Here is a 57,671-nt window from a genome sequence, read left to right as displayed (position 1 = left end):
GCCTGATCGAGCGCCGTCACGCGGCCATAGCGCTTGTTCAAGCCGCGTGCCTGCAGCAGCGGTGTTGCCCCGGGAACGTTCGGTCCTGCGCTCATGCTGACACCTTGCGAATCCATTGATCGAGCGCCACCGCGGTGATGATCAGCCAGCCGACGGCGAATTCCTGCCAGAGTACGTCGACATCGGACAAGGCAAGCCCGTTGCGGAATACGCCAACGATGAGGGCGCCGATCAGCGTACCGATAATCGAACCACGCCCGCCGAACAGGCTGGCACCACCGACGACCACCGCCGTGATGCTGTCCAAATTGGCCGTCTGGCCGGCCTGCGGGCTGATCGACCCGATGCGCCCGATCAATGCCCACGCACCGAGCGCGCAAATCACGCCGGCGATCACATAGACGCTGAAGAGGATGCGGTCGGTTCGGATGCCGGCAAGCCGCGCTGCGTCGGGATCGTCGCCCACCGCATAGAGATGGCGCCCGAAGGCTGTGCGATTCAGCACGAACCAGATAAATGCCACGAGTCCGAGCATGAAGAATGAGCCGTAAGTGAAACGTGCGCCACGGATGTTCACCGGCGTCCCCAATGCCTGCAGCAGCGGGGCGATTTTCGCGACCTCCTGCGAACGGATGGTCTCGGACGCCGAATACCAAAGATTGAGCGCGAAGAAGATCGACCATGTCCCAAGCGTGACGATGAAGGGCGGCAGCTTGAGCCGGGTCACGAGCGCACCGTTGAGCACGCCACAGCCGGCACCCGCGGCGACGCCGACAACCAGCGCGGCCGGAGCTGGCAGCCCCATGGTGACCGCGAGCTTGCCCATGATCACGGAGCACAGCACCATGATGGCCCCAACCGACAAATCAATTCCAGCTGCGATCACGATCAACGTCTGCGCCGCCCCGATCACGCCAATGATCGTAACCTGCTGGGTGATCAGCGACAGGTTGAACATCGAGAGAAAACGCGGGCCGACGGTGATGCCGAACACGGCAACACTGAGCAGGAGCACAATTGCCGGCACGGCCGTCGGATTGGCGTGCAGGAAGTGCTGAAGCTTCTGCAGCGGCGATCTTGCACGGACTTCGAATTCGGCCACGCGGCTCTCGCCCTTGTCGAGCACAAGCTCGAAGGCCTGGGCAACCGGGCGGCTACTGTCGATATCAGTCATGGCCGTTTTCCTCGTCGCATGTGGAGACCTGCCAATCTCGGGCGAGCTTCGCCGGCGGTATCTGGCGCCCGGATCGCAGGCGCCAGTCCTTGCCATCGGCTACAAGTCAAGAGTGGGATCAGCCCCAGCACTTCTTCAAGGCGGCGGCGCTGTCGATCGACGGCATCTCGCCGGCCGGCTTGTCGGTAACGAGCTCGACACCGGTGTTGACGAAGTCCAGGCCCGGCGACGCCTTCGGCTTGCCGCCGCCAGAAGCGTACGCCTTCACTGCTTCAACACCTTTCGCCGCCATCAGCAGCGGGAACTGCATGGAGGTGGCACCGATGACGCCGTCCTTCACGTTGCGCACGCCGGGGCAACCGCCGTCGACCGAAACGATCAGCACGTCCTTGTCGCGGCCGACCGAGCGCAAGGCCTCGTAGGCTCCCGCTGCCGCAGGCTCGTTGATGGTATAGACGAGCGAGATGCCGGGATCCTTCTGCAGCAAATTCTCCATCGCCTTACGGCCGCCTTCCTCGCTGCCGAGCGTCACATCATGGCCAACGATGCGCGCATCTTTCTCGTCGCCGATCTTGGCGGGGTTGCCGAGATCAATGCCGAAGCCTTTCAGAAAACCCTGATCGCGGGCGACATCGACCGAGATCTGGTTCACGTTCAGGTCCAGTAGCGCGATCTTCGCCGATGCCGCCTTGGCGCCGAGCGTCTTGGCGGCCCAATGGCCGATCATTTGACCCGCCAGGAAATTGTCGGTGGCAAACGTCGCATCCGCTGCATTCGCCGGATCGAGCGGGGTGTCGAGGGCAATGACCAAAATGCCCGCGGCCCGTGCCTTCTCGACGGCCGGAACGATCGCGCGGGAGTCGTTCGGTGTGATCAGGATACCTTTGGCACCGGCGGCGATCAGGTTCTCAATGGCCGCTACCTGGCTCTCATTGTCGCCATCGACCTTTCCGGCAAAGGATCGCAGCTCAGCATCGTTTGCCTTGGCCGCCTCTTCGGCGCCAGCCTTCATCTTCACGAAGAACGGATTGGTGTTGGTCTTGGTGATCAGCCCGACGATCGGCTTATCGGCAGCGAAGCTACTGGTGCTGCCCAAAGCCAGCGCGAACGCTGTGAATAGTCCGAGTGACTGACGCATCTATTCCCTCCCGTTGGATCGTTTTGTCCGCCTCGCGGTTTCGACCGCATGTTTCCGATCCTAGAGAGCCGCAGACGACCCTGTCAATTAATAAATCATTCCGGTTTATTAATTGACACATGCTGCCGATTGCCTCCATTGTAGCGGCCGATAGCTGGGGATGGGCCGGTAGGACTGTCGCGATGACAGATCCCCGGAGCCTGCGGAGCCGAGGATGGAAGAAACAGCACCGCTTGCGGGCGCTACGGTGGCTTTGCCCGGCGACAGCCGCGGCACCACCCAGACGGGCGTGAGACTGTACAACGAGCGCCTGATCCTTTCCCTTATTCGGCGCCATCGCAGTCTCGGCAAGGTCGAGATCGCGCGCCTCACTGGCCTTTCGACTCAAACCACGACTGTGATCATCAATCGGCTGGAAGCCGACGGGCTGCTGCTTGCGGGCGAACCGCAGCGAGGCCGCATCGGGCAGCCCTCGGTCCCCTATTCGCTCAACCCGGACGGCGCTTTTGGGCTTGGGCTCATGATCGGCCGGCGCAGCTCCGATCTGGTGTTGATGGACTTCACCGCCGGCATCCGCGCCAGACGACGTATGATCTATTCCTTCCCGGCTCCCGAAGAGATCATGGCATTTGCGGAACGCGAGATGCCGGGTCTTCTCGCCGAATTGCTCGAAGCCCAGCACGGCAGGATCAGCGGCATTGGCGTCGCAATGCCATTTGAGTTGTGGAACTGGGAAGCCGATCTGCAGACACCACCCGGCGCTCTCGGCAAGTGGCGCGACTTCAACGTTGCCGCTGAACTGTCGCGCCGCTTCGCCCCTTGGCCGGTCTGCGTCTGCAACGACGCGACCGCTGCATGCGCGGCTGAACTCACCTTCGGTGCCGGCGCGGCGTATCGGGATTTCGCGTACTTCTACATTGGCGCCTTCATCGGCGGCGGCATTGTTCTGAACGGCAGCCTCTTCCCTGGTCGCAGCGGCAATGCCGGCGCTCTCGGCTCCTTGCCGATCATGCGACGGGAGGAAAACGGAGAGACAAGCCTTCAGCAGCTGATCCGCACCGCGTCCATCTATCAGCTCGAGCGCCGACTGATCGCCGCCGGTCGACGTGGCACTGATATCTGGCTCTCGCCCGACGACTGGTCGAGCTTTGAGGAGCCACTCGATGCGTGGCTTGCTGCGGCAGCCGAGGCCCTGGCGCAGGCCATCGCCGCATTGCTGTCCGTGATCGACTTCGAAGCCATCATCATCGACGGGGCCTTTCCGCTCGACGTGCGCCGTCGCCTCGTCGAGCGCACAAACGAGTATTGGGCCCGCATGGACAGGCAAGGTCTCACCGACACTGTGGTGGTGGAAGGCTCGATCGGGCGTGATGCACGCGCGATTGGCGGCGCGGCCTTGCCGTTGCTCGCGGCGTTCGCTCGCGATCACGACGTCCTCTTTAAGGATTGAGCATGGTCGACGGCATGGCTCTCCGTTTCGAGCGCACTACCGTGCCTGGCGCGGATCCCTCTTCCCGCGGGTGTCGAACCGCCTTGGGGTTTGTCGTGATGAACAAGGGTGGCGCATCGTGATTCTTGTCTGTGGCGAAGCCCTGATTGATCTATTTGTGAGGGCGTCCGGCGGGTCGGACATGTCGACTCATGCCGTTGCCGGTGGCTCTCCCTTCAATGTTGCTGTTGGCCTCGCCCGGCTCGGTGTTCGCACGGCCTTCCTGGGTGGCATCTCGCGCGATCACTTCGGCGCGTTCCTCGTGGACAGGCTGGCTCGCGAAGGCGTGGATGGTCGCTTTCTCGTGCGCACCGACCGGCCGTCCACGATTTCGATCGTAGCGACCGCCGACGATGGTCAACCGAACTACGCCTTCCATGGCGACAGTGCGGCAGATCGTTCGCTTCAGCTTGCCCACCTGCCCGGCACGCTGCCGGACGATATTCAGGCTCTGACCTTTGGCTCGTATTCGATGGCCGTCGAGCCGGTCGGCACCACGTTTGCCGCGCTCGCCCAGCGCGAGCGCGGGCGCCGCGTCATCAGCGTCGATCCGAACGTCCGGCCGGCCGTCGTCGGCGATATGCAAGGCTGGGCCGTCGCCGCGGAACGCTTTTACCGGACGGCCACAATGATCAAGGCGAGTGACGAGGATGTTCGCGTTGCGTGGGGTGGTCGCCTCTCGATTGCCGATGCCGCCGCCTACTGGCTCGAGTGCGGCGCGCACCTGGTGGTGGTGACCGAGGGAGCGAAGGGAGCAACCGCCTTTTCGGCCGCTGGCAGCGTCTCGGTGCCCGGCCGATCCGCGATCGTGCGTGACACTGTGGGCGCCGGCGACACATTCCACGCCGCGCTGCTTGCGCAGCTTGCAAGAACCGGCAGGCTCCATCCTGGGGCCATCGCGATGCTCGACCTGTCAGAAATCCGCGAGTTGCTCGCTTACGGAACGGCCGCCGCCGCCGTCACGGTTTCCCGCGATGGTGCCGACCTGCCGGCTGCCGCCGACATCGATTGGAGCACGCAGCCATGCTTGACAGAGTGACGGAAGCAATGCGGCACATCAGCAGGGATCGAATCGAGAAGGGCTCGAGTATGACAAGCCGCGTGATTCCCGTCGCTCCCTTCGTCCTGACCGTTTTCGGAGCGACGGGCGATCTGGCGGGCCGCAAGCTGTTGCCGGCGCTATTTCGTCGCGATTTTGCGGGCCAGCTACCAGATGAAGCGACCATCTTCGGCGTCGCGCGCGGTGCGATGTCGCGGGATGACTTCCTCGCCATAGTGCGAGCGGCAATCACGAAATATGTGCCGGCATCGGAAACCGCGGGACCCGAACTCGATCGCTTCCTGGCCCGTATCTCCTACATTGCTGCCGATGCAGAAGGTGAGAATGGCTGGACCGAACTCGCAGCCGCCCTATCGGCCTACGCCGAACGCATTCAAGTCCATTATCTGGCGACGGCACCGCATCTGTTCGGACCGATCTGCGAAAGGCTAGGTCACTACGGTCTTTCAAAAGGCGATTCCCGCATCGTTATCGAGAAGCCCATCGGCAAGGATCTCGAATCCGCAATCCGGTTCAATCGAGCCGTCGGCATGATCTTTCCGGAGGAACGCGTCTACCGGATTGATCACTATCTCGGCAAGGAGACGGTCCAAAATCTGATGGCACTACGGTTCGCCAACGCATTGTTCGAGCCGTTGTGGAATGCCGCTCACATCGATCATGTGCAGATTACGGTTGCCGAATCCATTGGCGTGGAGGAACGTGGCACCTATTACGACAAGTCCGGCGCCCTGCGCGACATGGTTCAGAACCATCTTCTGCAGCTGCTGTGTCTGGTGGCGATGGAGCCGCCACATTCGCTCGACGCCGATGCGGTACGCGATGAGAAGCTCAAGATCCTGAAATCGCTCGAACGGATCGACGAAACAAACGCGGCATTCCTGACCGTGCCGGGTCAATACCGCGCTGGCGCATGCAACGGCGTCGCGGTTCCGGGCTATGCAGAAGAGATCACCGATCGCCCAAGCTCGACCGAGACTTTCGTTGCGCTCAAGGCGGCCGTTGCGAGCTGGCGCTGGACCGGCGTTCCCTTCTATCTGCGCACCGGAAAGCGACTGCAGCAACGCAGTTCCGAGATCGTCGTGACCTTCAGGAAAGTTCCGCATTCGATCTTCAATTCGGATTCGGGAAAGGCTGTGCAGACGCGGCTCGTGATCCGCCTGCAGCCCGACGAGGGAATCAAGCTCTGGCTCATGATTAAGGAGCCCGGACCGGGCGGCATGCGGTTGCAATATGTCCCCCTCGACATGAGTTTTGCGGAAGCATTCAACGTCTCGGTCCCGGACGCTTATGAACGGCTCTTGATGGATGTGGTCCGCGGAGACGCGACCTTGTTTATGCGCCGGGACGAAGTCGAGGCGGCATGGCGCTGGATTGACCCGATCCGTCAGGCGTGGAGCCAGATGAATGAAATCCCGCGCCCCTATGTCGCCGGCAGTTGGGGCCCCTCCGCCGCCGTCGCACTGATCGAACGCGACGGCCGAACATGGATGGAGGACGGTCCGTGACCACCGAGCAGCGCATCGCCGATACTCAATCCGAGAACAGGAGGCTTGTATGACGATCGAGGCAAAGGTCAATGCGCGGATCGCCGAAGTGACGGATCGCATCGCTCGGCGCAGTCACGACGGCCGAGCGCGCTATCTCGACCGCATTGCGAACGCGGCGAGTACGCCTTTGCGGCGACGCCTGGGATGCGCCAACCAGGCCCACGCCTTCGCGGCTTGCGGGGGGCACGACAAGAAGCTGATGCAGGATGGCCACGTTCCCAGCGTCGGAATTGTCACGGCCTACAACGATATGCTCTCGGCGCATCAGCCCTACGAGCGTTTCCCCGAACTCATCCGACAGAGCGCGCGTGCAGCGGGTGGTGTTGCCCAGGTCGCAGGCGGCGTTCCCGCGATGTGCGACGGCATCACTCAAGGCGAAGCGGGAATGGAGCTCTCGCTGTTCTCGCGCGAGGTCATCGCGCTGTCCACCGCGATCGCGCTGTCGCATCAAACCTTCGACGCCGCGGTGTTTCTCGGCATTTGCGACAAGATCGTGCCGGGCCTCGTTATCGGCGCGCTCTCGTTCGGGCATTTGCCCGCGATCTTCATTCCATCCGGTCCGATGACCTCGGGCCTGGCCAACGACGCAAAAGCGAAAATCCGACAGGCTTACTCGGAAGGAAAACTCGGTCGCGAAGCTCTGCTGGAAGCGGAGGCGCAGGCCTATCACGGCGCGGGGACCTGCACCTTTTACGGGACCGCCAATACCAATCAGATGCTGATGGAGATCATGGGCCTACAGCTACCGGGTTCATCTTTCGTGAACCCGAACACACCATTGCGCGATGCGCTCACTTGTGCGGCGACCGAGCGAGCATTGGACATCACCTCGCTCGGCAATCAATACATCCCGATTGGCCGCGTGCTCGACGAGCGCGCTTTTGTCAACGGCATAGTCGGACTGCATGCCACCGGAGGTTCGACCAATCTGACGCTGCATCTGGTTGCCATGGGCGCGGCGGCCGGCCTCACCCTGACCTGGGACGATTTCGCCGACCTCGCGCAGGTGACGCCACTGATCGCGCGCATCTATCCCAACGGCTCCGCAGACGTGAACCATTTTCACGCCGCCGGCGGGATGAGCTTTTTGATCCGGGAATTGCTCGCTGCCGGGCTGCTGCACCGCGACGTCTTGACCGTTTGCGGCGCCGGACTCGATGCGTATCTGCAAGAGCCGCTACTCGATGCCGAGGGCACGTTGACGTGGCGAGACGGACCGGCTGGAAGCGGCGATTCTGGCGTGCTTCGTCGGATCGCTGACCCGTTCCAAGCAACTGGCGGCCTTCAGCTTCTGAAGGGCAATCTCGGGCGCGCGGTCGTCAAGACATCTGCGGTCGTACCGCAGCGCCATTTGATCGAAGCGCCGGCTCGCGTCTTCCATTCCCAGGAGGACCTACAACGCACCTTCGCCGCGGGTGAGCTCGCGGGTGATGTGGTCGCGGTGGTACGCTTCCAGGGGCCGAAGTCGAACGGCATGCCGGAGCTGCACAAGCTGATGCCGCTCCTTGGCGTGCTTCAGGATCGCGGGTTCAAAGTCGCGCTTGTCACAGATGGGCGGCTTTCGGGCGCCTCCGGTAAGGTTCCCGCGGCCATTCACGTCACTCCTGAAGCAGCTGACGGCGGTGGGATTGCACGAATTCGCGATGGCGACGTCATTCGGCTTGACGCCGTCACCGGTCGGCTTGACGTGCTCGTCGACCCGAGCGAGTGGGCCGCGCGAGCCTGCGCGCAAGCCGATCTCTCCACGGGCCATGTAGGGATTGGCCGCGAACTCTTCGGCTTCTTCCGTGAACGGGTCAGTTGCGCAGATAGCGGCGCAAGCGTTTTTGCGGGGTAAATGCAAAGAGCGGTGAGCGTGGCGCGTCGGCAGTTACGTCATCCGAACCCAGGCGCCTTTGCATGTCGGCAGCATCGATGAACTTCACGCCTGCTAGGCCATCCTCAACAGATGGGAAGATCACCTCAGGATCTGGCTTTTGGTCGGCCTCCGCCGCGTGGATGGCGCGCGCCGTTTCAGCATAGATGGTCGCGAAACCTTCAAGGTAAAGGGGACACGGGTGACTCGCCCCGCCTCGCCCGAGGCGCCGGCGCCGCCCCGGGTCAGGAGCTGCTTCGGCCGACCGTAGGGCGTGAACCAGGGCGTGGGTGCCGATGTCGCCGATGCACCCGCCGGCGCCGGACCGGACCGGATCCGTGCGCCACGCTGCCTGTTTATGGCAGCTTGCCTCCAATCGCTCGGTCAGCCAATCCTGGAGATATTCAGCCTGGACCATATGGACGCCGGTGCCGCGACGTCGGATAGTCCAATCAATCCAAGAAGCTCTGATCGCGTCAAGGGAGGCTGCATGCTGAAATCGATCGACCCTCTTCTCAATGCAGATGTACTCTATGCCCTGCGGTCCATGGGGCATGGCGACGATCTCGTCCTCTGCGACACCAATTTCCCCGCCGACTCCGTGGCCCGCCAGACCGTCCTGGGCCGGCTGTTGCGCATCGACAATGTCAGCGCCGGACGCGCCGCGCGCGCGATCATGTCGGTGCTGCCGCTCGACAGTTTTGTCGACAAGCCGGCGTCACGCATGGAGATCGTCGGCCGGCCCGGCGAAATTCCCGAGGTGCAGCGCGAAGTGCAGGCCGCAATCGATGCAGCGGAAGGACGCTCGTTTCCTATGGGATCGGTCGAGCGATTTGCCTTCTATGAACTCGCGAAGAAATCCTATTGCGTGATTCAGACCGGCGAACGGCGCTTCTACGGCTGTTTTATCTTCAAGAAGGGCGTCATTCCGCCCGACGCCTGAGTGAGCGCCAGCGCTGCGCGACACCGACAAAATTATGACACCCGGACGATGTCACTGTTCCGGGACTGGTCGAGTCACGCTTGCCGAGATCGACGCTGCACGTCGTCTCGCCTGACGATCCATTTTGCAGCGCGGCATCATCGACCGATGTCTTCGTCGTTCACGTCGGCATCGTACACGGCTTCAAGCTTGCTTTCGTTGACTTTGGAATGCGCCGTTGCATACTCGACGCGGCCTCGCACCCCATCACGACGACACCGAAGTCCGCGAGCGCAACAGCCTCGATGTGCTCCGGCGCTTCAGACTTCACATCAAGAAGGTCAAAAGGGAGGGTATCGCGGTGAAACAGCAAGATCATGATCGGCATTCCGCAATGCAGCCGAACCGGCGCACTGTGCTGAAAGGTGCGGCAAGCGCCGCAGCGTTGGGCACGAGCGGCGCGCTCGGCACGTTCTCGGAGCTCGCGCTTGCGCAAGCCAATCTGCGCGCGCAGATCACCCAAATCCCGGGCGTCGGCAAAGGTGCGCCGACGGATGCCGACTGGCAGAAAGTCGGTGAGCTCTGCCTCGGCCCGACCAAGGCGAGCATCAAGGAAGGCGAGTTCAAGGGCGTTGAGCTCTCCTTCATGGGGCTCAACAATCAGAACCTGCACAACCTCCTCTTCCGCGGCTTCCTCAAGCCATGGGAGGCCTATACGGGTGCAAAAATCTCCTGGATCGATCTCGCGCAGGCAGACTACAATCCACGATTGCAGCAGGCGATCGCGACCGGCACGGTCGACTTCGACATTCTGGAGATGGGCGCGCCGTTCGAGGGCGACGTCTGTGGCAAGGGACTGGCCTCGGAGATGCCGGACTGGGTCAAGAAGCAGATCGATGTTGACGATTATGTCGATTACCTGAAGCCGCCGGTCGGGACCTGGAACGGCAAGACTTATCGCGTCACCATCGACGGCGACTGCCACAACTTCAACTACCGCACCGACGTCTTCTCCGACGCAGCCCTCGCCAAGGCCTGGAAAGATGCGGGCAATTCGACCGAATGGGGCGTGCCAAAGACCTGGCAGCAGGTGCAGGCAGTGACGAAATTCCTAAAGGGCAAGAAGATCAAGAACCAGAACGCGTTCGGCTATCTCGACGCGCCAAAGCCCTGGGGCGGGTTCGGCTTCTATTTCCTCGGCAGCCGCGCCTCGGCCTATGCCAAGCATCCCGACGACAAGGCCTGGCTGTTCGACATCGACACGATGAAGCCGCGCATTAACAATCCGGCCTGGGTCCGCGCCATCCAGGACGTGATCGACGCGCTGCCGTTCGAGCCGGCCGACCAGCTCAACGCCGATCCGAACACGACCGGCTTCCAGCAATTCCTAGCCGGCATCGGCTCGATGATCCCCTGGTGGGGCGACATCGGCCAGGTCGCGAAGGCGAGCGACACCTCCGTCATCGGCGATGTTGTCGGCTTCGACATCCTGCCGGGCTCGGACGATGTCTACAATTCCAAGACCGGGCAATGGGACAAGCTTGCGAGCGGTCCGAACCATGCACCGAACTGCGCCTATCTCGGCTGGGGCGTCTATGTGATGGCCCGAGTTAATGGCGACGAGAAGAAGCACAAGGCGGCGTGGAGCGCGGCCGCGCATCTCGGCGGCAAGGACCTGTCGCTCTGGATGGTGATGTATCCTTCGGGCTTCCAGGCTCACCGCAGCAGCCACTTCCAGTACGACGAATGGGTGGCGGCGGGCTACGACCGCAAATACATCACCTCCTACCTGAACTCGCAGCTCGCCTCCTACAATCATCCAAACCGCGCCGTGGAGCCGCGCATCCCCGGCATCTTCCAGTACTACAGCATCGCGGAAGACGAGCTCACCAAGATCTTCGCCGGCAAGGTTGACGCGCAGACAGGCGCGAACAACATCGCCGCCGCCTGGGAGAAACTGACCGACCAGATCGGTCGCGAGCGGCAGATCGGGCTCTACAAGGCCTCTCTCGGCGTGTAGCGGCGCTTGCGCGAAGCCATCCAGCCTCGGCTGGCGCCTCCGGCGCCAGCCGAAAACTTGCCCGGCGACAGAACCGGCACAGAATGCGGCTCATCTCGATGCAGAATTCCGTACCCGTGAGCGACGACCTGCACCACCAGCCAGCGACTAAGCGCGCACCCGGCAGCAGGAAGGTCGCCGGCCGCGCGCTTGTCCTGGCGGCGTCGCTCGGCTTCCTGCTTGTCCTCCTCATTCAGGTCTTGCACACGACCGGCATGATGACCGCCGGATTTTCCGATTGGCGACCGATCCTCATCGCCTATCTCGTCTGGGCCGTCGCATTTGGCGTCGGACAAGTTCTGACCCGTGGCGAGCGTGGCCAGCGCGCGCTGTTCCTGCTGCCGGCGGTGTTCTTCACCGTCGCCGTCGTGATCTTCCCGACGGTCTTCGGGATCTATATCGCCTCGCTCGACTGGAATCTGAGCTCGATCGAAGGCCCGCGCTTCAGCGGCTTCGACAATGTCAGGGGCATGCTGAACGACACCTATTACTGGAATGCGCTCGGCAACATGGTCTTTTATGCCGTCGCGGTGCTCGGCGAATACGCAATCGCGTTCGGGCTGGCGCTCCTGCTCAGCGCCGAGATCCGGGCGCGAAAATTCTTCCGCGTGGTCTTCCTGCTGCCGATGATGCTCAGCCCTGTCGCGGTGAGCTGGATGATCGGCAAGTCTCTTTTAGAGTATCGTTTCGGACCTGCTGCGACGCTGGCGCGCTATCTCGGATGGGAAGATCCAGCGTTCTTCGCCTCGCCGTGGATGGCGCGCTTCAGTATCCAGGCGATGGACGCATGGGTGTCGATCCCCTTCATCATGATCATCCTGCTCGCAGGCCTCCAGGCGATGCCGAAGGAGGTGCAGGAGGCGGCTAAGGTCGACGGCGCGAATGGCTGGCAATCATTCTGGCACGTCACATTCCCGATCATGCTACCGGTCAGCATCACCGTCCTGATCATCCGCATCATTTTCAAGCTCAAGCTCGCCGATATCGTGATCAACGTCACCGCGGGAGGCCCGGGAGGGGCAACCGACACGGTGTCGAGCTTCATCTATCGCGTCTACCGCGACCGCTCGAATGTCGGATACGGCACCGCGCTCGCTATGGTTTACCTGCTTATGATCATCGTGATCCTGACCGTCCTGCAACGCCTGTCCAAGCGCTGGACGCAGAAGGTCGTCTAGAGCGCGGGAAGTCACTTCCAAACGGAGTTGCTCAATTTGGCCCTGGCATCAAAGCCCATCCGGAGGCATCCGGCGCCCCCAAGAGCAAAGCGGGTGCTGAGCCGCATGCTGGTCTACGCTGCACTCCTGTTCTGGACGTTCATCTGCCTGTTCCCAATCTATTGGACCGTCACGACGTCGTTCAAATCGGCAGTCGATGTGACGCAAGCCCACCTGGTTCCCTGGGTCGATTTTCAGCCGGACTGGAAGGGATGGCGCTCGCTCGGCCTGTCGCCAGATACACTATTCGGGACCTCGACGGCCCGCTCCGAATTCGTGAATCGCTTCGTCAACAGCATCATCACTTCCGTCGGTGCATCCCTGCTTGCACTGATCCTCGGATCTCTGGCGGCCTACGGCCTGAGCCGCTTCCGCTACAAGTTCGCCTGGATGCGCAACGATGACATCCTGTTCTTCTTCATGTCCCAGTTGATCCTGCCGCCGGTCGTGCTCGCGCTGCCGTTCCTCGTCCTCTACAAGGCATTGGCCCTACTCGACACGCGACTTGGCCTTGTCTTGCTCTACACGCTGACCGTGCTGCCAATCGTCATCTGGATCATGCGCGATCAGTTCAATGCGATTCCGATCGAGCTCGACGAAGCTGCCTTCGTGGACGGCCTGTCGATCTGGGGCGCCTTCCTGAGGATCATTCTGCCGCTCGCTGTTCCCGGAATGATGGCCGCATTCATCCTCTCGCTGGTGCTGTGCTGGAACGAATACTTCTTCGCGGCGCTGTTGACGAGCACCGACGCGAAGACACTCCCCGTTATGGTGGCGAGCCAGACTGGCTCGCAGGGCATCAATTGGTGGTCGATGGCGGCGCTGTCTACGGCGGCGATCGCTCCGCTCGTCCTGGTCGGCATTTTCCTCGAGCGCTACATCGTCAGCGGCTTGACTACGGGAGCCGGAAAGTAGCCGGAGGCCAAGTCAGGGCCTAATCGCGTTGCGAACTCGATCGGGGCGATAAGAACGGCTGGGTGCTACAGAAACGCGGTTACCGCGCAGGAAGTCGCAGAAGATCGTAGTTTGGCGGACATTCTTGGTTTTGGTACCGAAGGAACGCCACTGACCCGCGCTATAAAGTTTGTTCGTTCTAAGTTGGATCAGCTGAGCTCCTCGAATGTGTGCCGTACACCGGAGAAGGGGCCCATCGGCCCCCGCCGTCATCCCTTCCCTCCGAATTCTGGTCGAGCGCCGCCAACTGAAGGCGGCCCCCTTGCTCCAAAACGCCAGCTCACACTGGCTGTGACGAGATTTTTCTTGATCTCCCGGTGCACATGTCGTGCACACGTTACTTTCTAAGCGATTGAAACCTTTGAACTCTCGCTCCAATCCATCATGGGGAAGTTTGAACTAGGTCCAGCCAACAAAAGCTAGCTCGGGACATGAACCGCTGCATGCGGGCTTTGTCGGCCTCGGCATGCTCACGGCCCGCCAAACGGCTTTGGTCTCTCCAGCGGGACGAAAGCGCTCAGATGGGCTGGGTATGTCGACGCGCCGCCACCTATGGTCGTGCCGGTGCTGATGCTCAAGTAGACGTCCTTCACCCCCTTGGGCGTTTCCAGCAGGATCCAGTTCTTGCTCACGTCGCCTATGCCGATAGTCGTAAAGCGCATCGACCTGCCGAACTGCGAACAGGAGATTGGCTTTTCAGTCGTAAACGAATTCCAGGGGCCATGCAGGGTACCCGATCTACCGCCGGTCTTCGGAAGGCTTAAGCCAAAGCCCAGGCCGACCGCCGCATAGACGTAGGTGCACTTCAAATTGTTTTCCGTGTCCCATATGGAGAACAAGGCGCTGGCAAACGCAATCCCGGCTCCAGCCCTGCCCTTCACGATGCGCTTGATGGCCGCTCTCGCGGCGAACGAGATCGAACCGTCGACCTCAAGCAGCATGGCTATCTTGAAATTTCGACTGACTTTTGGCTTCGGCGGAACGGGTCGCGGCAAGTCTGGCTTTATGATCGGTTCGAAATAGACCTTCGGGAGCACCCAAAGGACCACTGATCTATCGCTGTCTTCGTCCAGCCTGTGATTTGCCGTCTGCGTATTGCCGATGGCGTGCGTCTGCATTTGCTCCGGGTGGATGCCCATCTCGGACAGAGACCGCGCGACTGTAATCACGCGGTTGGCCGACGTCGTCATATTCCAATCGGCCGCACCGATCCGGCTTGCGGAGCCCGTCATCCAGATCTGACCGGCGTCATCCTCCAGTAGGGGTACCACTTTGTTCTTCAGAAATTCGGAATGCTCTTTCTTCAAGCCCCGAAACTGGTAGCCGGCAAAGTCATCGAAATCGAAATTCCAGAGCCGCGCGTGCAGAACCCCCACTCCTGAAAAATCCAGATCGACGTCAACCCTGCCCGGACCAGTTTTGTGAAACATGTCTCTTCGACCTGCAGTGAACAGATAGCAACTCGTCGGCGATCGGCCGGACGGCGCAGGACCGCCTTGTTTTTAGTGCGGGCAAGAGAAGAGAAGTTCATGAAATCGGTAGCTACAACGAAGGTTGTGATCTTCTTCCCATTTCGATCTGGCGCCGAAGCAGTGTGCGCTGTGCAACGGGACATCATTGTCGCGATCGGAGCAGTGACGACCTAGGAGGGGTCGCGGTAGGACAGGCCGTGGAACTCGTACAGCACGACGACTTCGCGGAATTTCCCTAGACCTCGAAGCCTACCCGACCGCTGTCAAAGCGACAGCGCATCTAGATAGTACTTTTGCCGGCTTGCTCTGCGTCTGCCTGATCCCCATCAAAAACAAAGCGAAACGGTAGGCGTCGCCCAGCAGCCGCAGCGCAATATCGCGGAAGCACTTGGTGTGCTCGTTGGTGATTTGGCATTGCGTGTCAATTGCGGATGGCTTTGCGCAAAGCAGGCGAAGTGGTCACCGGTTCTGTGATCGCAATCATGGACTCGCGCGCTAAACGTCTGAGCTGGAGCGACGAGGTTCTCGCGAACAGGAACCTGGCGTCGTCTCCTCGATCTACTCTCACTAAGGCTGTCGCTGCCATGCGCGAAACGCAGTCATTCAGTTGCTTTTCGATTTCCGAGAAGGGGCTCGCCAAGGGCTCCGCCTACGAGGCCCGGCGCGATGGAACTTGCCGCCTCGACGTCGGGCCGGGAGCACACGACTGCGTCGATTGCCACAATGTGATCGTTTGGCTGAATTCAGTGGAGACCGCCTCGCGCAGAGGACGTTCGGACCGTTTCGCGCGGACGCGCGACCTGCAGGACGACGGAGGCGACGACTTCTGCGGTCGGCCAACGACTTATCCACCAAATCGCTTGACCAGCTTTGAGCCCTTGGCTGCATCGATCTGCTGGCCAGTCAAGTGGGAGCCGGCGCTCAATCCTATCGTCATGAGGTTCTTGACGCGCTGCGCCGCCTGCTTCTCATTGGAATAATCGATCTCGACGTGATCAAGGCTCATCAGATGACCAAGCTCGTGAGCCCAGGCGCGTCCATTGGCGTGGTCATTGCCATACCACTGGACGAAGCTTGCCGGCTCGGGTTCGCTATTGGGGTATGAGCCTCCGCCAGCGGACAGATTTTCGATCGAATTGACGAGGTAGATGTGGATGGCATTGTCCGGATCGTGCCGAGAGGTAAGAACACCCAGCAATCGCTGATCATTGCTGCGTGCGCTCTTTGCCATGTCGAGCGGCTTCTCCATCAAGCAATCGCTGATCACGAACGCGATCTTGCCCTTTGACCAGATTGTATTGACCACGTCGAGCGCCTTCTTGGCCGTGTCGCTGCTCCATTGCCTGGGCTCAACGACCCCTCTCTCGGCAAATGGCGTGATGTAAATCCTCAAGGGAATAGGCATTAGCTTCTCCGAAGTTCGGAATTTGCGATTGTATCTCCGCGCGCTGTCCTCCGCAATTCGGAGGACTGATTTCATTTCGACTCTACCGAAGGAACAATGTCCGGGGGACATGACCCGATGGAGATTCACCGCGCCGGCTACACCGACATCCAAGAAGACGCCGATCTCGTGTTTCACCGTCGGGCACCGGCAGTATAGATAGGGCGAGCCGGCTATTTGCCGCGGGCTACCGCGTCTGTTTGCTTATCGACGCCCAGTTTGCTCGACGCGTCGGATCAGGCGACGTCGGGCTCGATGTGGCTCAAGCTCGTCATTGGATCGTCCTGCGCGCGGGAACTTGAAAATGACGGTCTTCATTTGGGGAGATGAAGAGTACAAAGGCCTCAAGAACGTCCTCTCTCACGGAGGATCAGCTCCTGGAGAACTTCTACGGCTTCGTGGTCGCCAAGCCATAGCTCGATGGACGAGTCGAATTCTTCGCAAAGTCCATCACTGCCCGAAGCCGAACTGACGGCCTTGCTCCGCGCTGTTGACCTGATTGCAAGCTGCGACCGAGACGGTCGATCCGCGAGCCCGTCCTTGGACTTCACGTCCGCTCGATCGCCGTCAGCGGAACTTTCGTTTGAACCACGTCAGAGCCTTCTGGTGCGCTGCCGCGTGCAGGCCAGCAAGAATATAATAACTGTTTTACATCAACATCTTATACCGAGATCGCACGACAGCACAACATTGGCGGGCGCCCATCATCCACATGAATCGGCGCACAACGCCCGGCCGCAATAATCCTCCGCACCTTTTGAACGCCTCCGCATTTCAAAACAACACATAGGAATGGATCGGGCTCGAGATCGGTACTGTATGCAGACAGGCAGCCGCCAGTAGCGTACGAATTCAGGAATTATTTCTTACGCGGCCGTCCTCGCGACGTCACCATTCTACGGGCATAGGTTGGGTGTTCGCCATGAGATTGTACAGGCACCTCCGGGTTTGTCTTCTTCTCGCCGCTTCGCTGTTCCTGGCCTCTCAGCCAGCCTGGGCGACAAAGCGCGTGGCTTTGGTGGTCGGCAATTCCAGCTATCAAAACGCCCCACTGCTTCCAAACCCGGCCAATGACGCTGCGGCCATCGCCGCGACCTTGAAGGGCGCAGGTTTCGATGTGGTTGACTCAAGGCTCAACCTCGCCGCGACCGACATGCGGCGGGCCCTGAGAGAATTCGCCGATCAGGCCCGCAATGCCGACATTGCCTTGGTGTACTATGCTGGCCACGGTATCGAGATCGACGGGACCAACTATCTGATCCCGACAGACGCCAGACTCGAGCGTGACACGGATATCTATGACGAAGCATTCTCGCTCGACCGTGTCCTGCTGGCGATCGAGCCTGCGAGGCAGCTGCGCGTTGTGATCGTCGACGCGTGCCGCAACAATCCGTTTGCCGACTCAATGAAGCGTACAGTTGCCTCGCGATCAATCAGCCGCGGGCTGGCCAGGGTCGAACCCGCCGTCTCCAACACACTGATCGCGTTTGCGGCGAAAGCCGGACTAACCGCACTCGATGGCAACAGCAAGAATAGTCCGTACGCCACGGCTCTCGTGAAGTATATTGCAAAGCCGGGGCTCGACTTGCGCAGGGCTTTCGGCTTCGTCCGCGACGATGTCTTGCAAGCCACGGGCAACCGACAGGAGCCCTATGTCTACGGCTCGCTGGGCGGCGAAGACGTTGCACTTGTTCCGGCTGCCAAGGCCGAGGAGCCGATACAAGCAGCCAACCCCCAGTCGGAAATTCGTCGCGATTACGAATTGGCCTTGCAGCTCCGCAACAAGCCCGCTCTGAACGCGTTCCTGACCCAGCATCCAGACGGATACTACTCAAATCTGGCCAAGCTGCAGCTTAATCAGCTCGAGGCCGAGGACGCACGCGTCGCGGCGACGGCGAAAGCGCAGCAGGCCGAGCAGCAACAAGCTCGCCTGATGTCCCAGGGCGCCCAGCGTGCCGAACAGGAGAAGGCGGCCGCGGATCTGAAGGCTGCGGAAGAGGCCCGGATTGCCGCCGAGAGGACGAAGCAAGCGGCGCAGGAGCAGGCCACCGAGGCGGAACGGAAACGGACTGCATCCGAATCTACAATCGTCGCTGCACTCTCCGGGAATAAGCCGGCCGTTGAGAGTACCGTCGCGGATAACCCTACGGCCGCTGCGCCCGGTGAGGACAGCAAGACGCCCAAGCTTGCGGCACTGAGCGACGAGCCGCGCCAGACCGATATCGCAAGAGCCGATATCGCCAAGTCCGTACAAGGCGAATTGAGCCGCGTCGGCTGCTTCGCCGGCCCCGTCGATGGCCAATGGAATGCGGCCTCGCAGCGCTCGTTGGCTCTCTTCAACCGGCACGCAGGCACCAAACTGGACGTCAAGCTTGCAAGTCTGGATGCTCTTGACGCGATCAAGCTTAGGCCATCGCGGGTCTGCCCGCTGATCTGCGATCGCGGCTACAGGCCCGACGGCGACCAGTGCAGTAGGATCACCTGTGCCGAGGGTTCGTTCCTCAACGACGACAATGAATGCGAGAAGCGACGCGGGAAGAAACCGGTTGCGAAGCGCAACACGGACGAGCGTCCGTCACGTGCGGATCGTTCGGCCCGCGAGAGACCGGAGCCAACAGCCGACGTTCCGCGGCGGCAAGCAACTGTGAAGAACAGCGGCGGCGGCAGTGGTCAGATCGTTTGTGATCAATCTCTGTGCCGTCAGGTCAGTCGCGGCTGCCACCTCGAATACCGCGGCGGGGGCGGCCCCGGGGGCAACGTAGGTAATGTCGAGTCCTGCCGCTAGCAACGCGCAAGGCTGCCACGGCGTCATGGAAGGCCAGGAGGCCGCGCGGATTTTGGTGTCGAGAATGTGTGACGGGCAGCAGAGCTTAACACCAAGTCAGCCAGGTCCTTGCCTGGATTGGCCGAAGCGGAGCGACCTGCGTGGTTGCGTGTGAGCTTGAGCAAAAGGACGCCAATGCCTTTCCGGGGGTGACGCTCTTCACGAAGCGGCAGGCACCCGGCATGAAGCCGACGGCGGTTTATCTTCCGCCAAAGCACCCAACAGCTGCCACCAAGTTCGATGTCGTGATCTGGCTTCACGGCTTCTATGTCAAAAACCATGAATTCCTATTCCACAACGATCCAGCGCGGCTGCGCGAACAGGTCCGGGATTCCGGCAAGGACGTGGTGCTTATCGCGCCGTTCCTGGGCTACGAATATGCCGTTGGCGACACCTTTGCCGGAAACTACAGCGTGTCTGACCTAGCAACCGCGAGCTGGGGCGAACGCTATCTCGAGGAGGTCCTTGGAGCTCTTGCCAGGTTCCTGGGTCTCTCCTCGACGTCCATTCCTCAGCTCCAGATCGGCAAGCTCATCATCGCATGCCACTCCGGCGGCGGTAACGGCATGCGCAATCTCGTCGGGAACCTTGGAAAGTATCAGGGCAAGCTGACGGCCTGTTGGGGATTTGACTGCCTCTACGGTGCCAATGCGCGGCCCGACGATGCGACCTTCTGGTATCAGTGGTTGTCTGGACAGAGCGGCCGCGCGCTCGAGATCGTGTATGGTCCATCAACTCTCCCGCAATCGGTGAAGCTGGACCTGATCGGGCGCGGGCTGGCGACGGCCGATGGCAATCAAGCGCAGCCACAACGCCCTGCTCTCAAGAACCTTAGCGTAAGGGTCGGTCATTACGACCTGTTCCCGGCATTTGGCCAGATGGTCAGGGTCAACGACCTGGACCCGGCTTACGTGGATCGCTTCATGATACCGCAGGTCGCTGACCAGCCGCGTCTGCACCACAAGCCGGCGCCACAGCACGGGGAATTCCTTCAGGGCGCGATTTCCAATGTTCGCAGCGCTTTTCCCTTTCCAAAGGACATTCATTACATGATCGCCCGGGGTGGCTTCTTCAGTCGGCTGAGCAAGCTTTAGCCTTCACAGGCCTTGGCCTTGCCGGGCTCACTTGATGGAATAGGATTTGACGTCGAACGACCAATTATTCGTCACCAGCTTTCCGCTGCCGTTGTCCGGCACGCGCAGCTCACTGGTCCAGGCCGTTAGATAGCTCAACGCCTCGGCCTGATCTTGTAGCTTGCGCGGCAAGTCCGGCAAATCGAGCAACTGCACCCGCCGCTCGCTCAGGATGGCGATCATCACTGCTGACCCAGTCGGCGGTGAGACGACATATTCAAAACCACGCTGCCGAGCCGCCGGGGTTGGAACGACAAATTCGACGCCGGGCTTGACGAGATTGATGTCGCGTCCGTCCGACTGCGCCAATAGCTCGGGAGTCGGAAAGATCTGGGACATTCGCCCTTCCGCGTCGACGTCGACGAGAATGAGATATCCCGGCTTCCTCGCGGTGACGCCGAACGTGACCTTGCCGCCGAGGTTGACGGTCTGACCCGGCAGGATCTGAAGGGACACACTCGCGGTATTGGCCTGCCTGCGCGCCGCTTGTACGGGCCAAAGCCAGGGTGCATACGTCGTGCCGACATTCAGCGATGCCGACGGCAACGGTGCTGCGGACGAAGCTCCGCTACCCGCCAGCAGCAGCAGGAATGCGAGCCATGGTCGCTCCCGGCGGATCGGCTGCGATGACGGCATGGCCTGCTCTCCCTAAAAGTCAGGGAGCACTGAAGAAGCCGATCGAGGCGATCCGCGCGTCCGCAGGCAAGTACCGCTCGAGGCTCTTGATCACCTGCCCCGAAGCGCGGCGCCGGTTGAGCTGCATCAGGACTGTCTCAAGATCGACCATGCGTTGCTGCGAGGTCACTGCAACGATCTGTTCCGCGCCGAACGGCTCGCCGACCCTGAGCGGTAGGCGCAAACTCGCCGATCGGGCCAGTGCCGCATCGGAACCCACCGGATACAACAATTGGATGGTGCCATCGCCAGACACATTGAACAGCAACACCGCTCTTGACCCCACATCAGACAGATCAACTTCGACAGTCTGGCCAGCACGCTGTTGGCGATCGTCCGGCCAGATGCGCATGATCTGCGGCGACCGGGTCGCAATGCGCTTCAGTTCACGAATTGCCGCTGTCCGGTCAACGACCGTCGGCAGGCTGGCAACGTCGATCCCGTAGGCGACTACGTCGCCCCACGCGATCACGTCGTGCGACACGGGATCCCAGATCAGGTCGGGATTGTCCGTCGGTTGAACAGCCTGCACGGGAACATCCTTTGGCACCACGCTCGCAAAATAGTTCGTCTTGCCGTCGAGCGCCGCCAGCCGGATTGGCGCAGCGAGACGGAGGGGGGCCGGCGCGTCGCCGGTCGGAAGTTCCTTGGTCGCCGCCGCGGCAAGGGTGGGAATGTTTGGTGCCTTGGCCGTGACAGCCGGCGGCGCGGGCGCTTGTCCCTCGACGGGCGCCCCGGATCCGGCCGGGCCGGAGGCCGCTCTCGCGGCCGGCCCCTGAATCAGCACGACACCGCGCGTCAATTCGAAGGCGATGTCGGTATCCGGCGTCTGAGGCGGCGATGATATGGTCACGATGTTCTGGCGCTGGTCCGAGAGCTGATAGACCACCTGTCGAACATTGCTGAAGAGCTCCTTGAGCGTCACCTTCCCATCGTGATTGATGTCCGCGCTACCCTCCACCGCCCGTGCGACCGCATAGCTGAGAGCCCCGCGCAAGCCATCGATGCCAGGGATGCGGACTTCCGGCGCCTTGGTGTAGCGGTCCACCGCAGCCAGGAACGCCGTGTGGTCAAGATCGAGTTCTGACTTCGGATCGTTGCTGTCCGACACCGGCTTCAGTTCGTCAACCAGCAATGTGTAACGCGGCACCTGCCGGAAGCTCATCTCAGCGGCACGTGGATCGATATCGCGCACCATACCGCCGCCGTGGCAGGTATCAGCCACGAAGATCACCTTCGCTCCGCGAAGCTCGAACTGCCGGATGAAATGGTTGAACTCACTGCCCAGAACACGTTCAATGGACCCGGTTGGCGTGGTTTCAAAGCCTGGCAGCAGGAACACGTTTTCCATCCCGTCCGGCTCCGAGCCCTTGACGCGCTCCGGCTCCTGGGTTCCATGACCTGCGATCGACAGAAAGATGAGGTCGTTGTTCTTGGTCCGCTCCACCAGTGAACTGATCTCGCGCAAGATGCTTGCCCTGTCGGCCTGTGCGTTAGTCAGTACGACGACGTCGCCAACCCCCATGCTCTTCAAGCTGGTCACGATGTCAGTGGCGTCGGCGACCGCGCCCTTCAATTTCCGCACGTGCTGATAGTCATCGATCCCGATCACGAGCGCGCGCACCGCCGCCCCGTCCGGATTGCTGATCGACAATCCCCCTGTCGCATGCGCGTGCGGGGATATCAGCCCGATCAACGCAGCGAGCCCGATGGTGGCGCATAGCCGCTTGATCCCGCAATCAAGTTCCCTGGGCATCCGCATCGTGATCCACCTCGACATCCTTCCTATCCATTCTGTAGCGCCAGCGACACACCGGGTTCAGCGCCTTTTGCTCGCCGTCTTGCGGCCCGGCTGCGGTTCGGCCTCTTGATAGGCGCTCGCTGAGACTGTCGCCTGGTCATCCGCGAACGCCCGAAAGCGGACCGGAACGTAGCCACGCGAAAGCAGGCTCGCCAACGGGTAGACGTTGCGGCAGACGCGGCCGTTGCAGCCACCGGTCGAGGATTCCATCACCTCGGCCTTGCGATCGGGCGTGAACCGCAGGAACAACATCACGTGCGAGCCCGGCTTGTTCAGCGCATCGCCGGGCCTCAGGTCCCAGGGATTTGCCACGGGGGCTGCGATCGCAGGAATAGCGGCAGTCGTGTAGTGGACAGAAAGTCCCCACGCGGCGCTGACGAATGCCGAACAGTCGACGCCAGCCACATCCGGCCTTGGCGCGTTGCGAGTGCACACATTGCCAGCCAGCGTTCCGCTGTCGATCCGCTGCCGGAAGTTCGCGAGCGAACCGTGGCAGCCCCAGCAATAGGGCACACCGCGCACCTCCTGGTTCACTTTGCCCTGCAGATACCACGGCCGCCGAATACGACTGAAGCCGCTGCATTGGCTGTCGGGATCGCTGCCGTAGTTCGACTGCGTCAGCTTCCACTGGATGCCCTCGAATGCAAACGCGGTCTCGATAGCCTGCTGGCGATTGGAAGGTCTCACAGCGGCCGACGCGTCGAATTTGACGCCGGATTGCGGTGCTGGCGCGGCTGCCGTTCGCGACGGCCGCACGTCGATAATGGAAGCGTTGGTCAGCGGCCGGAAGCCGACGCCAACCACTTCAATTCCGTCCGGCTTGGTCCGGAGGAAATAGACATCGCCATCGCCCGAAACCGTGACGAACCGCCGGGTCAGCGGCGTATTTTCCAAAGGAAGCTCATAGATTCCCTCGAGACGGCCGTTCGCAGCATAGCGTGCGACGAACGTGGAGGCGTTCTTTCCCGATGGCGGAACGTCCTCGGCAAGCACGTAGAAGCGGTCGCCGTTGTCGATCTCAAGAAACTCCACCGTTCCGAGCTGGTTGCGCACCCGCAGGCTTAGCTGTCCGATCGTCTCGTTGGTGACCATGGTCTGGATCTCGACCCTTACGCTGGCATTGCCCTTGTCCGGAACGATATCGGCGATCACCGAGCCCTTACTTCGAGAAGCCACATATTGCCGGTCGGGCTGCCGCGTCGTCTTGACGATGGCCGCGCGGGTATTCTGGTCGAGCAAGTCGGCCGCGCTGCCGGGCGCCTGCGATCCCATCTGGGCGAAAGCGGAGACGGCGACCTGATCGTCCGCGCTACGGCTCGAGACCTCCTCAAGCTGGATCACGTCACCACCGATTCCGCGCGTGGACTGCCCTGGCGCCGCCTTCAGCGTCCGTACGCCGCCGTCCCAAACCATGATGTCGTCGTTCTGGACCACGAGATCAGTCGGCTGGACGTCTTTCGGCATCTTGAGGACGTCAGGATCTGAGTTCGGCTGTTTCGGGTCAAACTGCAGGATGCGACCGTTGACCTGATCGAGCACAAACAGGTTGCCCTGCCCGTCGGCGCTGAGTGCTTGTGGTCCCGCGAGTTCCACGTCCTCGCTGGCCGGAACGATGCCGACCATGGAAGCAGCCAAACCGCTGGCAAAGCTGCGGACGACAGTATCGTCGGCATGCGCATTGGTTCCGAAAATGCCAGCGCCAACGATGAAGACCCAGATCCAACGATTTGGACGAAGCATGTTCGCCTCAATGTACCCCGAACCGATCGCCGCGTCGGATCGACTAATCCGAGATGCCGTTAATGCTGCGCGTCAATTAGTGGTGCGCAATCTCAATCAAGTTCAATTCTATCACTTGACGGTGATAGTCCGAATTCTCTTCAGCTTGCGGTGCAAAACATGGCCCGGAATAGATTTGAGAAGGTGAGCGAAGTTCAGCCCGACGCGATCACGCTGCTCCTGAAACGCGACAATGACGGCGCCTCCGGATCAATCGTGCTGCCGGCCGCCGCGAGCCGGGGACGGCTGACCACCGACCAGATCAGCGCGCAATTGCCGGCGCAGGATGCTTTTCGCGGCGCGATCCGGCTGGCAAACGACGTAAAGCTGGCGCTGGTGGTGTGCGATCCAGACGGGGTCTGGAAGTCCGAGTGGGGCGATCTTTATCAGCCGATCGATTGACCCGCATCGGATGGAACCAGCATATGTTGCGACGCCGCATGGAGACTAGCTTGCCGAACGGAGCCTGCATCCGACCGTCGTTCCGGATACGGGCCTTGATGGCCGCGCTGCTGGTTGCGACGGGCTGGCCGGCACGCGCCAACGACTCGGCTGCGGAATTGTCGATCGGCGGGCTCCAGTTCGTACGCACCAATGACGTGGCCATGGAGAGCGAGAACCTTAGTATCGGGCTCGACAGAATCAGTGTTCGCTACCAATTCGCCAACGTCACTGCCAAGCCGGTCACGCTTACTGTTGCCTTTCCGCTGCCCGACATCGACCTGTCGGAGGCTGAGAACATTGCGCTACCTTCAAATGATCCGATCAACTTCGTCGACTTCGAGACCAGGGTCGACGGCAGCCCGGCGCCGCTGACCGTCGATCAGCGCGCCATGGTTGGCAACAGGGATGTCAGTGCCCTGCTCCGCGAACTCAAGCTACCGCTGCTGCCGATTGGTGGCCGCGAGATCCGGCTGAGCGACCTGCCCGCGGCGACTCGGACCCGGCTCGTGGACGACGGACTTATGATGCCTGCCGGAATGAGCGACAACGGTCGCCAGCAGTATGCGCCAGGCTGGGTTATCAAGACCTCGGCTGTGCGCCAGCAGGTGTTTCCGCCCATGCGCACCGTCACGGTCGAACACCGGTACCGGCCGAGCGTCGGCTCCAGTCCTGACACCATCCTGCGCCCGAGCCTACGCCGCAGCAGCGCACTGGGTCAGCAAGTCGCCCGTTACCGGAAAGAATACTGCGTCCAGGATACGTTCCTCGCCGAGATCGACAAGCGCGCGGGCAGTAACCAGATCAACAGCGCGAACCTGCAGGAGAGGCGCATATCATACGTGCTCAAGACCGGCGCGAATTGGGCCGGGCCGATCCGGTCGTTCAAGCTGACTATCGACCCAGGCGGCAACGACCGCTTGGTGAGCTTCTGTCCTGGGCGGCTCAAGGCATCGTCTGCTACCGGAAATACGCTTGAATATACGGCAAACGACTTCAAGCCGGATGCCGACCTGAAAATCCTGGTGATCGGAACATTCTGAGCGTGCCGGTCAATTGGTGAGCAGCACGTAACGCGCGGCCGCGATGATGGTCACCTTGTTGCGCTGAGCCTCGCTCAGCGCCTGGAGGAAGAACGTATCGGCAGCTATCGGTCGCGGCTGGCGCAATGAGTCCAGAACCTGCGGAACCGCCACGACCAACAGCAATTGCGGACCGCTCGCGCGCGCTGTCGGGAGCGTAAACGAAAGCGAGTCGATGCCCGGCTTCAGAAGATAAGACAGGCTCTGGACTTCGCCGCGATCCGACACCATGAGCAGCTCGACCACGCGGTTGGCAAAGTTCTCAATGGTCCCATTGAGGGCTTCACCACCCTTCAGCTCTGTCGCTGACAGGGTGATGCGTGGCATTCGCGCCTGATCGCTCCCGACCTGACTCAAGAACCTGACGGCTGGGCATTGCGCCTGGGTCACTTGCCTGACGCCGATCGAAGCCTCGAAACCCTGCTCACGCCGAAACGCTTTGTCGAAGGTGTCGAATGGGGCGGTCGAGGCACCGAACCCTTCGATGACAGCGGCATTTGGGCTCACGGCAATCGGCAAGACAAAGAAGCAGTCACCGCCAGAATACTGGGCCACGTATTTGCGGATGCGCTCAGCTCGCCCCGCCCCATCGAGTGCCGGAGACGGCGTCGCCGTCGGCTGCGCAGACAACTTCTCCGGCTCTTGGCGCCCGGGCTGTGGTCCAGCGGGCTCGACCTTCGGCGGCGCCATTGTTCCGGCGAGTTTTGGAGGTGGTGGCAAGACCGCGGTGCCGGGCGCTGACCAGACCAGCTTGTAGAAGGCATATCCACCACCGCCGACCAGCAGTAACAGAGCCGCCACGCCGGCCCCCAGCCAGCGGCCGCGCGGACTCCGCGCGGTCGACGGCATCCTGTCCTGCGGCACCGGCGCCGCGCCTTCCGGCCGCCGCAGCGGATCGAAACCATATAACGGCGCGGCCGGCGTCTGCACCAAACCGGTCGGCTTCCAGCTGGCGACCTCTCCCATGGTCGGGCGCAATGCCGGATCAGGCTGCAGCATCCGCTCCAGCAAAGGCCGGATGCGCATATCCACCGCACCGAGATCGGGAACACGCCGGCGCTTCTCCACCAGTTGAAACTGGCTGCCACCCATGTCGAGCTTCTGTCCGGTCAGCGCGTGAAACAGCACAAGACCGAGGCTGTAGACATCGGATTTCGCGGTCACGTCATTGCCGTACAACCCTACCTGTTCCGGCGATGCGTAGTTGTCCTTGCCAGCGAAGCCCGAGCCGATGATGGTCTTGTCACCCATCTGGGTCGACCGGGCTATGCCGAAGTCGATGATCTTAGCCCGCCTGACGTCGTCGAGCGGAACAATGATGTTGTCCGGAGAAACGTCGCGATGGATGATGCCGTGCTCATGGGCAGCCTCCAGTCCCGATGCGACGCGCAGCATCAGCTTGATCAGCGCCTCGAAAGTCAACGGTCCATCGTCGAGCATGTTCGAGAGCGAGCGGCCATTCACGAACTCCATCGCGAGATACGGTCGCTGCAGCACCGGCTCCACCGTAAACAGGAAGTAGCGAACGATCGCGTCATGCGGAAGATTGTGGAGCGCCGCGGCCTCTCGACGGAACAGCGCGAGCGCCGCCTCGTTATCGACCATGTCGGGCAATAGCATTTTCACGGCAACAGGCGATCCAGTTTGGATCTCTCGGCATTTGTAGACCTCACCCATGCCGCCCGCGCCGATCACCGCTTCGATCTCGTAGATACCGTTGAGACGGGTGCCGGGGGGCACGCCCTGATAGGACGGTCGGAACGGATCGTTCGGGGTCATGGTTGCGGCTCGCGATCAAGCGGAGATCTTGTCGCCTCCTGAGATCGTGGCGTCAGCAGTCGCACGATCACAATCGTTACGTTGTCAAGCCCGCCACGATCAAGAGCCAGCGCGAGCATGTCATCGCAAGCTGCCTGGGCGCGTCGCGTAGCCGCGTGCTGCAGGATCTCGTCGTCCCGCACGTGCCTGGTCAGGCCATCGCTGCAGATCACGAAGACATCCTCCGGCTCGGCCGGGCCTGTTACCACCTCAAATTCCGGATCATCGGCGACACCGACGGCGCGAGTAATGGCATTGCTCAGCCAATCATTCACGTCTTCGCGCGACAGCGCACCTTCGGCGATCAGTTCCTCCAGTTCGCTGTGATCATGCGACACTTGGCTAATTGCGCCGCGACTGATCAAGTAAACCCGGCTGTCACCCGCCCATATGCAGGCATAGTAGCTATCGCGAACGAGCAGAACCGCCGCTGTAGTCCCGACGGTGGCACCCTGTCGTTCACGACTAAGCGCCAGTATCTGCCGGTTTGCGCTGAATAGCCGCTCCTCGCATTCCGCCAGCAGGTCTGCGGCTGATTCTGGCGTGCCGATCGCGTCAAGCGACTGCACTACAATGCGACTGGCGAGATCGCCGGCCTCGTGACCACCCATACCGTCGGCGACGGCCCACAGGCCAACGTCGGTTCGTACCAAACATGAATCCTCGTTCCGCTCCCGCACCCTTCCGGCATGGGTAATGCTACCAACATCGAACAAGGATGGGGTATGCACCATCGTGCGTCATCCATTCCCGGATGCCGCGAGGCCGGGATCACCGGTCAGCAGCGTAATGTAGTGAAACGGATCTGGTAATCCTCGGCAACTCAGCGCCATTGGCGGAAAGCCTTCCCCTCCGGCGGTCCACCAGAAGCTAGCCGCGGCGTAGACCTGTGGGTTGGCGGCGCAAAGTGCTGCAAACGCCCCCGCGAAGGCGTCGACCGCCGAAGCCCTCCCCATTGCCGCAGTACCAAGCGACGTGATCGGCGGACCGCTGGCGATGGTCTCCTGCAGTCGTGGCACCGCAAGCCGGTCCAGTCCATCGGAGATCTGCTCGAAGGTCGCGGCCCGATCCAGGGTCGAAAGCAGGAACGCCTCCACTTGCCCGAACCATTCGTCCTGCGGATCAATGCTCGGCGGCGGCAGCGAGACGGCCTCGCCGGTCACCGCATGCAGGGTCAAGGGATAGTATCGCCCCACCCCGTCGAGCGAGGGCATAATCGCCCCCGCCACCGTCGTTCCGCAGATTGCGGCACCGAGCCAAAACCGCCAGACCGGCGCGGTCAGAAAGGCCTGCTGCCATCCTGGGCCAAGCTGGTGGCGACTTGCTGACAGCGCAGCCTGTACCCACGGCTCCCAAGCTTCCAGGAAGCTGCGCGGAGTTGCGATCGCGATGAAGTCACGCTTCGCGCCGATTTTGCCGAATAACCCGCAACGCATGGTCATATCCCGGTCGGGCAACGAAACTCACGCAGCACTGACAGATTCAGCGGGTTGCGCAACGATCCAGTCGAAATTTGATAGCTGAGCTCGCGCCCGGCGACGATGAAAGTCGCGCTGGCCGTTTCCGCTTTCACCACTAACGAGCCAGCCTCCAGCATCCGAAACAACGACCAGGGACCAATGCGCTCAAGCACGGATGGCGGGCCGGTGTCGTTGCTGACTGAAATTGCAGTTCGCGGCGCGGGGCCCGGCCATAGGACGGTCGTTGGCGAGTTGCTCTGTGGCTGTGGCGGTGGCGGTGGCGTAGGTTGCGGACCGCCGAACAAGGATGAGGTCGCTGGACCAGGTGTGGTTGGGCTTGTAATTGTGGTGCCGCCGATCTCGGTCTTGACGGTCACGCCTGGCCCGGCTGCCCCAGGCGGCCGGATCGCGAACGATACCGCCGGCAAACCGCCGCCGGTCTGGAAGAAGGCGTCGCGGATATAGGCCGCATTTTGGAATTGCTTGAGCGTATCCGGCGAGAACGACCGACCAACGGGGCTCTCCTTTCGCCAAACCCAGTCCGATCGCGACGTGTCGGCATAAGGTGCCAGATACTGGGTGAAGAACTTGTCCATAACGCCGTTCGGACTGAACAATTTGGCAAAATCCGCCAGCGGGACTTCCTGGCTGCTGCTGCGGATAAACGGGTAGCGGTTGGTCACGGTCTGTTGGCAGACCGGCGTGACCTGATCGCGCAACGTTTGAAGGATTTGCCCGGCGGTTGAAGCCGCAATGCTGCCTTCGAACTCCGCGGCTGCTGCTCGCAGCATGTCGGAGAATGGCGGCGGCATGCGCGAGGCATTGTTGCGGAGCGCTGCGACCTGGGTCTGAAGCGCAGCTGTGGCCTGTGCGGTCAGTTGGGGATTCTCGATGATCAGCGTCAGGTTCTGCGCGATGTCGTTCAGGTTCGCGACGGTCGAGTCGATCGGCCGGCGGGTGCTCTCGCCTTCGAGCGCCGCGTGGTAAGGTTTGAACTGCGCCTCGATCATCGCGCCAGGCGGTCCATCCTGGGCATTCGTGAAGAGTGCTGGCGCCGGTGCGGCGGCGGCTGCCGAAGCGCTCGCCGGCTTCGCCCGTTCCTTGGTTAGCACCGTCTCGTCGCGCACCGATTCCAGAATTTGCCGCATCGGCGAGGTCGGCGCCGAAAGCGCCCGCAGCACCTCATATTTCGGCTTGTCGGCGAGCAGCTTCTTCAGGCGCAGGCTCCCGAGCGCCGTTCGCCAGGTCGTCACGAAATCGTTGGAATAGATGCTGAGCAGATCGCCGGCCAGATTGTCGTACTGCTGGTCGATGGCCGACTGCTGGCCGGCATCCCCTAGAACCCATCGCTCCCGCTTCATCCGCTCAGACAATCCGGACAGCCGGGCAACGAACTTCTGATGGAAGCCATTATACGTGAAGAACTCGGGTACCCGCACGGCGTCCAAAGGCTGCCCCGTCGTGGTTTCGAACACGACACCCATGTCGGGTCCGCCATGGCGGCTGGCGATCCAGTCGCCAGCGGTCGATGCGCGAGCCTCCGACTTCAGAAACTCGTAGGCACGTTGCGACACGCTCAGGCGCGCCAAGGAGCTCTGGGCCTGCTTGATCAACCGGCCGTCGAGTTCGACCAGCGGCTGCTGTTCGGTCTCGAGGTCGAACATTGCCACGAGGTTCTCGTCGAGCAGACGCCGCCCTTCCGCGTTGGTGGCGCCAGGATAGAGGTTGTCCGCCCAGTCACGTTGCATCCAGGAGCGGATCAACTCGCGGTCCGGCGACTGCAGGCCGCCGACCATCAGATAGACCTTGAGCGCCTCGTAGACAAAGGCAGGCTCGTTTATGCGCGCATTGAGCTGCTCCTCCAGGCGATACAGCAGCCGCGGCCGGAACATGCGCTCAAGCGCCGTATGATAGGCCGCCTTCGAGGGCGACAACAGCCGGGCGTGCTGACTGAGCCCGTAGCGAGCCGACAGAGGCACCGACTCGCCGCGCGATCCGTAGCCTGCCGGGGCGTTGCGCAGCCGGTAGAGTAGCGGCAGCACCTTGTCTAGATCATGATCAGCAATCAGCGTCTGTTTGATAATTGGTGCGCCGGCGGCTGCATACTCGCTATCGGCCTGCAGGCTTTGCTCAATCAAATCGGAGTTCCGCTTGTAGCTCGTCAGCCAGGCTGCGATCAGTCCGATCGAGACCAGGCCGATCAATGACAGGGCCGCGGTTTTCAGGATTAGCGCGCGGCGCACCGCGGCACGGTCGGTCGAGACCCAGTCGGCTTCGCCGATGATGACTTTGGAAATCAGATCGGCGAGGAAAAAGCTCTTGCCCGTGCCCGAATAGGATCCGGAACCGACCTCCTCAGCGCCGAACGTACGTGCCAGCGACCCGATCAATTGGTCGATCGGCGTGCCCTGCTGCGTACCCGAGGTAAAGTAGAAACCGCGCAGGTTCGCGTTCACGTGATAGCGCGTCGGCTCGAAGATCAGGTTGAGGAAATCGTGGATCTGCGGCTTGAGCCGCGCCATCTGTGCCGGAAAGCCGAACAATTGCACGCGGTGCTGGGGCGTCGGCTCGTCCTGCAGACGGTCGAGCGTCTCCTCGCTCAGGCGCTCCAGCAGACGGTCGAACTCGACCGGGATCTGCCCCACCAGATTCTGGGTCTTGTCGGCGGTCTGGAACGTGGCCCCCCAGACCTGGCGGCGGCCGGCATCCCCGAGATAGGCGAAATACTCGGTGAAGCCGGCAACGAGATCGGCTTTGGTAAATAGCGCGTAGACCGGGAAGCTGACCTTGAGCCTCTGATGCAGCTCGAGCAGGCGCATCCTGATGGCATCGGCGTGAAGTGCGAGCTCCTGCTTCGGCAGCGTTAGAATGTCTTCGATACTGATGGCGACAAGGACGCCGTTGATCGGCTGGCGTGATCGACTTTTCTTCAGGATGTCCAGGAACGCCAGCCAGCTGTCCTTGTCGGCCTTGCTATTGGAGTCCTGGGTGGTGTAGCGGCCGGCGGTATCGATCAGCACCGCCTCCTCGGTAAACCACCAATCGCAGTAGCGGGTACCGCCGACCCCCGCGATCGCCGCGGGCGTCGCCCCGGGCGCGAGCGGAAATTTGAGCCCGGAATTGACCAGCGCCGTGGTCTTGCCGGCGCCGGGCGGACCGATGATGACGTACCACGGCAGATCGTAGAGAAAGCCCGATTTGTTGCCGCTGGCGGTCTTCAGCGTCGCGAGCGCATCCTTCATGCGCTCCTTGAGTACCGGTTCATCGCTGACGGGCTGGTCCGCACCAGCGATGCCATCGGCAATCTCCTTGGCACCCTTGCGCCGCCTGAACAGTTTGAGGCCAACGATGCCTGCGACGATCGTGGTGAGCAGCAGAATAGCGATCTGCCGGACGATATGGTTCTCCAGCGGCCGCCAATCGCCGAACGCAATGAAGGGACCGGCGAAATAGATCACCGCTCCGAGCGAGCTGAGCCCGACCCCGTAGAGAACGATGCGAAGAATGTCCTTGGCAAGCATCTAACCGTACCTGTCGCAAACCACCTGACCCGGTGGAATCTGCCTATTCGCTGCGTTCGATAAAGATCTCGACGCGCCGGTTCTTAGCGCGTCCCTCGGGTGTCGTGTTGCTGGCGATTGGCGCATCTGCTCCTTTGCCCTCGACGTCGACGCGCGAACCATCGGTCAAGCCAGGCTTCAGTGCCGCGGCAACCGCCTTGGCGCGCTCGACCGACAACTCGAAATTTGTCGGGAAGCGGACTGTGCGGATCGGCGAACTGTCGGTATGGCCGACGACCCGGATCCGTCCCGGCTCCTTGTCGAGGGTTGCTGCGACGCGGAGTGCGATCGGCTTGAAACCGTCGAGGATGGTCGCCTGGCCCGATGCAAACAAGGCCAGATCGCAGACCCTGATCACGATGAAACTGGGGGTCTGGTCCGCGGTCATGGCACAGGCTGTGTTCTCCTTCGCGAGCGCGTTGCGGATGCGTTGCAACTGGGTGATGCGATCCGGTGGCGGCGGAGGCGGAGGTGGCGGCGGTGGTGCAACGACCTGGCGCTTGAGCTCGATCGGGCCGGCCGGATGGAGCGCGAGCGCCACCTCGGCAGCATTCTCTGCCCGGCCAGCGAGGAGCGTCCGCAGGACGAAATAGGACCCGGTCAGCAGCGCGGCGACGACGGCCGCCACGAGCCAGACCGGAACACGCAAACGCTGCCGGCGCCCCGCCAGCGCCTGCCCGCGCCAGTTGGGCGACAGGTCGGTCATCGTCTTCGGCCGGACCCGGCGCAGCAATTCATAGAGGTTACGCTGGATCAGCTGCAGGTTCGCAAGTCCGCCCCCTGACGTCCGGTGAATGCCCTGAAAACCAAGCGCCAAGCAGGCGTGCTGAAGTTCGAGGACCGGATAATTGACCAGTGGATCAATCTTCAAATGGTCGAGGATCTCAAAGAAACGGACGCCGCCGACACGCTCGCCGAAGAAGCGGCTCAGCATCGAGTATTGCGTCCAGACGTGACGCTCCTCGGTCGGGATGTGCTGCACGATATCGTCGGCAGTGGCACACAGGATATATTTCGCTGTGTTGGCCTGGTGCTCGGAAATGCCCGCTGAACGGATGTCCTTCTCAAAGAATTTGATAGCGTCTGCGACCTGCTCCATCAGGCTCGCGAATGACGCGCGCATGAGCGCCACCCGCAACCGACCGAGCAGTTGCAGCAATGGGCCCGCAGCGCGCATCACTGGATTGGCATTTGGCGCGACGAGATCGTCGACGCGCAACGGCGGCCCTGCCGGCAGCATGGGTTGCGGCACCTGGCCTTGCGCGGGTGTCGAGATCCATTCCTCGGTTGGATGGCTGGCCGGCGCGGAGGCGTAGTTCGAGCCCTGTGGAACGGGCGAAAAGGACGATGGTGGCGTTGGCGCGCCGGGAGAAGGTACGGGTGACGGCGAATAGGCCGGACGTGCTGCAGGCCCCTCGCCCGGCGGAGGCTGAGAGGTCGGCGCCGGCGGCAACTTCCCGCCGGGGTTGGGACGGATGATCGTCCGTTCGCCCCGACCGAAAGGATTGACCGGCTTGTCCCTGTCGCTCATGGCCTGTCTTCCAGGATAGCCCAAAGATACAGCTCAAGCTCCGGCCAGTCGCCGGAGAAGTGCATTCCGATCGAGGCCGCCGTGCTGAACTCGGGCCACAGCGGCGACTTGCGGTCGAGATAGAAATAGACGTGATCCGTGATGGCCCGGATATGCGGCGGTGGCGTCGGCAAATGCACCAAGGTCAGGCCCGGCAAGTTTGCGTGCACGATCTCGTTCATCTTGGTGTTCGGCCCAACCTTGAACAGGTGCGGGAAATCGTTCTGGATCTCCACGAGTGGCCGCCGTGCGGCAACCTCCAGCACCAGGGTCGCATTTCGGAATAGCGCTCGATCGCGGATCGGCGATACGAACGCATTCTGCGCGCGCTCGATGATCTCCAGACGGATCGCCCGCCGGCCCAGCCGCGCGCTCAAGAAGTCCTGGATGTCGCTCACCAATGGTGTGAAGACGTTCTCGAGATCGTCATGATCGTACGCCGGATAGTTGCGCGCCCGCCGTTCCGCCGTGGAAAAAGTCGCAAGTTCACCCGCGAACCTCAGCAATTCCTCGTACAGGCGCTCGGGGTGCACGCTGCCGGAGCGTTGGAAATGAGTCAGCACGGGAATGGTACGGTTCAGCACTTGCAGGACCAGATAGTCGACGCTCTGCAACCCACCGCCGGATGACGGATCGACCGCATAACGCGCCAGCTCGTCGAGTTTGGTCTCAACCCAGCCGATGATGCGGTTGAGCCAACCATCGATGATCGGATGCGCGGCGCAGACCAGCATCGGCGGCACGAACTTGTCGTCGAACAGGATGTTCTTGTCGCGCACTTCCAGAATGCGCGCGATGCCGAGGCCCATGTATCCGGGCTTGCTGGTCTTGCGCAGTTCGAACGACAAGCGCGGATAAGCGATGTCGATCTCTTCCTCGATGCGTAGCGCCGAGGTCGAGTCAATGAAGGTTTCCGAAGTACGAACATAACGACTGGCGCTGTCGGTGCGGTCCTCGTCGACCTCGCGGGTGTTTGGTGCCGCGACAGGCATCATCAGCCAGACGATCTGGCCTGCGGCCGTGTCCGGCACATCGATCGCTTCGGGAATTGGGCTGTCCGCAGGGATATCGAACGGCGTACCGTCCGGCATAACGCCGGACGCATTGCGCACCGCGAACTTGCTTTGTTCGGTAAGATCCTTATCGATCTCCAGCTGGGCAAAGCCCCAGGGGTATGGTGTCGTGTAGCGAACGCGCTTTTCCAGCAAGTGTTCGATGTAGCGGTCGTTCTGCTGCAGATGATGCGGCCGCAGAAACAGACCTTCCGACCAGAAAACCTTGCTGTACCAAGACATTCCTACATCCACTTAGAAAATGTCGGCGACCGCATGGTCGCCGACAGCTTACTTTGAACCGGGCTTGTCGCCGCGGTCGTAATAGTCCGAGAAGTGCAACATAAAGATTTCGATCGGCGCGCTGTTATCGCGGCCAAGATGCGCCTTCCAGCGCGTCAAGAACTCGTCCCAGAGTTTGCCCTTGTTCGTGCCGAGCCAGGAGCTTGCGCCACGCTGAAGCTCGAGCTCGCGCGCCATCAGCGTCGGATCTATGTCCGCAATCAGCTCATGGACAGCGTGCTGCATCGCCATATAGGTCTTCAACTGATGTGATTTGAGATCACTGAAGCCCTGTGCAAAGGCGCGCTGTGCGTCGAGGTAGCTACGCGTCGGCGGGCCAAAGAGAATGCGCATCGCCTCTTCCGCGGTCGGCGAGAATTTCAGCGGATTATTTTCGAGGGCTTGGACGGTGGTCTGGCTGGTGCTGCGGGTCAGCTGTTTGGCTTGGGTTCGCGCTTGCAGCAGCGCCATGAGATTATCCACGGTCATACGCAAGATGATGCCAAGCTGTTCGGCGAGTTCGGCGTCGGACTTGTTGGCAAAGAAATTGTCCGGCAATCCTGCAGCGCGCGCCACCAGTCGCGCGAACTCGGTACCGCCGACTGGCTTGGCCGTGACAGCCCCCTCGCCTGCTGCTTGCGTCTGGCGCGGCGTCGCAACCTCTTGGTGTGATAGCGATGCCGGCGGCTGTGCACCGGCTGGTTCATCATCGATCCACACCGACGGCCGGCGGGGGGTCGGCTTGACTGGGGGGCGCTCGACTTGCGGTTTCGGCGCGGTGACCGGACCCGCTGCCCAGTTCATGTCGTCGTCCTGCACGGACGGTTGGTACGGAGACGTCGGCGATGACGGTCGAAATGGGTCTACACCCGGCGCCGGGACGCTCGCCGCCCAGTCCAGGAACCCCGGATTGACGGGCCGCGCAGCCTCGCGTGGCTTCTTCAACAGGTGCGGATCGATCGGCGGCGGAACGTCACGATCGGCCGTCCAAAGCTCTCCGTAATCGGCATGCTGCTGGACCGAGGGTTCGTGCAGTTGCGCCTCATGGTTTGGGCTGCGCCCGCCAGGCTCATCCTCCAGCGAAACTCCGATGATGTAGTGACCGATCGTCAGTCGGTCGCCGTCGCGCAAGCGGTGCGGCCCCCGCATGCGCTGGTCGGCACCATTGAGAAAGGTGCCGTTGGTCGAGACGTCGTGCAGCCAATAGCCGCCATCGCGAAAGTGCACTTCGCAGTGCTTTCCGGAAATCGTCCGCGCCGGATCCGGCAGCGTCCAGTCGAGGTGACGATCCCGGCCAATATCGACCGAGCGCCTGCCGGTGACCGTAAACGACACAGGTCCGCCGTCCGGAAGGTTCGGTTCGTTCTCGATATTAAAGCGAAGCACCATCACATCGTCTCGTTAGCGCGGAGGGCGCGGTTCGCCGCGTGCCAATTGAATACCATCCTCCAGGCATGACGTCATTATCTGGTCCCGGGAGTCACGGGGGAGCCGGCAGAGGCCAATCAGCAGCGCTGCACGCACCGCCCGTGCGGCCTGATCTGGCTTGGCTTCCACGGGCGCAAATTCCGGGGGAACCACGCTTCCACCGGACCAGCCGGCCGCCAGCGCCAGCCATGTCGCTGGCTGCTCAGGATCGTTGGCATTGCCGACGGCCAGCGCCTTGTTCCGGGACTGCTCGTCCGGTTGCCGGACCCAGGTCTCCACAACATTCAGCGACCTGCTGTCGTAGGCGTCGAAATGGTCGAACATCCGTCGCAGAGAGCGGCATCCCCAGGCGATCGCCACGCGCCTGGGAAGCAGATAGGCGCAGTAAGATACGGCCTGGTACCAGTTGCGGGCATCGGCGGCCTCCTGAAGGAAATCCAGCGAAGGCTTGTCGGCATCGGCTTTGCCGACATCATAACGCGCCAAGGGATAGGCTTGAAACAGATCCCGTACCGTGCCGAACCGAACCTGCCCCATGACCGTCAGCCGACAAGAGTTGGAGTGCCGTGCGCGACCAGCGGACCGCCGGCTGCAAGCGCCATGCCGGCCTGCGCTGTCATGGCGATCGTCGGCGCGTTGATGACGATGCCCGCCGGGCTCAGGATAATCTGGCTGGGACCAACCTGTAGGGTGATATTGGCATTGGCCGTGAGCGTGATGCTGATGCCCGCTTTGACAGACTGGTCCATGGCCAGCGTGATGTGCTGACCGCCCAATTCGATATCGAGCTTATCATTGCCTTTCTTGAGCGTGGTCTTGCGGGTGTCGCCGCCGAATGCAGCTTCGCCGATGGTCCGTGTCTCGGTGTCGCGGACCGTCACGTCGTGGTCCTTCTCAGCATGCACCGTGATCTTCTCGGATCCCTTCTTGTCCTCGAAGTTCCACTCGTTGAAGCCGCCACCACCTTTGGTGGAGTCGGACTTCAATCCTGCAACCGTCTTCTTCGACGGCAAATCATAGGGCAGCTTGTATTCGTCGTTGTACACGGTGCCGATCACCAGGGGCCGGTCCGGATCCCCCTCCAGGAATTCGACAACCACTTCCTGTCCGACGCGCGGGATGATCTGGCCGCCCCAGCGCTTGCCAGACCAAACCTGAGCCACGCGCAACCGGCACGACCGCTTCTTCTTCCGATCCCAGAAAAAGCGGACATAGATTTCGCCCAGCGATTCAACGTCGATTTCCTCGTTCGAATTATCGTCTTTGGTCACCACCTTGGCCGTTTGGATGCCGTTAATCCTTGGCTTCGGCGTCATCATCAGCGCTCGAAACGGCCGATCGCTTGGCAGAAACTCATAGCTACCGAAATAGACATGTTGCCCGGCGTCGCCGGGACCGCCGGTGCGGTAAGATTCGAGCGAGAACGAGTGCGTGGCTCGCACCACGAGATATTCCACGTTCTGCGAGTCCTTGGAGTGCTTTTCGAGCTTCGTCAGCCCACCGGGGAACAGGTTGACCGCGTCACCATTGCCGCGACGCCGCCGGTCCATCGCCTGCTCCGCCTGGAGCTGGATCTTCGCGTAGCGCTCGCCGTCGGACTTTTCCTTGAACTTCCCGGGATAGTCGTAATACTCCATCTCCGACCGAGTGTAATGCTCGGAGCCCTTGGCATCGCTGATCAACTGAGCGTTTGGCTTCTGGTAGTTGTAGTCGTTGAGTTCGATCTTGCCGGTGCGAAACCGGCGCTCCGACACCCATTCATAGATGTGTTGCTCGCCTCGACGATCGGCACCCGTCAGCGGGATGTAGGGAATCGTAGCAAGACCTTTGATCGGGCTGTGCGACGATTTGGAGTCCGCCAACACCAGCGTGTGTTTGCCGCCCTCATGCTTGAAGAAGTAGGAGATGCCGTGCTGCTCCATCAGCCGGCACACGAAATTCATGTCGGTCTCGCGGTACTGAACGCAGTATTCGAGCTTCGGACAGGAACCCTCTTCGGTCAGTTTGGATTCATAGTCGGTGAAGCCACGTTCGTTGAATACTTCTTTGATGATGTCGGGCGCCTTCTTGTCCTGAAAGATCCGGCAATCAGTTGTCCGCGACAACAGCCATAGCCAGGGCCTCAGAACGATCCGGTAGCTGAAATAGTCGTTCTTCACCCCGAGCCATTGGGCCTCCGTCAGAATGCCACTGAACTCGCGCTCCTTTTCATGCAGCTTTATGGTCAGCGTACACTGCTGACCGATGGCACGATCGAAGTCGAGGTCGGCATCCTCACTGAGACACTCGATGCGATACTCGAACAGTTCGCTGAGACCTTCCGAGCCTTCGAACCCGGCAAAAACCAGAACGTCCTTGCCAAGAGGCGTCTTGAGTTCGCAGAGGCGGGTATCCTGAGTAAGCTGGCCCATGTGGGCTTAAACTCCCTCCTTCGATCGAATGACCCGCTGCGAAGAGCTGATCAGACGCTATGCAAGAACCACGGAAATCCTGCCCGCCCCCGGCAGTGCCGGCAGGTCCGCCCCAGGGCTGGTCCGGACGTTCCACAACAGCGGTCCAAGGAACCGCCCCGGTCATCAAGTAGTCGGCTCCAAGAGCTTGCCGGTTCACGCGAAAATGGCATGATCTTCGGGAATGAACCAACACCAGCAGGCATCTGACCCATGGATATAGACTCGGATCATGGATCCCCCCGCGATCCGGCAGTCGCCACGGGCTCGGCAGCGGGGCCGTGACCGAGCAGATGGACGATCGTCGTATGCTTGATGTCGCCTCCCTGACGCACCCCATTGCCGCTGACGATCCCTGCGGGCCGGATCTCGACGCCATCGGAGACATCCAGTATCTGAACTTCTTCGCAGGTGCGGAATCGCTGCTGCCGATGTCGTTCTTCGAGGTCGTCAATGCCAACGGAGAGCGTGGACGCTTCGATCCAAAGGCAGTCGATTTTGCCGGCCAATTCGCCGCCGCGCAGCCCCTCCTGGAGCGTACCCGCGATCTGCGCCTAAACCTGCTACTGGCCAAGTTTTCAATCCTCAACCGCGATCTCGACGGCTTTCTCTGCTGCCTGAAGGCGACCAACTTGCTGCTGCGCGAGCAGTGGGAGGCGGTGCATCCGAAGGGCGAGGACGGCGACTACGCACTTCGCGCCGTCACGGTCGAGGCAATCGACGTGTTCCCGACCGTGATCAACCCGCTCCAGTTCCTTCCCCTGATCGAGAACCGCAGACACGGCAACCTCAACTACCGTGCTTATCAGGTTGCCATGGGCGAAATTCCCGCCGGCGACGCCGACGCCGACGGACCTGATCTGGCGGCCATCGAGCGCATCGTCAGCGAGACGGATCTCGACACTCTCAAGGCAACCAGCGCGCGGTGCTCCGCGGTCGCGGCTGAAATCGCGGGTATCAAACAAACCTGGCACGAGAAGTTGAACGCGGGGCAACCGATCAGCCTCGACAGGCTCTCCGGCCTGGTTAACGGCATGGCTGCCTGGCTTGCGGGCCTTGTCGCGTTGCGCGATCCGGCCGCGATCGCTGCAACCGCGGAAGATCTCGGTCCTGTCGATACACAGGCGCCGTCAGACACGAGCGGGGTGGTGACTTCATCCGCACAGGCATCTGCAGCGCTTGCAGCGGCGGCCGACTATTTTGCCCGAATGGAACCATCCAGCCCGGCACTGTTGCTGGTGCGTCAAGCGCAGGAGATGGTGGGCAAGTCATTCATTGAAGTTATGCGGATGCTGGTGCCTGCGCACGTGGAGAGCGCTGCGATCAACATCGGGCGCGACAAGGTCTTCGACCTGCCGATCGAACGGATGGCGGAACTCGCTACCTCGCTCTCATCGACGGCAGAGAGCAGCGCTCAAGATATTGTATTTTCAATAGAAACCAGGGCGCAGGCCTTAGGCCTGCTGACGAAGGTGGCGTCGTTTTTCCGAACCGCGGAGCCGTCCAGCCCCATCCCCTTTTTGGTCGATCGCGCGCGCGACCTCGCGCAACGAGATTTTCTCAGCCTTTTGAATGATGTTCTTCCTGAGGGAGCCCTTAAAACAATCGACAGATCGCATTGAACCCAGCTTTCGCTCGAGGGCACTAATTGGACACAAGGATGTTTGCCGACCGCAGCAACTTGAAGCGCTCTAGCCAATCTGCGTCGCGCAAATTCGATGTCTTTTTCGATGTCTAATGCGATTTCGTAGTGAGGGAACCATGGCTACAGACAGCGGTCAAAAATTCATTCGGCGAAACCGCGCACCACGCGTGCACATCACATACGAAGATCCTTACGACGCCGAGCGGCTGATCGAACTGCCGTTCGTCATGGGCGTCCTCTCCGACCTCTCCGGCAATAACCCTGGCGTCGAGAAGACGAAGGTCGAGGAGCGCAAGTTCCTCGAGTTCGACATGGACAATTTCGACAACCGCATGGCGGCAATCCAGCCCGGCGTGACGGCGCGTGTCGCCAATCGCCTCAGCGATGGATCCGACGAAAAGATCTCGGTCAACTTGCGCTTCAACAAGATGGCAGACTTCACGCCGGTGGCCGTCGCCCGCCAGGTGCCGGCTACTGCCAAGCTGCTCGAGGCGCGCGAACAACTCGCCAACCTGCTGCGCTACATGGATGGCAAGGTGGCCGCCGAGGACCAACTCAAGAAACTTCTCGCCGATCCTCAACTGATGGCGGCGCTTCGGGAACGCGCGACAAGCCAGTCGACCGAACCTGGCACCGAGAGCTAAGGAAGGAATGGGGACCATGGCAAAAGAAGCTGTTCACAAAGAGAGCACCACCCAGGTCAAGACCGTCGAAGCTGACGAGTTTGCCACTCTGCTGAAGCAAAGCTTCAAACCGCGCACTGAACGCGCAGCGACCGAAGTCGAAAACGCGGTATCCACGCTCGTTCAAGAGGCGTTGAAGGACTCGAGCGTCATCAAGTCGGACGTCCTCGACACCATCGAGGAGATGATCGCGCGGATCGACCAGAAGCTGACCGCGCAAATGAACGAAATTCTTCACACACCTGAGTTCCAGTCAATCGAAAGTGCTTGGCGCGGCCTCCACTACCTCGTCTTCAATTCCGAGACCGACGCCAACCTCAAGATCCGGGTGATGAACGTCTCCAAGAACGAGTTGTATCGGAATCTGCGGCTTTACCCCGATGCGCGCTGGGACCAGAGTCCCCTGTTCAAGCAGATCTACGAGTATGAATTCGGCCAGCTGGGCGGCGAGCCGTTTGGCTGCCTGATCGGCGACTACTATTTCAGCCACCTCCCAACCGACGTACAATTGCTCCGCGACCTCAGCAAGATCGCCGGCGCCGCGCACGCTCCCTTCTTCAGCGGCGCCGAGCCGACGCTGATGGGAATGGACTCTTGGACCGAGCTGTCCAACCCTCGCGACATCGGTAAGGTGTTCGACACGCCGGAGTATGCCGCATGGAAGGGGCTGCGCGATCAGGACGACTCGCGCTATCTCGGCCTGTGCATGCCCCGCGCGCTCGGCCGCCTCCCCTACGGCGCGAAATCGGAGCCCGTGGAAGAGTTCGCCTTCGAAGAGGAGACGGACGGACACACCGGCGATAAATACGGCTGGATCAACGCCGCCTACGCAATGGCGGTCAACATCAACCGCGCCTTCAAGGAATTTGGCTGGTGCACGCGGATCCGCGGCGTGCAGTCCGGTGGCGAAGTCATCAACCTGCCGACGCACACATTCCCGACCGATGACGGCGGCGTCGACCTGAAATGCCCGACCGAGATCGCCATCAGTGATCGCCGCGAGCACGAACTTGCAAAGGCGGGCCTCATCCCGCTGATCCATCGCAAGAACACCGACAAGGCCGCCTTCATCGGCGCCCAGTCACTCTACAAGCCGAAGAAGTACTTCGGCGAAAAGGGCGTGGATGCCACCGCGTCCGACAACTTGTCGTCACGACTACCTTACATGTTCGCAGTGTCCCGCTTTGCCCACTATCTGAAGTGCATGGTTCGCGACAAGATCGGATCCATGAAGGAGAAGGATGAGTTGACGATCTGGCTGCAAACCTGGATCAACGAATACGTTGATGCCAACCCAGCCCTCTCGTCAGAAGCTCAGAAAGCGCGCAAGCCACTGGCCGCTGCGAAGGTTGAAGTCATCGCAAACGAGGAGAATCCGGGATATTACAACGCGCGCTTCTTTCTTCGTCCACACTTTCAGTTGGAGGCGATGGACGTCGGCCTCAGCCTGGTTTCACGCCTACCCGGCCCCGCTTCCTGATGCCGCAACATCGCAACCGTAACCACGCAGAAATTTGAGAGGACTACGCTATGGCTGTCGACATCTTCTTGAAACTCGATCCGATCAAGGGCGAGTCGCTGGACGACAAGCACAAGGACGAAATCGATATTTTGAGCTGGTCTTTCGGCGAAAGCCAGTCAGGCACTTTCCACAGCGGTTCGGGCGGCGGCGCCGGCAAGGTCAGCGTCCAGGATCTCCACTTTACGCACTTCGTCGACAAGGCCACGCCGGAGCTTTTCAAGGTCTGCGCGAACGGCAAGCACATTGATACAGCGATCCTCACGGTCCGCAAGGCGGGCGAAAATCCGCTGGAGTATCTCAAGATCGAGATGAAGCACATCCTAGTCACCAGCGTATCGACGGGCGGATCGCACGGTGAAGATCGCCTCACCGAAAACGTGAGTCTGAACTTCGCGAAGGTCAAGATGACCTACAAGACCCAGACAGAAAAAGGCGGCGCTGGAGCTGCGCCGGTGTTTGGCTGGGACGTTCCCGCCAACAAGGAATGGGCCTGATTGTCGGCCCTACCTGGCGCCGGTTGCGATAAGCGCGAACCGGCGCCAGGCGATGCGATTGCGGTCGCAAGTCTCGACTTGACCGGTTGCGGGCCCGACCGCCTGCTGAGGCGACATCATCCCGGAGACCAGCTATTGCTCCGCGAAACAGCATAGCGAGCCGGACATCTTGGGGACAGTCAATGACCATTGCTCCAAAGAGGGATCGGCTCTCTCCCCCATTAATGCTGGCCTTTCGCTCCGCTCATGAAGCACGCGATGCGCGCAAGAAGCTCAATCTGCGCGATGAGTTCGGTGAGCGGATCATTGCCGGGCGGCGCAGCGCAGGCCGCTTTCCGATCTCGGAAACGTTGTTGCGGCGGGAGGTCTCCCATGACCTTGAAACGCTCCTCAATACCATTGCTCTGGAATCGACCTTGGATCTGAGCGGGCGGGATAGCGTTCGAACCTCGATCCTGAACTACGGCTTCCCCGATATCGCCCACCGTTCGATCGACGAGGTCACGGACGACGAACTCACCGGCGCCCTGCGCGAGACTCTGACGACGTACGAGCCAAGACTCGATCGCAAGACGATCCGGGTCCGTCGCGACGGCTCGGTCGGTCCTGAGCAGCTGAAGCTGCGCTTCATCGTTCACGCCGACCTCAAGGCTGAGCCGCTCAACGTCCCCGTGGAATTTGTCGCCGACGTCGACCTCGACAGCGGCGACATCCAAATCAATCGACTTTAGCATGAATCGCGAATTCCTCGATTTCTACAATCGTGAACTGTCATTGCTGTACGAGCAGGCAGGAGATTTCGCCGAAGAATATCCTGGCATCGCAGAGCGCCTCGGCGGCCTCATCCGGGACCGATCGGACCCGATGATCACGGGACTATTGGAAGGCGCCGCGTTTCTTGCCGCCCGCGTTCAGCTCAAGCTCAAGCACGAATTCCCGGAATTCACTGCAAACCTGCTTGAGCAGCTGGTACCGAACTATCTTGCGCCCACACCGTCGGCGATGCTCGTCGCGGCACGGCCACCCTACGCTGACCCAGCGCTGCGCGACGGCAAGAAGATTGTACGCGGCGCCTATTTCGACGCGACCTACCGCGAGAGAGAACGAAGTCTTTCCTGCCGGTTTCGACTTTGCCGCGACATCGTGCTCTGGCCGTTCGACGTCACCAGCGCAGAGTATTTCTCCACAGCGGGCACTCTGCAGGCGCTCGGGATCCCGGTCGGAGGCGACGTCATCGCGGGGCTGAAGCTGTCGCTGACCCATCGTACCGCAGCCCGGCTCGACGAGGAACTATCGGACGCAGAGGCCCGAGCCAAGCCGGAAACCTGGTTCGCAGGCTGCCGCGTGAGCGAACTTCCGATCTACCTCTCAGGCGCGGAATCCGACGCCATCGCGCTCTACGAGCAATTGATCTCGAATTGCAAAGGAGTCTACTTCCGGCATCTCGACGACTTCGGCGATCCGGTGGTGACTCGTGCGCCCCATGATTGCGTGCAGCAAATTGGCTTCGACGAAAACGAGTCGCTGTTCCCTAACGACAATCGGATCTTTCGCGGTTCGGAGCTGCTGCGAGAATATTTCATGTTTCCACGCAAGTTCCTCGGCATAAACCTGACGGGACTACGCAGCGTGATGTCGCGACTGCGCAGCAAATCGATCGATATTGTCTTCGCTTTCGATGAACACAATTCGCGGCTGGCTGCCTCGGTGCGCCCCGAGACCTTCAGGCTCTATACTGCACCGGCGATCAATCTGTTCGAGAAAACGAGCGATCGCATTCCTGTCAAGTCGAATACTTACGAGTACCATGTGGTGCCAGATCGCAGCCGCTATCTGGAATACGAACCGCACCAGGTGCTCGAGGTCTACGCGCACCTGCCGGCAGAGAAGGATAAACGGCCCGTGCGCCCGCTCTATTCGGCCGCCGTCGACCGGACCAGCGGATCGGTCGACGGGCTCTATTTCACCGTCCGCCGCTTACCCCGGCGCCGCACAGTAGAGGAGAAGACATACGGTACTTCCTCAGACTACACCGGGACGGACATGTTCCTGTCGCTGCTTGAGCCCGGCGAATTGAGTGGCGGAGGCTCCGTCGCCGAACTGAGCGTCCGGGCTCTGTGCTCCAATCGCCATCTCACCGAGCACTTGCCGGTCGGCCAGGGCGGCGCCGACTTTCGGCTGCTGGACGATACCTCCCTTGATCTGATGTGTGTCGCTGGTCCCACGCCACCGCGTGAGCCGGTGGTTGCCCAACTGCGCAGCCGCAGCGAAATCGCCAACAGTGGGATTGTCAGCTGGCGGCTGATCAACATGCTCAGCCTCAACTATCTTGGCCTCGTCGAACGCGGTGGCGGCAAGAACGCCGGAGCGCTGCGCGAGATGCTGGCCTTGTTCGCCGATCAGTTCGACGACGCCACGGAGCGCAAGATCCGCGGCGTGCGCAGCATAGAAAGCCGACCTGTCGTGCGGCGCGTGCGCGAGCGCACGGGTAGCGGCGCAGCACGGGGCCTGGAGATTACCGTTACGCTCGACGAGAAGGCATTTGAGGGCAGCGGCGTGTTTTTGCTCGGGGCAATACTGGAGCGCTTCTTCGCCGACTATTCGGGCTTCAACACCTTCACTCAGACGGTCATCTCGACGCCGGAGCGCGGCGAGATCATGCGGTGGCCACCGCGCATGGGCACGCGGAGACCGCTATGACGCTGATCGACCAGATGAAGGCCGAGCCCTGGCGCTTCGATTTCTTCCATACGTTACGCCAGTTCGAGCGCGCCAACCCGGATCGACCGCGGATCGGCGACAGTGCCGCGCGTCGCGACGAATATATCGACCTCGGCCAGGTGCCTTATCTGGAGTTCCCCGCCTCGAACCTCGCGGCGGTGGACGACCAGGGTGCCCGGCTCAGGATACTCGTCAAATTTCTCGGCCTCCTGGGCCCGCAGGGCGCCCTGCCCCTTGCCACCACCGATGAAAGCCTCAGCTGGTGGCTGATGCGGGATGACGCCTTCCCCCGCTTTCTCGACCTCCTCAACGGACGCTTCCTGCAACTCTTCTTTCGTGCCTGGGCCGACGCGCGCCCGATCGCGCAGCATGACCGCCCGGCGGACGATCGCTTCATTGCCTATGTCGGCTCCTTCGCCGGCTTGGGCTCCGATGTTTTCGCCGATCGCGATGCGGTTCCGGACATGGCGAAGCTCAGCTTCGCTGGACTGGTCGCGCCCAGGGCGAAGTGTGCATCACGGTTGACGCGGTTCCTGCAAGGACTGTTCGACGTCAAAGTCGAGATCGACGAATTCGTCGGCACCTGGCTCTCATTCGACCCAAGTCACTGCAGCCGGCTCGGCGGAACGCATGCGAGGCTCGGCCAGGACGCCCTTCTCGGCTCGCGTGTGTTCAGCGTCGAGGACAAGATCAGAGTTCGGGTCTTTGTCAGAACTTTTGCTCAGTACGAACAATTCCTGCCGACCGAAACACCCAACCTGTCGGCGCCTCTGGCCGACGCCGTTTTCTTCTATATCGGCGACGAATTGGAATGGGAGGTCGAGCTCGCCATTCCGGCGGGAGAGGTCGTCCCGGTCAGGCTTGGACAGAGTGGGCGACTTGGATGGACCACCTGGGTCTCGCCGAACTGGGCCTCCACGGAAGAATATCGCCGCGATGCCCGCTTTCAGCTCGGCGAACGATTGAGAGCCCGCCGGAGTGCCACAGCCAATGCCGCGGCGATTTGAACCTATCCATCGCGCTGATCGCCTAATGCTATGGAATTTGAGGCAATTTCCGCATGATGGCACGCATCCGCGGAGGAATTGAGCAGGAGGAGCCGCCGTGACCGACATCAGCATTGAAGCTGTAACGGGCAAGCTGAACCGGGCCGGCTATGATGCCTTCTTACAGGCCCTGCGCCACGCAAAGAGCGCCGGCAATCGCAACGTCGAGCTTGCGCACTGGCTGTTTCATATCCTGCAGCAGGAACGCAACGATCTCAGCCTCTCGGTCGATCATTACAAGCTCGACCGCGCACGCTTGTTGTCGGACCTTGCCGGCGTGATCAATGGCTTTCGTAAGAACGAAACCGACATGCCGGGCGTCGCCAATTCGGTCATCGATCTGCTCGATCGGGGCTGGCATTATGCCACGCTCTTCTTTGGCGAGACCCAGATCCGCACCGGTCATCTGCTTGTGGCAGGCCTGAAATCGAACGATATTCGTCGCACGCTGAACAACCTCTCGCAGGAATTTTCCAAGGTCAACGTCGATGCACTGGCCGCGGAGCGTCGCGCCGTCTGGGCCGGCTCCGACGAGGAGACCATGCGACCGATGGACGGTTCGGGCCTGGTCGGCGCCGTCACGGAAGGCGCGGCCCAAGCGGGTCCCAAGGGGACGACGCCGCTCGACCGGTTCTCCCAGGATCTCACCGCCAAGGCCAAATCGGGCGAGATGGATCCGATCCTTGGTCGGGACGAAGAAATCCGCCAACTGATCGACGTGTTGATGCGTCGGCGGCAGAACAATCCAATCCTCACCGGCGAGGCTGGCGTCGGCAAGACCGCAGTTGTCGAGGGCTTCGCCCAGCGTATCGCCGCCGGCGACGTGCCGCCACCGCTCCGCGGTGTAAGGCTTTGTGCGCTCGACATCGGCCTGATGCAGGCCGGTGCCTCCATGAAGGGCGAGTTTGAGCAGCGCTTGCGGTCGGTGATCGACGAGGTCCAGAGCTCACCCACCCCCATCATCCTGTTCATCGATGAAGCCCACACACTGATCGGCGCCGGCGGCGCGGCCGGCACCGGTGATGCAGCCAATCTCCTGAAACCTCCCCTTGCGCGTGGCACGCTGCGCACGATCGCCGCCACCACGTGGGCAGAATATCGCCAGTATATCGAGAAAGATCCCGCGCTCACACGACGCTTCCAGCCGATCCAGATCGATGAACCCGATGTGGAAACCTGCTGCATCATGCTGCGCGGACTCCTCGGTCCGATGGAGAAGCACCACGGCGTTCGCATCTCGGATGCCGCGATCGTCGCAGCGGTCAACCTGTCCCACCGCTACATTCCTTCACGGCAGTTGCCCGACAAGGCGGTCAGCCTGCTTGATACCGCCTCGGCGCGCGTGGCGATCAGCCAGAGCGCGACTCCGGCCCTGATCGAGGATGCACGCGTTGCGATTGCCGCCCGTGAAGCTGAGCGATCAGCACTCGTCAGCGACAGCGATCTTGGGATTGAGGACGACGAGCGCATCGTAGCGATCGACAACGACATCGCAGCATTGAAGGACAAGCTGACGAACCTCGAAGCCGATTGGGCCGCAGAGCAGGAGCTCGTCAAGGACATCCGGAGCATTCGGGAGATCCTGTCCGAACCCATGGAAGGCGACGATCCGGCTGCCAGGCGCGCGGAGCTGCGCGGCAAGTTCGACACGCTTGAGAGCATCAATCCGGAAAAGCGGATGGTCTATGCCTATGTGGACCAGCAGTCGGTGGCGTCCGTTGTCTCTGACTGGACTGGCATCCCGGTCGGCCGGATGATGCGCGACGAGATCGAAACCGTGCTGAAACTACCGGAGATCCTCAACCGCCGCGTCGTCGGCCAGTCTCATGGGCTGACGATGATCGCCAAGCGAATCGAGACCAGCCGCGCCAAACTGGACAACCCGTCGAAGCCGATCGGCGTGTTCATGCTGGCTGGTCCATCCGGCGTGGGCAAGACTGAAACCGCCCTGGCGCTTGCCGAGACCCTCTACGGCGGCGAGCAGAACATGATCACGATCAACATGTCGGAGTTCCAGGAAGCGCACACCGTCTCGACCTTGAAGGGAGCGCCTCCCGGCTATGTCGGCTATGGAGAAGGTGGACGCCTCACCGAGGCTGTCCGGCGCAAGCCCTATAGCGTCATCCTGCTCGACGAGGTCGAGAAAGCTCATCCCGACGTCCACGAGATCTTCTTCCAGGTGTTCGACAAGGGAACCATGGAGGACGGCAACGGGCGGCGGATCGACTTCAAGAACACGTTGATCATCCTGACCACCAACGTCGGCACCGATCTGATCATGGGCCTCTCGCGAGATCCAAAGTATCGTAGCGAACCGGAAGAGCTCGCCAAGATGCTGAGGCCGGAATTGCTGAAGGTGTTTCCGGCAGCGCTGCTCGGACGCATCGTCTCGATACCGTACTTCCCGCTATCCGACGAAATGCTCGCCGGGATCGCTCGGTTGCAGCTCGACCGGATCGGACGACGCCTCCGTGACAACCATAACGCGGCATTCAGCTACGATGACGCGGTCGTGGAGCACATTGTGTCACGTTGCAACGACCCGGACTCCGGCGGGCGAATGATTGACAACATCATCACCAACACCCTGCTCCCGGAGCTGTCACGCGAATTCCTCAGCAAGTCGCTTGCCAAGGAAGAAGTCAAGCAAGCGCGGGTCTCGATCGAGAACGACAAGTTCGCATATTCGTGGAATTGAGGACGATGAACATTCAAACCGAGCATCGCCACCCGAGCGCCGGTCCCACGCCATACGACGAGGTCTACTACCCTGGCCACGTCTACGGGCTCACCCATCCGAACCATCTCGCTACCATTGCTGCCGTCTACGGCATGCAGGCGGCTCCGGTCGAGCGTTGCCGGGTGCTCGAGCTTGGCTGCGGCGTTGGCGGCAACCTGTTGCCGATGGCCTTTCAATATCCAAACAGCGAATTCGTCGGTGTCGACCTGAGCGGCGTGACGATCGAGCGCGGCCAGCGAAATATCGCCACATTGGGCCTCAGCAATATCAAGCTCCTGCACTGCGACATCATGGATGTCGACGAAAGCTTCGGGCAATACGACTACATCATAGCGCACGGCGTGTATTCCTGGGTTCCGCCGGCGGTGCGCGAGAAGATGATGATGATCTTCAAGCAGAACATGGCTCCGCGCGGGGTCTGCTACGTCAGCTACAACGCGCACCCGTTCTCGCATCTTCGCGACCTGGTCCGCGACATGATGCGGTATCACACCCGCCGTCTCACCGACATGAAGGAGAAGGTAGGACAGGCCCGCGCGATCTTGAAGTTCCTGAGCGACGGCTCGAAGGCCAACTCGGTGCACGGCGCAGTTATGCGCGACCAGTACAACCGCGTCCTCAAGTCCCCCGACGAGCTCTTATTTCACGACGATCTCGATGATGGCGCCGAGGCCTTCCTGCTGCATGAGGTTGCCGAAGACGCAAGCCGCCACGGCTTGCAATATCTGAGCGACGCTGATTTCTCGCGACGCTATCTTGCCGGCTATTCCGAGGAGGTTCGCGCGACGCTGCAGCGTTTCCCGGAGAGCGAGTTCATGGCGCGCGATCAATATCAGGACTTCATCGACGGCAACGGCTTTCGGCGCACATTGCTCTGCCACGACAGCATTTCGCTATCCCGCCAGATCGACCTCGATTTCGTCACCAGGTTCCATTTGCTGAGCACGACCAACCCGGTTGACCCCGACGCCTGCGTGACCGACGATTCCGCGATGGAATTCGAGAACCAGGACGGCAGCAGGGTCACGGTAACCAATCCGCTCTTGAAGGCTGCGTATCTATGTCTCGGCCGGTCCTGGCCGCGCGCATTATCATTTGGCGAGCTGCTCGATGGCGCCCGCGCGCTGCTGGGCGGCCGGCACACGGATGATGCCGAAAAGGTGCTGACGGAGGCAATGTTCATCCTGGCTTGCAGCGGCGAGGTCTCTTTCCTGCTGTCGCGCCCATTTCTGTTGAAGGAAGCTACCGAGCATCCGCAGGCGAGCCTGCTCGCACGAAGACAAGCGCAAACAGGTCCGCTCGTCACCAACCTCCTCCACCAGACGGTACAGTTGGAGGACGACCGGACCAGGGATTTTCTGCAATTGCTCGACGGTGCGCGGACCATCGACCAGATCACGGCCGAAATGACCGAAAAATTCGGCCCGACCATCCAGTTGGACCAGAAGGATAGTGCCGGGAAGCCTGCCGATCCGTTGTTGCTGTCAACGCGAGAAAGTGTTCAACGCTCGCTTGCGATGGTCGGCAAGCTGGGCCTGCTGGTCGCATGACGCGCTCAAGTGCGTCGGCTCCGTTGGCGATGAACGGCAGGAGTTGGAAGCTCCTGCCATTTCCTGAAATGGATGCGGCCCCCGTCAGCCGTCGTGGGTATATTGCTGGCCGAGGAGCCATCCCGTGAGAATACCGCCGGGTCCGCCGGCATAGACCGGATCGAGGCCAACACCTGCACGCAGCATCTTCCATTCATGCTCGCCGACCCAGGGAATCCCGGGATCGCCCTTCTGATACTGGGATAGCAGCGTTCGGGCGACCTCTGCGGCATTGGCGTAGATCGGCCCGTTGGCCCAGCGAGGGCGGGGCAGGCCTGTCATGCGGCAATAGAGCGCCGTGCAGACGTACGCAGACGCCTCTTCCGCATTGGCATCAAGGCCGGTACGCAACAGATCATATGCCGCATGCAGGCTTTCGTGGACGATATAGGCCTCGTCCAGCCGCCCCGTCGCCGACACGACCTCCAGCGTGTTCGCCGCAACCGCTGTGCCGTCCGCCCTGGTTCTCGCGACATCGTTGTATTGCGCAGCAACGCCTGCCGCGAGATCCGTCGGAGGTCTGACGGTGACCTGCCCCAACCGGATAGCGCGAGCGACGTGATGGAACGTTTGCGGCGCAATCGTCACATGGCTGCCGCGGATCGGGAACCGGAACCGCATGCGTGCGACCGCCGGGCCATTGAGTACGTCCAACACCCTGCTTCGCAGTGACATTTGATCGTCCTCGTTGTTCACACTACCCCACGGATGGTGGTCGCCGTTTCCGATCGGCGGGTTCAAACAGTCACTGCGCTGGCGCGACAGGAATTCGAATGACCTGGGCCGGGCGGCAGCTTGATCGAACGAGCCGGCATTGAACCCGAGCCCGTTCGGGTGAGACCAATCTGAGGGGAGGATTGGCTCGGAGGGCGTTCTATGACGACGACTGATCCGACGACGACCGACACTTACCGGAAGATCGCGGCGCGACTGACCATGCTTCGGCCGCAGATCGATTTAAAGAATTACTTTGCCGGCCCCAACCCGGATGTGCGCCTTTATGACGAGAAGCCCTACATCCGACACCAACTCGAGAAGTATGGTGTCGCTGCCGCGACGACCACGCTCGACGGCTTCACCTTCTTGCCCAAGGACTGGGAAGAGCTGATCAAGAAGCTGCGCATTGCCAAGACGACAGACGGATTCGACGCCTTCGCCGAAGGGAAAAGCCCGGAGAAAGCGTCGCATTGGGCCCTCGATCTGTCGATGGCGGCAACGATCGGCAAGGGGTTCCGGGAGATCTGGCGCCCAAAGCTGTCCGACAAGCCACTCTCAACGCGGGATCTCCCGGGCCGGCACGGCTTCGGGCTCGGACGCGACCGCGGACAATGGAGCGATGCCTACAGCTCGCAATTCGGCAAAGACCCGCAGCCCCAGGACATCACCTCGCTGCATTTCGCAGTAGCACCCGATCGGGTGAACGTGCACATCGACGAAACGGGCTTCGTGTTCGAGGGCGTGGACGGTGCGCTTACGGTCGGGCCAAACTTCGTGCATCACGCCGGCAATGAACTGTTCTGGAAGAGCAACAAGCATATACCGCAATGGGCCGCAGAGCACATCGATCTGATCCTGCCGAACAGCGCGAACGACTTTTCGCGCGTGGGCATTTCGGTCGACATGTACCAACGCAAAGACTTGCGCGTTACGGTCACCGGCTCCTGCGGAATTTTCGGTGGTTTCGAGTGCTCGGGAACGGTGAGCATCAGCGGAACGCATGATCTGCTCGGTTCGAAGTCGAAAGGCAGGCGCTAAAGCGGACATTGCTCGTTCGGCATTGCTCCGTGTCTACGCCTCCAAGCTACGAATGAGGCTCCTCGATTGCCACTGCCAGTTCGTGGCCCGGATGAATGGAACTATCGAACCGCCTCGAGGTAGCGGCGACCAAGATATTGGTGGCGAGAACGCGTAGTTCCGCAGGAACCAGCAGGGGAGGTCTCACAATGCCGAACCAGGAAAGGCCCTTGAAACCTGTCGTCGAAAGCTATGTACCGCCAGCAGGAATCCGGCATGCGGTGACGGCAGGCGAGACCTGGATATCCCTCGCCAAGCGGATCGGCATCGACCCCTGGGACCTCATCGAGTTCAATTTTCCGGGCATCAAGCTCGTCAAACAGCGCGATTTCCAACAAGCCACACGGCAGGTGAACTGGTACCTGGCCGAGTATGTAGGCTGCCGCGCGATGTCGCCCGACCGGCAGAATTTTGCGTTTTCATCCGGTACGACCGGCGGGAAAGGTGGATGGCGAGGGGGATTCATCTATCTGCCGCCAGGTACGCCGCCTCCCCCACCGATTGCGCCCACTCCACCGGTTGCGCCCACCCCAGCGGCTCCGACCCCGCCGGAATGTGGAGGAAGCCGACCCGACTTCGCGCGCGTCCTAGACGTCAGCGAACGGGATTTCGCGCGCAACGTCTTTGGCCCGACGTTGCCGCCATGGGAGACCATCGCGATTACCAATGGCCTGGGAGCAGGCGGAAGACCGTGGACGAACGATGGACCATTCTTTAGAGGAAGCAATCCCATGGTGCCGAGCATGCGGTATGCCATCAATCTTGGCAATGTCGCGTTCAGTAACCTGGCATCGCCTAGCCCCACCTTCGGCCTCTTGTGCGACGACTTCGGTCGCATTTGCGACCTCTTCGTGCACGAAATGACCCACGTGTGGCAGGCGTTCAACGATTCAAACTGGACAATGGCACGCTCCTTCTGGGCGCAGACGGTCGGTGCCGGCTACGACTACACGCCCGGGGATAGCTGGGACTCATACAACGTCGAACAACAGGCACACATCGTCGAAGATTGGCACAAGTACAAGATTAGTTCTCCGATGCTTGCCGAAGAACGGTATCCGTATGTCCGGCTCGTGATCCGCTCTGGACGCCTCACTTTTCCTCGCGGGCTGGATCTGGTGGCATTGAAAAAGGACCTTCAAGATCTGCGCACAAGGCACCTGGACTAGAATCCGCAGCAACGGAGTGGTCGGGAGTCTACTTAATGATGCACCAACACACCGAGAATTCGACGCGGTGCGGTAGCGCATTCTTCCTCTCGAGAGCGCTTTTCCGACTTGTCCAGCGTGCTGGTCAGCTTCGCAGCGCAAGCACACGGAGAAGAATTGCGCGGCCGCCATGCGACAGGCGATCGTGAAACAGTTCGGAGAGCCGGTCTCCACGCTTCCGCACCGAGAACCTCTTCCGGAGCTCATGGGCGCGAGACAGCGAGCAATAGAGAAAATCACGACGTAGCCGGCGCAGGCGGCTGCCATAACCTCTAACATCGGTGCTCGCGTAGGCCTCCATCAGGGTGCGTATCAAATAGTCATCGCTCGGATCAACGTAAGCTTCGTGGGAAACGCTCGATGATCGCATGGATACAGGTTCATCGCTCGACAGAAATAAGTTCCTGCGGATCAGCCCATCCGACACGCCGGTCGCCTCTTTAGCGAACTTTCCATAGTTCACAAAAGGCAGCGCAGCGAGTTGCCGGCGCAGACTTTCGAGCGTCGCCGACGGGATCCGGACGCCATTGCCCGCGCTGGTGTCGAGCTTGTTGGCGCGCACCGTGGCGTAGAGGTCGCACCAGAATTTGTCCCAGGGGGCGGTGCCGTTGCGGTTAGACGACGGATTCCTGCGAACGCTATATGTCGTTTGAGTGAGGTAGGCCGCCAGTTCGCCCATGTGGCGCGTAACAGCGCCGTCAGGATCATAGACGTCGGTCATGGCGTGCACGCATTCATGCAGGAGCAGCGCCCGATCGCTATCATTTGCGGGAGGCGACTTCTTCTGCGTCAACAGAATATCCGTGGCCTGATCGTAGAAAGCGAGATCCTGAGTGCCGCCCTTCACCAATATATTACCGGCACGAATGTGATCGCGAACTGTCATCAAGTATTCGCCCTTGATATGGATCTTGTCGACGTAAAACTCGATGCCAAGCGCAACCGAGTCACTGAGTGTGTCCAGGACGTCCCTTCGGTCAGTGGCATGACCTACCTTCCTTGCGTGGTTGAGCAATAGTCGTCCGGCTAGGCACCGGCAAAAGAAACGGCAGGTTACTCCTAACTGGACTTCGGTCGGTGTAGTCGGGAAGATTTGCCAGGATCTCCTTCACGTGCGGCCCGCATGCAGCCGGGAGCATATTTTCGATCTAAGCCATTCATTTTACTAAGATATTTCCGCTCAGATCGGTCCTTTGTGTTGTTGGACCGATTGAGAAATCTGGTTTGACCAAGTTTCCGCTGTTTGGCTCTTCTAGGACCACATGTGCATGAATTGGAAGCGGAAATCGCTTCTTCGGATTATCAGCGCACACGTCGCGTGCGCGGGAGCGGGAGTGCACACGTCACTCGTATGGCGTATGTCAGAGATCCTTGAGAGCGATGGGCTTCGTTATACTCATGCAGCTATGGGAGTATAATTCGCATCCTTATGCTGCGCCCATTCAATCGCGGGCCATTCATTAACCGGCCAAACCCGGATTTCCGCCTCCTATTTGACGGCTGGCACGCGAATGCTAATGAAACACCGTCATGCGCCGAATGAATACGAACGAACTCGAAAGGCAGGCAAAGGGGGTGGCCGCCCTGATGCGCATGCTTGCCAATGAGCATCGGCTGCTCATCGTCTGCAAGCTCGTCGAATATGGCGAAATCAGCGCGAGCGCGCTTGCCGAGGATGTCGGCCTTTCCGCTTCGGCCCTATCGCAGCACCTTGCAAAGCTGAAGACAGAGCGCATCGTCGCCTGTCGGCGCGATGGTCAGACGATGTGGTACCGTGTCGCAGACCGGAGGATCGAAGAGCTGTTTTCAACGCTGCACAGGCTCTTCTGCAAGACACCAAAACGGTGACCTGTGATTTGCTACATCCGCTTCTGCCCAGCTTCCACAGATTCGATCCACCAGAAGAACAGTCCGGCGCCGACTGCAAGAGCGGCGAACCAAATGATGTCCGGGATGTTCGTCACGTCCGGAAGGCGGACTTTGCCGAGCGCCCAAACGTTGAGCACGTGCGCTTTCAGCCAATCGAAACTCAGCGCGTAAAGGATAGCACCGGCAACCATGCCGAGCGCGCCGACCAAGGCATGGATGCTGCCGGTGGCGATGGCGCCGAGCGCCGTTCCCGGGCAATAGCCATAGACCACCATGCCGATACCGAACAAAGCGGCGCCGAGCGCGATCGCCAGCATGTTGGCATCCTTCACGTAGTACTTCGTGTTGCCGGTATCGACGAGCAGCAGCACGCCGATGCCGCCGACGACGATCGCCGTGCCCATCACCTTCAGCACAGTAAAATCGCGCAGGCGAAACTGGTTCTCGATCACATTACAGTTCGTCACCTTGCCACGCTGCAGCAGGAAGCCGAAGGCAGCGCCCATTAGCACGGGGCCAAGGATTGTCATCATCGCGGTCATCTCGATTCCCTTCACCGTTTGCGGAACATGAGCGCGGAGATACCGAGTCCTGTGGCGAACATCACCGCCAGGAACAGCCAGCTCGACACCGCGAGCTGCAAACCGCCGGAAATGCCATGTCCGCTGGTA

Annotated in this window: 46 protein-coding genes and 1 pseudogene (2 of these 47 running past the window's edge); 24 read left to right on the top strand and 23 right to left on the bottom strand. The window is 61.1% G+C overall.

The features are described 5' to 3' along the window. From WN73_RS27725 to WN73_RS27715, 3 genes are all read right to left on the bottom strand, one after another. Window positions 1–95 carry the start of an ATP-binding cassette domain-containing protein gene (locus WN73_RS27725; protein WP_271555501.1) on the bottom strand. It extends 703 nt beyond the left edge of the window, so only the first 95 of its 798 coding nucleotides appear in the window; it begins with the start codon at window positions 93–95; its stop codon lies beyond the left edge, outside the window. Beyond that, entirely contained in the window at window positions 92–1,174 is a 1,083-nt protein-coding gene (locus WN73_RS27720; RefSeq protein ID WP_271555499.1) for an ABC transporter permease, read from the bottom strand. Before WN73_RS27720 ends, WN73_RS27725 begins: the two co-directional genes overlap by 4 nt. A 118-nt stretch (window positions 1,175–1,292) precedes the next feature. Next, window positions 1,293–2,312 (bottom strand): sugar ABC transporter substrate-binding protein, encoded by a 1,020-nt coding sequence (locus WN73_RS27715; protein ID WP_271555497.1) that lies wholly within the window; start codon window positions 2,310–2,312, stop codon window positions 1,293–1,295. A 214-nt stretch (window positions 2,313–2,526) separates the two neighbouring features. Between WN73_RS27715 and WN73_RS27710 the strand changes: the two genes are divergently transcribed. The 4 genes from WN73_RS27710 (at window position 2,527) to edd (ending at window position 8,248) form a co-directional block, all read left to right on the top strand. Continuing rightward, window positions 2,527–3,762, top strand: coding sequence for an ROK family transcriptional regulator (locus tag WN73_RS27710; RefSeq protein WP_271555495.1), 1,236 nt, complete (start codon window positions 2,527–2,529; stop codon window positions 3,760–3,762). 70 nt (window positions 3,763–3,832) lie between these two features. After that, the gene (locus WN73_RS27705) at window positions 3,833–4,840 is read left to right on the top strand and encodes a carbohydrate kinase family protein (protein WP_333937991.1); all 1,008 of its coding nucleotides are present in this window, start codon (window positions 3,833–3,835) and stop codon (window positions 4,838–4,840) included. 50 nt (window positions 4,841–4,890) lie between these two features. Next, on the top strand, window positions 4,891–6,369 hold the full coding sequence (gene zwf / locus WN73_RS27700; RefSeq protein ID WP_271555585.1) for a glucose-6-phosphate dehydrogenase: 1,479 nt from the start codon (window positions 4,891–4,893) through the stop codon (window positions 6,367–6,369). 49 nt (window positions 6,370–6,418) lie between these two features. Beyond that, window positions 6,419–8,248 (top strand): phosphogluconate dehydratase, encoded by a 1,830-nt coding sequence (gene edd, locus WN73_RS27695; RefSeq protein WP_271555491.1) that lies wholly within the window; start codon window positions 6,419–6,421, stop codon window positions 8,246–8,248. 70 nt (window positions 8,249–8,318) lie between these two features. Here edd and WN73_RS27690 read toward each other — a convergent pair. Continuing rightward, window positions 8,319–8,690: pseudogene (locus WN73_RS27690) on the bottom strand (hypothetical protein); the annotation flags it as partial. 66 nt (window positions 8,691–8,756) lie between these two features. On the opposite strand from WN73_RS27690, the gene WN73_RS27685 reads away from it, so the two are divergent. Then, window positions 8,757–9,209, top strand: a complete 453-nt coding sequence (locus WN73_RS27685) for an RbsD/FucU family protein (RefSeq protein WP_271555489.1) — start codon at window positions 8,757–8,759, stop codon at window positions 9,207–9,209. Window positions 9,210–9,369: 160 nt separating this feature from the next. Here the strand turns inward: WN73_RS27685 and WN73_RS27680 are convergent, their stop codons facing one another. Continuing rightward, window positions 9,370–9,567, bottom strand: a complete 198-nt coding sequence (locus WN73_RS27680) for a hypothetical protein (protein ID WP_271555487.1) — start codon at window positions 9,565–9,567, stop codon at window positions 9,370–9,372. 15 nt (window positions 9,568–9,582) lie between these two features. On the opposite strand from WN73_RS27680, the gene WN73_RS27675 reads away from it, so the two are divergent. The 3 genes from WN73_RS27675 to WN73_RS27665 all read left to right on the top strand — a co-directional run bounded on the left by WN73_RS27675 (window position 9,583) and on the right by WN73_RS27665 (window position 13,379). Next, window positions 9,583–11,208: an extracellular solute-binding protein gene (locus WN73_RS27675; protein WP_271555583.1), complete on the top strand. Its 1,626-nt coding sequence runs from the start codon at window positions 9,583–9,585 to the stop codon at window positions 11,206–11,208. A 98-nt stretch (window positions 11,209–11,306) separates the two neighbouring features. Further along, a complete protein-coding gene (locus tag WN73_RS27670; protein ID WP_271555581.1) occupies window positions 11,307–12,425 on the top strand; it encodes a carbohydrate ABC transporter permease in 1,119 nt (372 codons plus the stop codon). A gap of 105 nt (window positions 12,426–12,530) precedes the next feature. Beyond that, window positions 12,531–13,379 carry a carbohydrate ABC transporter permease gene (locus WN73_RS27665; protein WP_442868825.1) on the top strand — a complete coding sequence of 283 codons (849 nt, stop codon included), beginning with the start codon at window positions 12,531–12,533 and terminating at the stop codon, window positions 13,377–13,379. A 509-nt stretch (window positions 13,380–13,888) separates the two neighbouring features. Here WN73_RS27665 and WN73_RS27660 read toward each other — a convergent pair. Both WN73_RS27660 and WN73_RS27655 read right to left on the bottom strand, forming a co-directional pair. Next, window positions 13,889–14,848: a hypothetical protein gene (locus tag WN73_RS27660; RefSeq protein WP_271555486.1), complete on the bottom strand. Its 960-nt coding sequence runs from the start codon at window positions 14,846–14,848 to the stop codon at window positions 13,889–13,891. Window positions 14,849–15,734: 886 nt separating this feature from the next. After that, window positions 15,735–16,295 (bottom strand): hypothetical protein, encoded by a 561-nt coding sequence (locus WN73_RS27655; protein ID WP_271555484.1) that lies wholly within the window; start codon window positions 16,293–16,295, stop codon window positions 15,735–15,737. 961 nt (window positions 16,296–17,256) lie between these two features. Between WN73_RS27655 and WN73_RS27650 the strand changes: the two genes are divergently transcribed. Together WN73_RS27650 and WN73_RS27645 are read left to right on the top strand one after the other, a co-directional pair. Continuing rightward, a complete protein-coding gene (locus WN73_RS27650) occupies window positions 17,257–19,119 on the top strand; it encodes a caspase family protein (protein ID WP_246740292.1) in 1,863 nt (620 codons plus the stop codon). Window positions 19,120–19,259: 140 nt separating this feature from the next. Continuing rightward, the gene (locus WN73_RS27645) at window positions 19,260–20,252 is read left to right on the top strand and encodes a hypothetical protein (RefSeq protein WP_271555481.1); all 993 of its coding nucleotides are present in this window, start codon (window positions 19,260–19,262) and stop codon (window positions 20,250–20,252) included. A 27-nt stretch (window positions 20,253–20,279) separates the two neighbouring features. On the opposite strand, the gene WN73_RS27640 is transcribed toward WN73_RS27645, so the two are convergent. The 3 genes from WN73_RS27640 to WN73_RS27630 all read right to left on the bottom strand — a co-directional run bounded on the left by WN73_RS27640 (window position 20,280) and on the right by WN73_RS27630 (window position 24,507). Next, window positions 20,280–20,837 carry a DUF4384 domain-containing protein gene (locus WN73_RS27640; protein WP_236842227.1) on the bottom strand — a complete coding sequence of 186 codons (558 nt, stop codon included), beginning with the start codon at window positions 20,835–20,837 and terminating at the stop codon, window positions 20,280–20,282. A gap of 109 nt (window positions 20,838–20,946) precedes the next feature. After that, window positions 20,947–22,746 carry a caspase family protein gene (locus tag WN73_RS27635; protein WP_271555478.1) on the bottom strand — a complete coding sequence of 600 codons (1,800 nt, stop codon included), beginning with the start codon at window positions 22,744–22,746 and terminating at the stop codon, window positions 20,947–20,949. Window positions 22,747–22,785: 39 nt separating this feature from the next. After that, complete coding sequence (locus tag WN73_RS27630) at window positions 22,786–24,507, bottom strand: hypothetical protein (RefSeq protein WP_271555476.1); 1,722 nt, start codon at window positions 24,505–24,507, stop codon at window positions 22,786–22,788. 183 nt (window positions 24,508–24,690) lie between these two features. Here WN73_RS27630 and WN73_RS27625 point away from each other — a divergent pair, with 183 nt between their 5' ends. Then, on the top strand, window positions 24,691–24,948 hold the full coding sequence (locus WN73_RS27625) for a hypothetical protein (RefSeq protein WP_236842226.1): 258 nt from the start codon (window positions 24,691–24,693) through the stop codon (window positions 24,946–24,948). A gap of 98 nt (window positions 24,949–25,046) precedes the next feature. Next, entirely contained in the window at window positions 25,047–26,030 is a 984-nt protein-coding gene (locus tag WN73_RS27620; RefSeq protein WP_028170705.1) for a DUF4424 domain-containing protein, read from the top strand. 9 nt (window positions 26,031–26,039) lie between these two features. Here WN73_RS27620 and WN73_RS27615 read toward each other — a convergent pair whose 3' ends face one another. The 9 genes from WN73_RS27615 to WN73_RS27575 all read right to left on the bottom strand — a co-directional run bounded on the left by WN73_RS27615 (window position 26,040) and on the right by WN73_RS27575 (window position 39,650). Next, window positions 26,040–27,848: a serine/threonine-protein kinase gene (locus WN73_RS27615; protein WP_271555473.1), complete on the bottom strand. Its 1,809-nt coding sequence runs from the start codon at window positions 27,846–27,848 to the stop codon at window positions 26,040–26,042. Further along, window positions 27,845–28,621, bottom strand: coding sequence for a PP2C family protein-serine/threonine phosphatase (locus WN73_RS27610; RefSeq protein ID WP_028170703.1), 777 nt, complete (start codon window positions 28,619–28,621; stop codon window positions 27,845–27,847). The genes WN73_RS27615 and WN73_RS27610 overlap by 4 nt, the downstream gene beginning before the upstream one ends. Window positions 28,622–28,627: 6 nt before the next feature. Then, window positions 28,628–29,329 carry a type VI secretion system-associated protein TagF gene (tagF, locus tag WN73_RS27605; protein WP_011086383.1) on the bottom strand — a complete coding sequence of 234 codons (702 nt, stop codon included), beginning with the start codon at window positions 29,327–29,329 and terminating at the stop codon, window positions 28,628–28,630. Beyond that, window positions 29,326–32,868, bottom strand: coding sequence for a type VI secretion system membrane subunit TssM (tssM, locus tag WN73_RS27600; protein WP_271555469.1), 3,543 nt, complete (start codon window positions 32,866–32,868; stop codon window positions 29,326–29,328). The genes tagF and tssM overlap by 4 nt, the downstream gene beginning before the upstream one ends. A 43-nt stretch (window positions 32,869–32,911) precedes the next feature. Next, window positions 32,912–34,147: a type VI secretion system protein TssL, long form gene (gene tssL / locus WN73_RS27595; RefSeq protein ID WP_271555467.1), complete on the bottom strand. Its 1,236-nt coding sequence runs from the start codon at window positions 34,145–34,147 to the stop codon at window positions 32,912–32,914. Window positions 34,148–34,434: 287 nt separating this feature from the next. Next, window positions 34,435–35,772, bottom strand: a complete 1,338-nt coding sequence (gene tssK, locus WN73_RS27590) for a type VI secretion system baseplate subunit TssK (RefSeq protein ID WP_271555465.1) — start codon at window positions 35,770–35,772, stop codon at window positions 34,435–34,437. 48 nt (window positions 35,773–35,820) lie between these two features. Further along, window positions 35,821–37,200, bottom strand: a complete 1,380-nt coding sequence (gene tagH, locus WN73_RS27585; protein ID WP_271555463.1) for a type VI secretion system-associated FHA domain protein TagH — start codon at window positions 37,198–37,200, stop codon at window positions 35,821–35,823. A 12-nt stretch (window positions 37,201–37,212) separates the two neighbouring features. Then, entirely contained in the window at window positions 37,213–37,776 is a 564-nt protein-coding gene (locus tag WN73_RS27580; protein WP_011086378.1) for a DUF6931 family protein, read from the bottom strand. A gap of 5 nt (window positions 37,777–37,781) precedes the next feature. After that, window positions 37,782–39,650 carry a type VI secretion system Vgr family protein gene (locus WN73_RS27575; RefSeq protein ID WP_011086377.1) on the bottom strand — a complete coding sequence of 623 codons (1,869 nt, stop codon included), beginning with the start codon at window positions 39,648–39,650 and terminating at the stop codon, window positions 37,782–37,784. A 347-nt stretch (window positions 39,651–39,997) separates the two neighbouring features. Here WN73_RS27575 and WN73_RS27570 point away from each other — a divergent pair, with 347 nt between their 5' ends. From WN73_RS27570 to WN73_RS27530, 9 genes are all read left to right on the top strand, one after another. Continuing rightward, window positions 39,998–41,311, top strand: coding sequence for a type VI secretion system protein TssA (locus tag WN73_RS27570; protein WP_271555577.1), 1,314 nt, complete (start codon window positions 39,998–40,000; stop codon window positions 41,309–41,311). A 139-nt stretch (window positions 41,312–41,450) separates the two neighbouring features. Further along, entirely contained in the window at window positions 41,451–41,978 is a 528-nt protein-coding gene (tssB, locus tag WN73_RS27565) for a type VI secretion system contractile sheath small subunit (protein WP_027548753.1), read from the top strand. A gap of 16 nt (window positions 41,979–41,994) precedes the next feature. Next, window positions 41,995–43,497 (top strand): type VI secretion system contractile sheath large subunit, encoded by a 1,503-nt coding sequence (gene tssC, locus WN73_RS27560; RefSeq protein ID WP_028170697.1) that lies wholly within the window; start codon window positions 41,995–41,997, stop codon window positions 43,495–43,497. A 50-nt stretch (window positions 43,498–43,547) separates the two neighbouring features. Then, window positions 43,548–44,033 (top strand): Hcp family type VI secretion system effector, encoded by a 486-nt coding sequence (locus WN73_RS27555; RefSeq protein WP_011086373.1) that lies wholly within the window; start codon window positions 43,548–43,550, stop codon window positions 44,031–44,033. A 182-nt stretch (window positions 44,034–44,215) separates the two neighbouring features. Further along, window positions 44,216–44,764, top strand: a complete 549-nt coding sequence (gene tssE / locus WN73_RS27550) for a type VI secretion system baseplate subunit TssE (RefSeq protein WP_011086372.1) — start codon at window positions 44,216–44,218, stop codon at window positions 44,762–44,764. Window position 44,765: 1 nt separating this feature from the next. Next, window positions 44,766–46,733: a type VI secretion system baseplate subunit TssF gene (gene tssF / locus WN73_RS27545; protein WP_271555455.1), complete on the top strand. Its 1,968-nt coding sequence runs from the start codon at window positions 44,766–44,768 to the stop codon at window positions 46,731–46,733. After that, complete coding sequence (gene tssG / locus WN73_RS27540; protein ID WP_011086369.1) at window positions 46,697–47,761, top strand: type VI secretion system baseplate subunit TssG; 1,065 nt, start codon at window positions 46,697–46,699, stop codon at window positions 47,759–47,761. Before tssF ends, tssG begins: the two co-directional genes overlap by 37 nt. A 97-nt stretch (window positions 47,762–47,858) precedes the next feature. Next, on the top strand, window positions 47,859–50,498 hold the full coding sequence (gene tssH, locus WN73_RS27535) for a type VI secretion system ATPase TssH (RefSeq protein ID WP_028170695.1): 2,640 nt from the start codon (window positions 47,859–47,861) through the stop codon (window positions 50,496–50,498). Window positions 50,499–50,503: 5 nt separating this feature from the next. After that, window positions 50,504–52,090 carry a methyltransferase regulatory domain-containing protein gene (locus WN73_RS27530; protein WP_271555450.1) on the top strand — a complete coding sequence of 529 codons (1,587 nt, stop codon included), beginning with the start codon at window positions 50,504–50,506 and terminating at the stop codon, window positions 52,088–52,090. Window positions 52,091–52,174: 84 nt separating this feature from the next. Here the strand turns inward: WN73_RS27530 and WN73_RS27525 are convergent, their stop codons facing one another. Then, entirely contained in the window at window positions 52,175–52,870 is a 696-nt protein-coding gene (locus WN73_RS27525; RefSeq protein ID WP_271555448.1) for a hypothetical protein, read from the bottom strand. 135 nt (window positions 52,871–53,005) lie between these two features. Here WN73_RS27525 and WN73_RS27520 point away from each other — a divergent pair, with 135 nt between their 5' ends. Both WN73_RS27520 and WN73_RS27515 read left to right on the top strand, forming a co-directional pair. After that, the gene (locus WN73_RS27520; RefSeq protein WP_271555446.1) at window positions 53,006–53,884 is read left to right on the top strand and encodes a hypothetical protein; all 879 of its coding nucleotides are present in this window, start codon (window positions 53,006–53,008) and stop codon (window positions 53,882–53,884) included. A 209-nt stretch (window positions 53,885–54,093) separates the two neighbouring features. Then, window positions 54,094–55,092 carry a hypothetical protein gene (locus WN73_RS27515; RefSeq protein WP_271555444.1) on the top strand — a complete coding sequence of 333 codons (999 nt, stop codon included), beginning with the start codon at window positions 54,094–54,096 and terminating at the stop codon, window positions 55,090–55,092. Window positions 55,093–55,216: 124 nt separating this feature from the next. Here the strand turns inward: WN73_RS27515 and WN73_RS27510 are convergent, their stop codons facing one another. Beyond that, complete coding sequence (locus tag WN73_RS27510; RefSeq protein ID WP_271555442.1) at window positions 55,217–56,146, bottom strand: hypothetical protein; 930 nt, start codon at window positions 56,144–56,146, stop codon at window positions 55,217–55,219. Between the two features lie 515 nt (window positions 56,147–56,661). On the opposite strand from WN73_RS27510, the gene WN73_RS27505 reads away from it, so the two are divergent. Then, window positions 56,662–56,979, top strand: coding sequence for an ArsR/SmtB family transcription factor (locus tag WN73_RS27505; RefSeq protein WP_271555440.1), 318 nt, complete (start codon window positions 56,662–56,664; stop codon window positions 56,977–56,979). An 11-nt stretch (window positions 56,980–56,990) separates the two neighbouring features. On the opposite strand, the gene WN73_RS27500 is transcribed toward WN73_RS27505, so the two are convergent. Both WN73_RS27500 and WN73_RS27495 read right to left on the bottom strand, forming a co-directional pair. Next, window positions 56,991–57,542, bottom strand: a complete 552-nt coding sequence (locus tag WN73_RS27500) for a YeeE/YedE thiosulfate transporter family protein (protein WP_271555438.1) — start codon at window positions 57,540–57,542, stop codon at window positions 56,991–56,993. A gap of 11 nt (window positions 57,543–57,553) precedes the next feature. Further along, window positions 57,554–57,671, bottom strand: partial view of a YeeE/YedE thiosulfate transporter family protein gene (locus WN73_RS27495; RefSeq protein WP_271555435.1) — the final stretch only. The gene runs 434 nt beyond the window's last position; the window shows 118 of its 552 coding nt (coding positions 435–552); its start codon lies off the right edge, out of view — the gene reads right to left on this strand; its stop codon occupies window positions 57,554–57,556.

It is taken from the genome of Bradyrhizobium sp. CCBAU 45394, from assembly GCF_028128655.1.
GTDB lineage: Bacteria > Pseudomonadota > Alphaproteobacteria > Rhizobiales > Xanthobacteraceae > Bradyrhizobium > Bradyrhizobium diazoefficiens.
The sequence above is the reverse complement of the archived record's forward strand: the minus strand, read 5'-3'. Positions and strand labels throughout refer to the sequence as shown.

Bases quoted from the DNA above. Each gene is read 5' to 3' on its own strand.
- zwf (WP_271555585.1), top strand. From the start codon at position 4,891: ATGACAAGCCGCGTGATTCCCGTCGCTCCCTTCGTCCTGACCGTTTTC.
- WN73_RS27680 (WP_271555487.1), bottom strand. From the start codon at position 9,567: ATGATCTTGCTGTTTCACCGCGATACCCTCCCTTTTGACCTTCTTGAT.
- tagH (WP_271555463.1), bottom strand. From the start codon at position 37,200: ATGGTGCTTCGCTTTAATATCGAGAACGAACCGAACCTTCCGGACGGC.
- WN73_RS27635 (WP_271555478.1), bottom strand. From the start codon at position 22,746: ATGTCGAGGTGGATCACGATGCGGATGCCCAGGGAACTTGATTGCGGG.
- tssC (WP_028170697.1), top strand. From the start codon at position 41,995: ATGGCAAAAGAAGCTGTTCACAAAGAGAGCACCACCCAGGTCAAGACC.
- WN73_RS27715 (WP_271555497.1), bottom strand. From the start codon at position 2,312: ATGCGTCAGTCACTCGGACTATTCACAGCGTTCGCGCTGGCTTTGGGC.
- WN73_RS27660 (WP_271555486.1), bottom strand. From the start codon at position 14,848: ATGTTTCACAAAACTGGTCCGGGCAGGGTTGACGTCGATCTGGATTTT.
- WN73_RS27615 (WP_271555473.1), bottom strand. From the start codon at position 27,848: ATGACCCCGAACGATCCGTTCCGACCGTCCTATCAGGGCGTGCCCCCC.
- WN73_RS27720 (WP_271555499.1), bottom strand. From the start codon at position 1,174: ATGACTGATATCGACAGTAGCCGCCCGGTTGCCCAGGCCTTCGAGCTT.
- WN73_RS27570 (WP_271555577.1), top strand. From the start codon at position 39,998: ATGCTTGATGTCGCCTCCCTGACGCACCCCATTGCCGCTGACGATCCC.
- WN73_RS27610 (WP_028170703.1), bottom strand. From the start codon at position 28,621: ATGGTGCATACCCCATCCTTGTTCGATGTTGGTAGCATTACCCATGCC.
- WN73_RS27710 (WP_271555495.1), top strand. From the start codon at position 2,527: ATGGAAGAAACAGCACCGCTTGCGGGCGCTACGGTGGCTTTGCCCGGC.
- tssE (WP_011086372.1), top strand. From the start codon at position 44,216: ATGACCATTGCTCCAAAGAGGGATCGGCTCTCTCCCCCATTAATGCTG.
- tssK (WP_271555465.1), bottom strand. From the start codon at position 35,772: ATGTCTTGGTACAGCAAGGTTTTCTGGTCGGAAGGTCTGTTTCTGCGG.
- WN73_RS27505 (WP_271555440.1), top strand. From the start codon at position 56,662: ATGCGCCGAATGAATACGAACGAACTCGAAAGGCAGGCAAAGGGGGTG.
- edd (WP_271555491.1), top strand. From the start codon at position 6,419: ATGACGATCGAGGCAAAGGTCAATGCGCGGATCGCCGAAGTGACGGAT.
- WN73_RS27620 (WP_028170705.1), top strand. From the start codon at position 25,047: ATGGCCGCGCTGCTGGTTGCGACGGGCTGGCCGGCACGCGCCAACGAC.
- WN73_RS27650 (WP_246740292.1), top strand. From the start codon at position 17,257: ATGAGATTGTACAGGCACCTCCGGGTTTGTCTTCTTCTCGCCGCTTCG.
- WN73_RS27655 (WP_271555484.1), bottom strand. From the start codon at position 16,295: ATGCCTATTCCCTTGAGGATTTACATCACGCCATTTGCCGAGAGAGGG.
- WN73_RS27575 (WP_011086377.1), bottom strand. From the start codon at position 39,650: ATGGGCCAGCTTACTCAGGATACCCGCCTCTGCGAACTCAAGACGCCT.
- tssB (WP_027548753.1), top strand. From the start codon at position 41,451: ATGGCTACAGACAGCGGTCAAAAATTCATTCGGCGAAACCGCGCACCA.
- WN73_RS27665 (WP_442868825.1), top strand. From the start codon at position 12,531: ATGCTGGTCTACGCTGCACTCCTGTTCTGGACGTTCATCTGCCTGTTC.
- tssL (WP_271555467.1), bottom strand. From the start codon at position 34,147: ATGCTGCCGGCAGGGCCGCCGTTGCGCGTCGACGATCTCGTCGCGCCA.
- tssF (WP_271555455.1), top strand. From the start codon at position 44,766: ATGAATCGCGAATTCCTCGATTTCTACAATCGTGAACTGTCATTGCTG.
- WN73_RS27675 (WP_271555583.1), top strand. From the start codon at position 9,583: ATGCAGCCGAACCGGCGCACTGTGCTGAAAGGTGCGGCAAGCGCCGCA.
- WN73_RS27580 (WP_011086378.1), bottom strand. From the start codon at position 37,776: ATGGGGCAGGTTCGGTTCGGCACGGTACGGGATCTGTTTCAAGCCTAT.
- WN73_RS27630 (WP_271555476.1), bottom strand. From the start codon at position 24,507: ATGCTTCGTCCAAATCGTTGGATCTGGGTCTTCATCGTTGGCGCTGGC.
- WN73_RS27555 (WP_011086373.1), top strand. From the start codon at position 43,548: ATGGCTGTCGACATCTTCTTGAAACTCGATCCGATCAAGGGCGAGTCG.
- WN73_RS27500 (WP_271555438.1), bottom strand. From the start codon at position 57,542: ATGACCGCGATGATGACAATCCTTGGCCCCGTGCTAATGGGCGCTGCC.
- tssM (WP_271555469.1), bottom strand. From the start codon at position 32,868: ATGCTTGCCAAGGACATTCTTCGCATCGTTCTCTACGGGGTCGGGCTC.
- WN73_RS27670 (WP_271555581.1), top strand. From the start codon at position 11,307: ATGCAGAATTCCGTACCCGTGAGCGACGACCTGCACCACCAGCCAGCG.
- WN73_RS27530 (WP_271555450.1), top strand. From the start codon at position 50,504: ATGAACATTCAAACCGAGCATCGCCACCCGAGCGCCGGTCCCACGCCA.
- tagF (WP_011086383.1), bottom strand. From the start codon at position 29,329: ATGACCATGCGTTGCGGGTTATTCGGCAAAATCGGCGCGAAGCGTGAC.
- WN73_RS27685 (WP_271555489.1), top strand. From the start codon at position 8,757: ATGCTGAAATCGATCGACCCTCTTCTCAATGCAGATGTACTCTATGCC.
- WN73_RS27520 (WP_271555446.1), top strand. From the start codon at position 53,006: ATGACGACGACTGATCCGACGACGACCGACACTTACCGGAAGATCGCG.